This is a genomic window from Serratia sp. PL7, assembly GCF_945957435.1.
The window spans coordinates 1-57,671 of record NZ_CAMFLB010000017.1 but is presented as its reverse complement, the minus strand read 5'-3'; the positions used below and the strand labels follow the sequence as shown (position 1 = coordinate 57,671).

General features: G+C 54.6%; 46 protein-coding genes (1 of these 46 running past the window's edge). 35 read left to right on the top strand and 11 right to left on the bottom strand.

The window, feature by feature from the left end; all coding sequences use genetic code 11:
* Window positions 1–408: the start of a nucleotide 5'-monophosphate nucleosidase PpnN gene (ppnN, locus tag N6G83_RS38570; RefSeq protein WP_024529490.1), read on the bottom strand. 957 nt of this gene lie to the left of the window's left edge; only the first 408 of its 1,365 coding nucleotides appear in the window; its start codon is at window positions 406–408; its stop codon lies beyond the left edge, outside the window.
* A 183-nt stretch (window positions 409–591) separates the two neighbouring features.
* Window positions 592–1,437 carry an NADPH-dependent 7-cyano-7-deazaguanine reductase QueF gene (queF, locus tag N6G83_RS38565; RefSeq protein ID WP_024529491.1) on the bottom strand — a complete coding sequence of 282 codons (846 nt, stop codon included), beginning with the start codon at window positions 1,435–1,437 and terminating at the stop codon, window positions 592–594.
* A gap of 63 nt (window positions 1,438–1,500) precedes the next feature.
* On the opposite strand from queF, the gene syd reads away from it, so the two are divergent.
* Window positions 1,501–2,049: a SecY-interacting protein gene (syd, locus tag N6G83_RS38560; RefSeq protein ID WP_211134363.1), complete on the top strand. Its 549-nt coding sequence runs from the start codon at window positions 1,501–1,503 to the stop codon at window positions 2,047–2,049.
* A 595-nt stretch (window positions 2,050–2,644) separates the two neighbouring features.
* Here syd and N6G83_RS38555 read toward each other — a convergent pair.
* Entirely contained in the window at window positions 2,645–3,883 is a 1,239-nt protein-coding gene (locus N6G83_RS38555) for an MFS transporter (protein ID WP_211134364.1), read from the bottom strand.
* 152 nt (window positions 3,884–4,035) lie between these two features.
* On the opposite strand from N6G83_RS38555, the gene N6G83_RS38550 reads away from it, so the two are divergent.
* The 4 genes from N6G83_RS38550 (at window position 4,036) to pbpC (ending at window position 13,499) form a co-directional block, all read left to right on the top strand.
* Entirely contained in the window at window positions 4,036–4,362 is a 327-nt protein-coding gene (locus N6G83_RS38550) for a YqcC family protein (RefSeq protein WP_024529494.1), read from the top strand.
* Between the two features lie 206 nt (window positions 4,363–4,568).
* Complete coding sequence (locus N6G83_RS38545) at window positions 4,569–5,012, top strand: hypothetical protein (RefSeq protein ID WP_211134365.1); 444 nt, start codon at window positions 4,569–4,571, stop codon at window positions 5,010–5,012.
* Between the two features lie 71 nt (window positions 5,013–5,083).
* Complete coding sequence (locus N6G83_RS38540; RefSeq protein ID WP_211134366.1) at window positions 5,084–11,080, top strand: alpha-2-macroglobulin family protein; 5,997 nt, start codon at window positions 5,084–5,086, stop codon at window positions 11,078–11,080.
* 55 nt (window positions 11,081–11,135) lie between these two features.
* The gene (pbpC, locus tag N6G83_RS38535; RefSeq protein ID WP_211134367.1) at window positions 11,136–13,499 is read left to right on the top strand and encodes a penicillin-binding protein 1C; all 2,364 of its coding nucleotides are present in this window, start codon (window positions 11,136–11,138) and stop codon (window positions 13,497–13,499) included.
* 128 nt (window positions 13,500–13,627) lie between these two features.
* Here the strand turns inward: pbpC and N6G83_RS38530 are convergent, their stop codons facing one another.
* Both N6G83_RS38530 and N6G83_RS38525 read right to left on the bottom strand, forming a co-directional pair.
* A complete protein-coding gene (locus N6G83_RS38530) occupies window positions 13,628–14,950 on the bottom strand; it encodes an alpha/beta fold hydrolase (RefSeq protein ID WP_024529498.1) in 1,323 nt (440 codons plus the stop codon).
* A gap of 287 nt (window positions 14,951–15,237) precedes the next feature.
* On the bottom strand, window positions 15,238–16,239 hold the full coding sequence (locus tag N6G83_RS38525; protein ID WP_199061506.1) for a linear amide C-N hydrolase: 1,002 nt from the start codon (window positions 16,237–16,239) through the stop codon (window positions 15,238–15,240).
* A 295-nt stretch (window positions 16,240–16,534) separates the two neighbouring features.
* Between N6G83_RS38525 and truC the strand changes: the two genes are divergently transcribed.
* Window positions 16,535–17,293 carry a tRNA pseudouridine(65) synthase TruC gene (gene truC / locus N6G83_RS38520; protein WP_211134368.1) on the top strand — a complete coding sequence of 253 codons (759 nt, stop codon included), beginning with the start codon at window positions 16,535–16,537 and terminating at the stop codon, window positions 17,291–17,293.
* A gap of 33 nt (window positions 17,294–17,326) precedes the next feature.
* Entirely contained in the window at window positions 17,327–17,776 is a 450-nt protein-coding gene (locus N6G83_RS38515) for a flavodoxin (protein WP_024529501.1), read from the top strand.
* A gap of 251 nt (window positions 17,777–18,027) precedes the next feature.
* On the opposite strand, the gene N6G83_RS38510 is transcribed toward N6G83_RS38515, so the two are convergent.
* The 4 genes from N6G83_RS38510 to map all read right to left on the bottom strand — a co-directional run bounded on the left by N6G83_RS38510 (window position 18,028) and on the right by map (window position 22,989).
* Window positions 18,028–18,417 carry a DUF3461 family protein gene (locus N6G83_RS38510; protein WP_021179904.1) on the bottom strand — a complete coding sequence of 130 codons (390 nt, stop codon included), beginning with the start codon at window positions 18,415–18,417 and terminating at the stop codon, window positions 18,028–18,030.
* Window positions 18,418–18,603: 186 nt separating this feature from the next.
* Complete coding sequence (gene dapD / locus N6G83_RS38505; RefSeq protein ID WP_211134369.1) at window positions 18,604–19,428, bottom strand: 2,3,4,5-tetrahydropyridine-2,6-dicarboxylate N-succinyltransferase; 825 nt, start codon at window positions 19,426–19,428, stop codon at window positions 18,604–18,606.
* Window positions 19,429–19,470: 42 nt separating this feature from the next.
* Window positions 19,471–22,134, bottom strand: coding sequence for a bifunctional uridylyltransferase/uridylyl-removing protein GlnD (gene glnD / locus N6G83_RS38500; RefSeq protein WP_211134370.1), 2,664 nt, complete (start codon window positions 22,132–22,134; stop codon window positions 19,471–19,473).
* Between the two features lie 60 nt (window positions 22,135–22,194).
* Entirely contained in the window at window positions 22,195–22,989 is a 795-nt protein-coding gene (map, locus tag N6G83_RS38495) for a type I methionyl aminopeptidase (protein WP_024529503.1), read from the bottom strand.
* 360 nt (window positions 22,990–23,349) lie between these two features.
* Between map and rpsB the strand changes: the two genes are divergently transcribed.
* The 25 genes from rpsB (at window position 23,350) to N6G83_RS38370 (ending at window position 54,928) form a co-directional block, all read left to right on the top strand.
* Window positions 23,350–24,075 (top strand): 30S ribosomal protein S2, encoded by a 726-nt coding sequence (rpsB, locus tag N6G83_RS38490; protein ID WP_021179908.1) that lies wholly within the window; start codon window positions 23,350–23,352, stop codon window positions 24,073–24,075.
* A gap of 117 nt (window positions 24,076–24,192) precedes the next feature.
* Window positions 24,193–25,047 (top strand): translation elongation factor Ts, encoded by an 855-nt coding sequence (tsf, locus tag N6G83_RS38485; protein WP_021179909.1) that lies wholly within the window; start codon window positions 24,193–24,195, stop codon window positions 25,045–25,047.
* A 134-nt stretch (window positions 25,048–25,181) separates the two neighbouring features.
* Window positions 25,182–25,907 (top strand): UMP kinase, encoded by a 726-nt coding sequence (pyrH, locus tag N6G83_RS38480; protein WP_021179910.1) that lies wholly within the window; start codon window positions 25,182–25,184, stop codon window positions 25,905–25,907.
* Between the two features lie 126 nt (window positions 25,908–26,033).
* On the top strand, window positions 26,034–26,591 hold the full coding sequence (gene frr / locus N6G83_RS38475; protein WP_024484316.1) for a ribosome recycling factor: 558 nt from the start codon (window positions 26,034–26,036) through the stop codon (window positions 26,589–26,591).
* 158 nt (window positions 26,592–26,749) lie between these two features.
* Entirely contained in the window at window positions 26,750–27,946 is a 1,197-nt protein-coding gene (ispC, locus tag N6G83_RS38470) for a 1-deoxy-D-xylulose-5-phosphate reductoisomerase (RefSeq protein WP_211134371.1), read from the top strand.
* A gap of 370 nt (window positions 27,947–28,316) precedes the next feature.
* Window positions 28,317–29,075: a (2E,6E)-farnesyl-diphosphate-specific ditrans,polycis-undecaprenyl-diphosphate synthase gene (gene ispU / locus N6G83_RS38465; protein WP_024529505.1), complete on the top strand. Its 759-nt coding sequence runs from the start codon at window positions 28,317–28,319 to the stop codon at window positions 29,073–29,075.
* A 9-nt stretch (window positions 29,076–29,084) separates the two neighbouring features.
* The gene (gene cdsA / locus N6G83_RS38460; protein ID WP_024529506.1) at window positions 29,085–29,933 is read left to right on the top strand and encodes a phosphatidate cytidylyltransferase; all 849 of its coding nucleotides are present in this window, start codon (window positions 29,085–29,087) and stop codon (window positions 29,931–29,933) included.
* 32 nt (window positions 29,934–29,965) lie between these two features.
* Window positions 29,966–31,321 (top strand): sigma E protease regulator RseP, encoded by a 1,356-nt coding sequence (rseP, locus tag N6G83_RS38455; protein ID WP_024529507.1) that lies wholly within the window; start codon window positions 29,966–29,968, stop codon window positions 31,319–31,321.
* A gap of 35 nt (window positions 31,322–31,356) precedes the next feature.
* Complete coding sequence (gene bamA / locus N6G83_RS38450; protein ID WP_074031351.1) at window positions 31,357–33,780, top strand: outer membrane protein assembly factor BamA; 2,424 nt, start codon at window positions 31,357–31,359, stop codon at window positions 33,778–33,780.
* Window positions 33,781–33,943: 163 nt separating this feature from the next.
* On the top strand, window positions 33,944–34,441 hold the full coding sequence (gene skp, locus N6G83_RS38445; protein ID WP_024529509.1) for a molecular chaperone Skp: 498 nt from the start codon (window positions 33,944–33,946) through the stop codon (window positions 34,439–34,441).
* 4 nt (window positions 34,442–34,445) lie between these two features.
* Window positions 34,446–35,468, top strand: coding sequence for a UDP-3-O-(3-hydroxymyristoyl)glucosamine N-acyltransferase (gene lpxD, locus N6G83_RS38440; RefSeq protein WP_024529510.1), 1,023 nt, complete (start codon window positions 34,446–34,448; stop codon window positions 35,466–35,468).
* Window positions 35,469–35,629: 161 nt separating this feature from the next.
* Complete coding sequence (gene fabZ, locus N6G83_RS38435) at window positions 35,630–36,085, top strand: 3-hydroxyacyl-ACP dehydratase FabZ (protein ID WP_021179919.1); 456 nt, start codon at window positions 35,630–35,632, stop codon at window positions 36,083–36,085.
* A 3-nt stretch (window positions 36,086–36,088) separates the two neighbouring features.
* The gene (gene lpxA, locus N6G83_RS38430) at window positions 36,089–36,877 is read left to right on the top strand and encodes an acyl-ACP--UDP-N-acetylglucosamine O-acyltransferase (RefSeq protein WP_024529511.1); all 789 of its coding nucleotides are present in this window, start codon (window positions 36,089–36,091) and stop codon (window positions 36,875–36,877) included.
* Window positions 36,878–36,880: 3 nt separating this feature from the next.
* On the top strand, window positions 36,881–38,029 hold the full coding sequence (lpxB, locus tag N6G83_RS38425; protein ID WP_024529512.1) for a lipid-A-disaccharide synthase: 1,149 nt from the start codon (window positions 36,881–36,883) through the stop codon (window positions 38,027–38,029).
* On the top strand, window positions 38,026–38,634 hold the full coding sequence (gene rnhB, locus N6G83_RS38420) for a ribonuclease HII (protein WP_024484324.1): 609 nt from the start codon (window positions 38,026–38,028) through the stop codon (window positions 38,632–38,634). Before lpxB ends, rnhB begins: the two co-directional genes overlap by 4 nt.
* 152 nt (window positions 38,635–38,786) lie before the next feature.
* Entirely contained in the window at window positions 38,787–42,275 is a 3,489-nt protein-coding gene (gene dnaE / locus N6G83_RS38415) for a DNA polymerase III subunit alpha (protein WP_024529514.1), read from the top strand.
* A gap of 12 nt (window positions 42,276–42,287) precedes the next feature.
* Window positions 42,288–43,247 (top strand): acetyl-CoA carboxylase carboxyl transferase subunit alpha, encoded by a 960-nt coding sequence (accA, locus tag N6G83_RS38410; protein ID WP_021806103.1) that lies wholly within the window; start codon window positions 42,288–42,290, stop codon window positions 43,245–43,247.
* 112 nt (window positions 43,248–43,359) lie between these two features.
* Window positions 43,360–45,498, top strand: a complete 2,139-nt coding sequence (locus N6G83_RS38405) for a lysine decarboxylase LdcC (RefSeq protein WP_211134372.1) — start codon at window positions 43,360–43,362, stop codon at window positions 45,496–45,498.
* Between the two features lie 177 nt (window positions 45,499–45,675).
* Window positions 45,676–46,065, top strand: a complete 390-nt coding sequence (locus N6G83_RS38400) for a VOC family protein (RefSeq protein ID WP_211134373.1) — start codon at window positions 45,676–45,678, stop codon at window positions 46,063–46,065.
* A gap of 89 nt (window positions 46,066–46,154) precedes the next feature.
* Window positions 46,155–47,705 carry a lysine decarboxylation/transport transcriptional activator CadC gene (gene cadC / locus N6G83_RS38395; protein WP_211134374.1) on the top strand — a complete coding sequence of 517 codons (1,551 nt, stop codon included), beginning with the start codon at window positions 46,155–46,157 and terminating at the stop codon, window positions 47,703–47,705.
* 414 nt (window positions 47,706–48,119) lie between these two features.
* Window positions 48,120–49,466: a cadaverine/lysine antiporter gene (cadB, locus tag N6G83_RS38390; RefSeq protein ID WP_024485571.1), complete on the top strand. Its 1,347-nt coding sequence runs from the start codon at window positions 48,120–48,122 to the stop codon at window positions 49,464–49,466.
* A 96-nt stretch (window positions 49,467–49,562) separates the two neighbouring features.
* Complete coding sequence (gene cadA / locus N6G83_RS38385) at window positions 49,563–51,701, top strand: lysine decarboxylase CadA (RefSeq protein WP_021806099.1); 2,139 nt, start codon at window positions 49,563–49,565, stop codon at window positions 51,699–51,701.
* A gap of 59 nt (window positions 51,702–51,760) precedes the next feature.
* The gene (gene dtpD, locus N6G83_RS38380; protein ID WP_065684176.1) at window positions 51,761–53,221 is read left to right on the top strand and encodes a dipeptide permease DtpD; all 1,461 of its coding nucleotides are present in this window, start codon (window positions 51,761–51,763) and stop codon (window positions 53,219–53,221) included.
* Window positions 53,222–53,277: 56 nt separating this feature from the next.
* Complete coding sequence (gene tilS, locus N6G83_RS38375) at window positions 53,278–54,603, top strand: tRNA lysidine(34) synthetase TilS (protein WP_211134375.1); 1,326 nt, start codon at window positions 53,278–53,280, stop codon at window positions 54,601–54,603.
* Between the two features lie 10 nt (window positions 54,604–54,613).
* A complete protein-coding gene (locus N6G83_RS38370) occupies window positions 54,614–54,928 on the top strand; it encodes a c-type cytochrome (RefSeq protein ID WP_211134376.1) in 315 nt (104 codons plus the stop codon).
* Window positions 54,929–54,979: 51 nt separating this feature from the next.
* Here N6G83_RS38370 and rof read toward each other — a convergent pair whose 3' ends face one another.
* Both rof and N6G83_RS38360 read right to left on the bottom strand, forming a co-directional pair.
* A complete protein-coding gene (gene rof, locus N6G83_RS38365; RefSeq protein ID WP_223499701.1) occupies window positions 54,980–55,237 on the bottom strand; it encodes a Rho-binding antiterminator in 258 nt (85 codons plus the stop codon).
* A complete protein-coding gene (locus N6G83_RS38360) occupies window positions 55,230–55,430 on the bottom strand; it encodes a YaeP family protein (protein ID WP_024529521.1) in 201 nt (66 codons plus the stop codon). Before N6G83_RS38360 ends, rof begins: the two co-directional genes overlap by 8 nt.
* Before the next feature lie 214 nt (window positions 55,431–55,644).
* On the opposite strand from N6G83_RS38360, the gene N6G83_RS38355 reads away from it, so the two are divergent.
* The 3 genes from N6G83_RS38355 to nlpE are packed head-to-tail and all read left to right on the top strand — an operon-like array spanning window position 55,645 to window position 57,338.
* Complete coding sequence (locus N6G83_RS38355) at window positions 55,645–56,193, top strand: YaeQ family protein (protein ID WP_065685544.1); 549 nt, start codon at window positions 55,645–55,647, stop codon at window positions 56,191–56,193.
* Between the two features lie 3 nt (window positions 56,194–56,196).
* The gene (gene arfB / locus N6G83_RS38350; RefSeq protein WP_024485567.1) at window positions 56,197–56,610 is read left to right on the top strand and encodes an alternative ribosome rescue aminoacyl-tRNA hydrolase ArfB; all 414 of its coding nucleotides are present in this window, start codon (window positions 56,197–56,199) and stop codon (window positions 56,608–56,610) included.
* Between the two features lie 41 nt (window positions 56,611–56,651).
* The gene (nlpE, locus tag N6G83_RS38345; protein WP_074031343.1) at window positions 56,652–57,338 is read left to right on the top strand and encodes an envelope stress response activation lipoprotein NlpE; all 687 of its coding nucleotides are present in this window, start codon (window positions 56,652–56,654) and stop codon (window positions 57,336–57,338) included.
* The last annotated feature ends 333 nt before the right edge of the window (window positions 57,339–57,671 follow it).

Sequence of the window (57,671 nt, the reverse complement as noted above, 5' to 3'; positions counted from 1 at the left end):
CAGGATGGAGAACACCAGATTGGTGATATGAACAGAGTCTTCCGAATTCAGGTGTTGGAAACGTTCGGCGCTGTCAATTTGGCCGTGGACAAACAGAATATCGCGTAGCACCGCAAACAGGTTGGCTTGTAGTGAACGAATAATGCGACCGTCAACGAAAGCCTCTTCTGGCGGGTTCACCAGCTCGAGTTTTACGCCGCGTTCACGGCGCAGCACGTTGATATCAAAGTTTTCATAACGCGATAGCAACTGTTTGCTGTTGTCGGTCTGGCTGCCGGAGTTTAATACCGCCAGGGAGCAGTTGCGGAACAAACGGTACAGGTCGCTGCTGGCGGTACGCTTCAGCATGTCAACTTCCAGCTGTGACAACAAGTCCATAGCGCCCAGTGGGCTGATATGTGTAATCAAGGTAACTCCTTTGCGCCCATAAATAGGGCGATAATAATCCTTACCTGCCTCTGCGCACTGCGGTAAGAATTTTGTATTGCCTACTGGAATGCCTGAGCAAAAAGCGGGCACTCTTGATTTAACCTTACCGCCGTCTCCGGATTTTTACCAATACAAACCGCCTGTTAGCTCAGTTGTTGAGCATTATTGGCGAGCCAGACGGCCATGCGCCGGTTCGAACGCCACATTGCTACGCCAAGGGTTGATATCCAGACCCCCGCGCCGGGTATAGCGGGCATAAACGCTCAATTGTTGCGGCTGGCAGAAACGCAGCAGATCGTTAAAGATCCGCTCAACGCACTGTTCATGGAATTCGTTGTGATGGCGGAACGAAACCAGATAGCGCAGCAGGGCTTCACGGTTGATCTGCGGGCCACGATAGCGGATTTGCACCGATCCCCAATCGGGCTGGTTGGTGATCAGACAGTTGGACTTCAGCAGATGGCTGACCAGCGTTTCCTCTACGACTTGGCTACCGGCGGCGCCTTCTAGGTAGCCTGTATCGAACTCGTAGTTATCAATGCTGATGTCTTGGTGGTCAAGGCATTCGCCCTCCAACCGGGCGATAAGGCTGCCTTCAAGCCGATCTACGCTGAACAGGCTCACGCTGACATCCCCTTGCGCGCAGGCGGCGAGATCGCGTTGAAGCGTAGAACGTACCGCTTCCCAGTCCGGGAAGTGGGTCTGGTTAAAGCTGTTGAGATAGAGCTTGAAGCTTTTGGACTCAATCAGGTTGATGCTGTTGGCATTCAGGCTGATTTCTCCCACCGCAACCTGTGGCAGCCCCTTGGCATTGAGCCAGGAAAGTTCATACAGCGTCCAGATATCGGCCCCGTGGAACGGCAGGCTATCGGGATAAAGCCCCAGCGGTTCCCGGTTCATACTGCGAGGAACCGCTTGTAACAGTGAGGCATCGTAGCAGTCACGGTATGCGGTTGGTTTGCCCAGCGTCAGTGCCGCCAGAGCCTGATGATCTTGATAGGAGGACATGAGCTGTCACCTTGGTGTGAGATAGGTACAATAGGCACCAGTTTACCGTATGCGAGAAAAAATATGGACCATGATGTATCGCACGCCCTGCGTGAATTTACCCAGCGCTATGTCGACGCTTGGCAACAGCAGTACGGCCATGCCCCGGCTAGCCAGGAACTGTACGGTGTGGCTTCCCCCTGTATTGTCGAAAATCGCGATGATACGGTGCTGTGGCTGCCGCAGCCGTTTACGCCAGCGGCCAGCCTGGAAAAGGTGGAGCAGGCGCTGGAACTGCAACTACAGCCGGATATCCACACCTTCTACACCCAACACTATGCCGGGGATATGAGTGCACAGTTTGGCGAGCATCCGTTGACGCTATTGCAGGTCTGGAGTGAAGACGACTTTATTCGCCTGCAGGAGAATCTGATTGGGCATCTGGTGACGCAAAAACGCCTTAAGCTCTCGCCTACGTTGTTCCTGGCGACCACAGAATCGGAAATGACGGTGGTGTCGCTGTGTAATGTCAGCGGCAACGTGCTGCTTGAGCAATTTGGCAGCAAAAAACGCACGCTATTAGCTGCCTGTTTGGGGGATTTTCTCAATGCTTTACGCCCCAGAGTTGATTAATCGGCTAATTTGCCTTTAGTGCGTGTGCGAGATCTCTTACAAAAGCTGTGAGAGATCGCTTTTAATTTTTTACTTTAGTTGGTGTTTTTTCGATAATTAATCTTATATATCAATTTGTTATATGTTTATGCTGATGTGGGCTAAGTCAAATTTACTGTAATCCATCCTACTTGCCCTTGTTAACGGAAAGGAAATAAGCGATCTTATGTCTACCGGAAGGAAGCCGGATGGAGCAGGAAAGCGTCAGGATGATGCAGCTTCAGGAAGAAGAAAGGGATTGGTATCAGGATGATACACAGGATGTTTCAGGATTGAAACCAAGGACACCTCCAGGACGGAGATAGAGAGCCAGCACAGGATTGTTGGTGGGTCAGGAAGGCCGAGGAACCGCGTCAGGATGATGCTAGAGGATTTTGCGAAGGATTGTTTTGGTCAGGATGGCCGAAAGGAAAAGTTTTCAGGGATTGAGCAGGGAGCACACTTGTAGCGGGATTAGCTATAAAACGAACCGGGGGCACTGTTAACGCAGTGCCCCCAACTTTTTGTCTGGAGCAAAGGCCAGACAGCAAATCCTGCCTGGCTTCCCCCTCAAGGTTTACCCGATTGCCCCCAATGTATCGCCCGTGCTTTGTTTTTTCGGCAGCAGGAACAACGTGGCGAAAATATCCAACAGGTAGATTGCAGCCAGCAGGCTGATCGCTGCGGTAAAGGAAACCTGAGTGACCAGCGCACCGATCACCAATGGCCCCAGCCCACCGACGCCGCGGCCCAGGTTGAACAGGATATTCTGCGCTGTAGCACGAGCCTGTACCGGGTAGGTGTCAGAAATCAGCGCGCCGTAGCCGCCAATCATCCCGTTAACGAACACCCCCATCAGTGCACCCGCAAACAGCATCAGCGTGGGATCGGTGAGTTGCGCATAGCTTATGACCATCACCACGGCTCCAACCTGGTAAATGACAAAGATGATCCAACGGGGAAAGCGGTCGGCCAATATCCCGAACAGCCAGATACCGAAGGTCATGCCGAGCACCGTGACTCCCGTCCAGACGCCGGATTTGGTCAGCGAGAAGCCAAAGTTTTTGGCCAGATAGGTCGGCATCCAGATCATCAGCCCGTAATAGCCAAAGTTCTGCACCGAGCAGAGGATAAAGATCCCCAGGCTGGCCTTGCTGGTGGCGCGATCTTTAAATAGCAGCTTTAATCGTTGAGTAAAGGAGAGTTGCTGTTCACTGGTTTTTTGCTGCGTAAACTCTTTGGGTTCGCCCATGGTTCGGCGAATAAGGAAGGAAACCAGCGCCGGCAGCAGGCCCACCAGGAACATGCCACGCCAGCCGATATAAGGTAACAACAGCGGGGTGAGGAAGGCTGCGGCAAGCACGCCGAGCTGCCAACCCATGCCCACATAGGCTGAGGCACGGTTACGTTTCTCAGCGGGCCAGGCTTCGGCGATCAACGCCATGCCAATACCGAATTCGCCGCCTAGACCAATCCCGGCCAGGGTGCGATAGGCAAGCAAGTCCCAGTAACCGACGGCAACGGCGCACAGGCCGGTAAACAGCGAAAACATCAGGATAGTGATGGTCAACACGCGGATGCGGCCAAAACGGTCGCTGAGATGGCCGAAGATCACGCCGCCAATCACTGCGCCGATCAATGTCCAGGTCACCAGCGAACCGGCTTGTGATGAGGTGAGACCCAGTTCAGTAGTGATCACCGGCAGCATAAAGCCGAGTATCAACAGATCGAAGCCGTCCATAGCATAACCGGTAACCGAAGCCAGCATGGCTTTACCGGGCGTAGCGTGATTTTTATTGAGTGATGTTGCGGGCATGTCTTTTATCATGTGTGATTGTTGGGTGCGCGTATTGTGCCGTGCCAGGCGTGGCGCCACCAGATAAAATTGGGTGCTTTGGGCTTAAATGTTATGCTTTGCGGCTTGCAGCCGTAGGCTGATTAACATGCTTAAATTGTTCGGGAATGTCGATGAGTATATCCAACCAGGTTCGCCACAATTTACAGGCGATTGAACAGTCCATGCGCGATCTGACGCTGTGGCAGTTGACGCCGCCGGAAGCCGAGGCTTTTGCCAGCACGGAACCTTTTTGCATCGACAGCATGCAGGCCGAAGAGTGGTTGCAGTGGGTACTGTTGCCAAGGATGCATGCGCTGCTCGATGCCAATGCGCCACTACCAACGCGTTTTGCCATCACCCCCTATTTTGAAGAAGCGCTAAAAGATAAACAGCCGAACTGCCTGCCGTTGCTGTTGCTGCTACAGCAGCTGGATTCACTGCTCAATATCGAGCTGTAATCGCGCTGTATGTTCGACCGTAGGGTGCGCCGCATGCTGCGCCCGCTTAGCCTGTCTGTCGTGAACTCGTTGCGTTTGATCAGCAATTTCCGATTTATGCGTGGTAATGCGCAATTCACGCGGTATGGCTAAAATAGAGTTTCCACCGCCGTGTGGAACTAGTAGATAATGTGCGCATTATCGCGAGTTACCAAGGAGGGTTTCTCATGCTCAAACAAAATATATTCGGTTGGTCGGGGATCGCGCTAGGCGGCCTGGCGCTGTTATTGGCTATGGTGCATTTCTATGCCGGGCCATTTGCCCCTCAGCAGACGTTGGAAAGCCTCGTGGCGGGCAAAGCGGTGGCCATCAAAGAATCACTGTTGGCCTCATTGGCTGGCCATCAAATCCCTGAAAAGGTCTCGCGGCCTCATTATGATGTCGATCGAATATTGAAGATCGTCACTGCCGTATTGGCGGTGGGTGCCGTGGTCCTGGGCGCTATTGCTGGGGCGTGTAAGGAAAACCCGCGCGCGGTTTCTGCTGCGGTAATGCTCGGTATTGGCACGCTGGCTTTTCAAATTGCCATGTTTGCTTTTGGCGTGGTCATGGCTATTTTTCTTGTTTTTTTGGTGTTGTCACTGATTTTTGGAGTGGGTGCAGTCTGTTAGCTGCCTCGGTTCCGGCGTCGGGAATGTTGTCTCTCTGGGTGTCTTTCAAGGAATAAAAAGGTGCTGCAATCATGGATTTGCTGAAGTTTATCCTCCGTTTGCCTTTTACGTTGATCAAAGGTCTGTTCCGCCTGTTGGCCCTGATTTTTGGCCTGTTGGGGCGGCTGTTCAAGCCGGTGGTGGGCAACCTGAACTGGAATGCACCTGCCTGGTGGGCAGCGGTATCCGGCGGGGTGAAGCGCGGCTTCCTGCGGCTGGAAGGTGGGGTGGACACCTATCCCAAAGCCATTAGCCTGTCGTTGCTGGTGCTGTTGTGCGCCGCGGGTGGCGCCTTCTACGGATGGCACTGGTGGCTGAATCGGCCACAGCCGATTGAACCGGCACCGATGGTGTACCAGGAAACCAGCGTGCGAGTATCCGATCCTGAGCCGGTTAACTTTGCCGTGCAGAAATCTGCGCCGCAGCAGGTCACCCTCACCTTTAGAAACTCCGTGGCACCCTTGACCGATGTCGGCAAGGCCGTAGAAAAAGGCATCTCCATCAGCCCGGCACTTGAAGGGCAGTGGAAGTGGAATAATGCCTGGACCCTGGTCCTCACGCCGAAAAGCCCTTTGCCGATGGGCAGCAAATATGAGGTTAAGCTTGAGCCTGCCGTGTTGCTGGCCCCGCAGATTAAACTCGCCAACACCAACTACAGCTTTAGTGCCCCGGCTTTTGACTATCAACTTGGGCAAGCCGAGTATTATCAGGACCCACAAGATCCGCAAAAGCGCAGCGCTATCTTCAACGTCAAATTCAATGCGCCAGTAGACGTGGCCAGCTTTGAAAAGCAGATTGCCATGGGGTTGATCGAAGCCAACGCCAAATCTGAAAAGAAACTCAATTTCTCCGTGGTCTTTGACGCCAAGAAACTGAACGCCTGGGTGCATTCTGAACCGCTGAAAGCGCTGGATCACGGTGGTAAAGTGCATCTGGTGCTGGGCAAGGGCATCAAGTCGGTGGTATCTGCCAATGAGATCGCTCAATCGAAAGACAGCTGGGTATCGGTGCCAACCCTGTATAGCCTCACGGTGAAGGATGCCAGTGCTCAGGTGGTCGATAGCGATGGCACTAAAGGCCAGCGTGCGCTGATTGTCGCTTTCAGCGATGCGATCAAAGACAAAGATGCCGGGCGTGCAGTCAAGGCCTGGTTATTGCCGCAGCATAACCCTAACGACTCTGAAGCCAGTAACGAACCGGACGATTTTTATCAGTGGGGCGGGACCGAGAGCATCGAAAACAGCGTGATGGCCCAGTCTACGCCACTGACGCTGACCCTGAATGAAGCGGAAGAGACCTATCAACCGCAGTTCAGCTTCAAGTTTGACGCACCGGCTCACCGCTTTATGCTGCTGGAAATCACCAACCTGATGACTTCTTCGGGCGGCTATAAAATGCCGGAGAAGGTCTACCGCATCGTCGAAGTCCCGGACTTCCCGAAAACCTTGCAGTTTATGTCACAGGGTTCTCTGCTGTCGGTGAATGGTGACAAGCAAATCAGCGTGGCGGCGCGTAACGTGCCCGGCCTGCGTCTGGATATCAAGCGGGTGATCCCAAGCCAGCTGCAACATATCGTCTCATTCAAAAGCAGCGAATACTCTTCGGCCCAGTTCAACCAGCTTAACGATGAATATTTTACCGAACACTTTAAGTATCAAACGGTAATCAATAACGATCGGCCGGGTGAAGTGAGCTACAAGGGCATCGATCTCTCACGTTACCTCTCCACCAACACGGATTCCCATCGCGGCGTGTTCCTGCTGACGCTGTCAGAATGGCAGCCGGAAAAGAAAAAGACGCAGGCCACAGAGGATGAAGGCGATCAGGGCGAGCAGGAAGGGGATGATTCACCAAGCGTGGGAGATTCGCGCTTTGTTGTCGTGACCGATCTGGGGATTATTGCCAAACGTTCGCAGGATAAAACGCGCGATGTGTTTGTCCAATCTATCCACAGCGGTGCGCCAGTCGGTAACGCCAAAGTCTCGGTGATCGCCAAAAACGGCGTGACGCTGCTTAGCCAGGTGACTGATGCCAATGGGCACGTGCGTTTCCCTGCGCTGGACGTGTATACCAACGAACGCCAGCCGGTGATGTTCCTGGTGGAAAAAGAAGGCGATGTCTCCTTCTTGCCGACCACCCGCTACAACGATCGCGGGCTGGATTTCTCCCGCTTTGATATTGAAGGCGAAGAAACTCCGATCGATCCACGTACCCTGAGCAGTTACCTGTTCTCCGATCGTGGCGTGTACCGTCCGGGCGATACCTTCAATATTGGTCTGATTACCCGTGCGGCCGATTGGGGCGTAGCCCTGGCTGGCGTACCGGTGCGTGCCGAAATCCGCGATCCGCGCGACAAACTGATGACGACGGTGCCGCTGACTCTCGGTGGCAGTGGTTTCAATGAATTGAGTTACACCACCGATGAGAACGCGCCAACGGGCGAGTGGAACGTCTACCTGTATCTGATTGGCAAAAATAACGACACATCCACCTTGCTCGGCCATACCGCCGTCAACGTGAAAGAGTTTGAGCCAGACCAACTGAAGGTCAAGCTGGAGTTGACGCCGAACCGGCAGCAAGGGTGGGTAAAACCTTCTGAGCTGCAGGCGAACATCGATGTGCAGAACCTGTTTGGCACACCGGCCCAGGATCGCAGAGTTACCTCGAAGCTGACGCTGCGGCCGATGTACCCAAGCTTTGATCGCTTCCCGGATTACGCCTTCTTTGAAAACCGCCAGAATAGCGACGGTTTTGAAACGGAACTGGAAGACCGCACCACCAACGAGCAGGGCGTGGCGAATATCCCGCTGAATCTGAAGTCCTATGCGGATGCCACCTATCAGCTGCAACTGTTGTCGGAAGCCTTTGTGGCCGGCGGTGGGCGTTCCGTTGCCGCCACCGCTCGGGTGCTGGTGTCGCCGTATGACTATCTGGTGGGGGTGAAGCCAGACGGTGATTTAGGCTATATCAACCGGGGTTCGGCGCGTCATCTGAACGTGATTGCCGTCGATCCGTCCCTGAAACAGATCCCGCTCGCCGATCTGAAGCAGGTGTTGATCGAGCAGAAATACATCTCGGTGCTGACCAAGCAGGATTCTGGCGTTTATAAATACCAGTCGAAAATGAAAGAGGTGCAGCTGTCCGAGCAGCCGTTGGCGCTGAGCGAGCAGGGCACCGATCTGACCTTGGCGACCGAAACCCCGGGTGACTTCGTTCTGGTGATCGAAGATGCGCAGGGCAAGGTGCTCAACCGTATCGCCTATAGCGTGGCGGGCAACGCCAACCTCAGCCGTTCGCTGGATCGCAATGCCGAACTGAAGCTGAAACTGAACCAGGCGGAATATCAGCCGGGTGAAGAAATAGAAGTGGCGATCAACGCGCCTTATACCGGCAGCGGTTTGATCACCATTGAAAAAGACCGTGTCTATGCCTGGCAGTGGTTCCACACCGATACCACCAGCTCGGTGCAGAAAATCCGGGTTCCGGCCGGGATGGAAGGCAACGGGTATATCAACGTGCAGTTTGTGCGCGACGTGAACTCCAGCGAGATCTTTATGAGCCCGCTGAGCTATGGCGTCATGCCGTTTAAAATCAGCACCAAAGCCCGGCAAAACGGCCTGGAAATAGTAACACCTGAGGTAATTAAGCCGGGTGAAAACCTGACGATGACGGTGAAAACCGATGGTCCTCAGCAGGTGGCACTGTTTGCCGTAGATGAGGGGATCTTGCAGGTAGCGCGTTACCGCCTGAAAGATCCGCTGGAGTACTTCTTCCGTAAGCGTGAACTGAGCGTAGAAAGCTCGCAGATCCTCGATCTGATCCTGCCGGAATTCAGCAAGCTGATGGCGCTTTCGGCGGCACCAGGCGGTGATGCGGGGGAAGGGCTGGATCTCAACCTGAACCCGTTCAAACGCAAGCGTGACAAGCCGGTGGCCTATTGGTCTGGCATTACCGAAGTCAACGGCGAGAAGCAGTTTACCTATCCGGTGCCGGATTACTTCAACGGCAAGATCCGTGTGATGGCCATTTCGGTGACGCCAAGCAAAATCGGCAAGGCTCAAACCTCCGCGACGGTACGTGACAACTTCATCATGACGCCGAACGTGCCTTACATGGTGGCTCCGGGGGATGAGTTTGATGTTAGCGTAGGGGTTAGCAATAACCTCGAAGGGTTGAACGGTAAACCTGTGGCGATCGCCGTGCAGTTGACTCCACCGCCGCAGTTGGAAGTGGTGGGTAAGGCCGAGCAAAGCCTGTCATTGGCAGAGAAGCGTGAAGGCGTGATCAACTTCCGCTTACGTGCCAAGGCGGTACTGGGTGATGCTCCGCTGGTATTTGAGGCACGTTATGGTGATAAAACCAGCCGCCGTACCATTAGCACCTCGGTACGTCCGGCAATGCCTTACCGCACCCAGACGGTGATGGGCCGGATGAGTGGCAGCAGCCAGAATATTGATAATCTGCGGCAGATGTTTGATGCCTATGCGCAGCGTAGCGCGGCGGTATCCCACTCGCCGTTGGTGCTGACCAACGGTCTGGCGCAGTATCTGGCAGATTATCCGTATTACTGTTCTGAGCAGATCGTCAGCCGTTCTATTCCGCTGATCATGCAAAGCCAGCATCCGGAAATGAAAAGCAGCCTGAGCCAGGCCGAAGTCAGCAAACAGCTGAAAAACCTGCTCGGCGTACTGCGTTCCCGCCAGAACGACAGCGGGGCCATTGGTGCCTGGCGTTCATCGCCGGAAACCGATCCTTTCGTCACGCCATACGTGGTGCAATACCTGCTGGAAGCCAAAGCGGCGGGCTATGCCTTGCCGGTAGGGATGCTGGAAGATGCCAACGGCGCGCTGCGTGAGCTGGCAGCCAACCGTTATGATGATATGTATCATCTGCGTCTGCGTACCTGGGCGGTCTACCTGCTGACCTTGCAGGGCGAAATTACCACCAACTCGCTGGCCTCGGTGCAGGATACGTTGCAGAAACTGTATCCAGACAGCTGGAAAACCGATTTGAGCGCCCTGTATCTGGCATCGTCTTACCGTCTGCTGAAAATGGACGATGAGGCCAATGCCTTGCTGCAGCCTAGCTGGAAGCAACTGAGCAAAGCCTATGACAAAGGCTGGTGGACGCAGAATTACTTCGATCCGCTGGTGCAGGACGCAACGCGTCTGTACCTGATCGCTCGCCACTTCCCGGAGAAGGTTTCTTCCATCCCTCCGCAGGTGCTGGAGAACATGGTCAAGGCGTTGAAAGAAGAGCGCTACACCACTTACTCTTCGGCGATGAGTATCCTGGCGCTGGAAAGCTACTCGGCTCAGGTGGCGGCGCAGGCCAATGCCACAGATTCGCTGACGATTGCGCAGCTCGGCAAGCAAGGTAACGTCGATCCGCAGGTGATTTCAGAGATGATAGGGCTGTTTGCCAAAGGCCAGTTTACGGCTGAGGCCAAAGCCATCCGCTTTACCAACAGTGCCGACGCTCCGGCCTGGTATGTGGTCACTCAGGCCGGTTACGATCTGGCTGCTCCACAGAAAGCCATTGCTCGCGGTTTGGAAATTACCCGTGATTACACCGATGAACAGGGTAAACCTGTCACTCAGGTGACGCTGGGGCAGAAGATCAACGTTCATCTGAAAATCCGCGCCAATTCGAAAGAAGGGCAGAGCAACCTGGCGATTGTCGATCTGCTGCCTGGTGGATTTGAAGTGGTGCAGCAAACGGCACCAGAGCCAGAATCGACCGGCGAAGACGGAGAAGCCAGCGAGAATACGGACGCCGGGTGGCAGTCGCCACTGGCTGCCTCGGGCTCCACTTGGGCACCTGATTACAGCGATATCCGCGAAGACCGGGTGATTATCTATGGTAGCGCCAGCACCGACGTGCAGGAGTTTGTCTACCAGATTAAAGCGACCAACACCGGTAGCTTTGTGATCCCTCCGGCTTATGGTGAAGCCATGTACGATCGTGAAGTGCAGGCCATGTCGGCCAGCAGCGGTAAACTGGTGGTTGTACCGGCGGAAAGTCAATAAGCCATCACGATGCCCCGCAGCGTTGGGCTGCGGGGTTCGTGGGTACCGAGACTCCATGAAAATCCTTCCTGCATCTGCTGTGGCAAAACGCTGGCTGCAAAATATCTTGATGGCGGTATTTCTGCTGGCGCTGGGCCTGGTAGGGGCGCGGCTGTGGCCGCATCCTCCGCTTTCGCAGGGCGTGCCCTTTTCCACGGTTTATTACGATCGCTACGGGACGCTGATGCGCCTCACGTTGGCCAATGACGATCGCTATCGCCTATGGACGCCGTTGGAAAAGATCTCGCCGCTGGCGGTGCAGGGTATTTTGCTGCATGAAGATCGCTGGTTCTATTACAACCCCGGATTTAACCCCGTCAGCCTGCTGCGTGGTTTTTGGCGCAGCTACGTAGCCGGTGGCAAAATGCAGGGCGGTTCGACCATCACCATGCAGCTGGCGCGCATGCATTGGCATCTAAATACCCGCACACCTGGCGGCAAACTGATGCAGGTACTGCGGGCCGTTCAGTTGGAACTCAGCTACTCCAAGCACGATATTCTGGAAGCCTATTTCAATTACGCCCCCTATGGCCGCAATATTGAAAGCATCGGTGCGGCCAGCCTGATCTATTTTGCCAAGGCACCGCAGGATCTGACCTTGCCGGAGGCGCTGACGCTCTCGGTGTTGCCACAGTCCCCCAGCTATCGCATCGATCCTAAAACCGGCGTGTTGGGGCAAGCTCTGACGCAGGCCCGTAACCGCCTGTTTCAACGCTGGCAGAGCGTATATAGCACCGACAGCAGCCAGCGAGCCTTGTTTCAACTCCCTTTGGCACTGCGCCAGCCAGAGCGGATGCCGTACATTGCTCCACACTTTATCGAACAGTTACGCCAACAGACCCAGCAGTTAGTGCAGCTGGATACCCGTGTGGATACTACGTTGGATGCCGGGCTACAGCGGTTGATCGAAAGGCAGGTGAATGCGTTTATCGTCCGCAACCAGAGCCGGGGGATCCATAATGCCTCGGTGCTGTTGGTGGACAGCCGTGATATGGGGATAAGGGCGTTAGTGGGCTCTGCTGATTATTACAACCGCGAGATCCAGGGGCAGGTTAACGGGACCAATGCCAAACGCTCACCTGGCTCGACCCTCAAGCCCTTTATTTATGCCTTGGGGATGGAGCAAGGGGTGCTGCATCCGATGACCATCCTGAAGGACGTGCCCTCGTCCTTTGGCGCCTATGCGCCAGAAAACTTTGACCGACGTTTCCTCGGGCCGGTAACGGCGACAGACGCGCTGAACTTCAGCCGTAATATTCCTGCGGTGTATGTGGCTTCGCAGCTACGGCAGCCGACGTTTTATCAGTTTTTAAGCCTGTCCGGCATCGCCAATCTGGCCAGTGAGAATCATTATGGGCTGTCGTTGGTGTTGGGCGGGGGGGAAATCACTGCCCAGGAACTGGCGAAGCTGTATGCGCTGTTGGCTAACCGGGGCGTATTACGTCCATTGAGGATGCAAAAGAATGACGCCTATCCACCACCGATCCGTTTGCTCAGTGAAGAAGCCAGCTTTACTACGCTGGATATGCTGCGCCAGCATCGTCGGCCAGGTGACACTTTGGCACAACGTTCGTCATCCCTGCCGGTCTATTGGAAAACCGGGACTTCCTGGGGCTTCCGCGACGCTTGGAGCGTCGGGATTTTTGGGCCTTACGTACTGGTGGTGTGGGAAGGGAATTTCGACAGCAGAGGCAACAACGTGTTTGTGGGGGCCGATGCGGCAGCTCCGCTATTTTTCAATATTATCGACAGCATTAACGCCAGCTATCCGGCCTTGCAGGAGCCGAAACACCCCTTCCCGAAACAGTTGAAGCGGGTGGATATCTGCCTGGCCAGCGGTAACTTACCAACTCAGTGGTGCCAGCAGAAAGGCAAAACCTGGTTTATCCCCGGCAAGTCGCCGATCAAGGTCGATACCGTCTATCGTCCGGTGGTGCTGGATATTCACAGCGGTGAGGTGGCCTGCCCGCCATATGATGAAACGCAAACCCGCACCGAGGTATTTGAGTTCTGGCCTTCCGATTTGGCTAACGTGTTTGCGCAGGCTGGATTACCCAAACGGGCTCCGCCGCTAAACCATTGCAAGGATAATGCGGTGGCGATCGGTGGCAGCCCGCCGCGCATTACCTCGCCGCTGAAAAATACCACCTATACCTTGCGGCAATCGCAGCAGGGGCGTGACAAAATTTCCTTCAATGCGGTGACGGACGCGGACAGTAAAACGGTGTATTGGTTTGTCGATGATATTTATCTTGGCAGCAGCGCCAGTAAAACCGCCATCGATTGGCGGCCGGTGAACAATGGTCAGTATCGCATCCGGGCGGTGGACGATCATGGCCGGGCCGATAGCCGCCTGATCACCATTGAGCTGGTGAACTAAGGTGCCCCCTAACTCTCTCCTTTAGTGAGAGGGCACCGTTTGAGTGTGTTTGAAATGGTAGTGCCTCACCTTGGTGTAGGGGGGCTCTAGCTTGCTGAGATTACCTTTTACCTCCAAAAGAGCAGGGCCTACCAGCTCCCTATTCCTGCGAAAGAGGTGTGGGGAGAGGGGGCGTAAATGCCCGCTTTCTGCGCCATCGTCTGCAAATGACCAAAAACATTACCAACGCGTAAGCCGTTATGCTCATACTCGTTGGTGATCCACGGCGTCAAATTACCCACCTGTTGCGCCGTCGCCAGCGAGAGCTTCAAATCGACATACATATCGCTGAAATAAATGGCGGCGAATACCGGTACCCGATTGTCGAGCAGGCGATCGCTGTTATACAGCGGTGACCACACGCGGCGATCGGCCAGCAGCTTGGCGGGTTCATTGAAGGGGCGCAGAGCGGCGATCTCGGTGAACATCCAGGGATAGATCATTTCCCCGGTCAGGTAAAGCGGGCGCCGATCCTCGGCGAAAGCATCGAAGTTGCCCCGTTGCCGCTCGGCGGCCCAGTTGGTAGCCTTATCCTGCGCGTAAATACTTTCATGCAGCGCGGCAAACAGCGGATTCTCCGCGTAGCTGGTCAACGCCATCACCTGCGACAGGAAGGTATCGCTGAATTCACCGTCTGGGTTGAAGGCTTCGTCAAACAGCCAAAGTAGCCGCTCGTAACCTTCACTCATGCCAAGATCGATCCCCAGGCTTTGCAGACGGCGTACGGTCAGCCGGTCGCCATCGGGCAACAACACCTCTTCCTGCTCCAGCTTGTCGGCAATCTGGCCAAGCAGCGGCTCCAGATGTGGGTAACGCTGATAGAAGATGCGATTTTTGGCGATCACCTGCGGATAGGTATGAGCGTAGACTTCATCGGCATCGGGCTGCAGGCTTGCCAGGCCGCCGGTCATAAAGCAGCAGTGTAGGCCTTCCGGAGCCTGAGAAAGATAGGTCAGCGTGATAAAGCCGCCATAGCTTTGCCCAAGCGTGCTCCACGGGCGATCGCCAAAGCAGTTTTTACGCAGATATTCGGCATCGCTCACTATCGAGTCGGCGCGGAAGCAGGCCAGGTAATCTGCTGCCTGGTGGGCGGTTAGCCCGGCCAGACTTTTACCTTCAATGCGGCTGCTGCGCCCGGTGCCACGCTGATCGAGCAGGATCACCCGATAACTTTTGAGGGCTTCGGCAATCCAACTGCTGCGTGCCGTAGGGCGTGGGCTTTTCCCTCCAGGGCCACCTTGTAAAAACAGCAGGCAAGGGAGTTGCTCATCACGGCGTAACGGGTCAACCAGCTCACGGGCAAAGATCTCAATGGTGCGGGTATCCTTGCTATCGAACCAATTCAGCGGGACTTGGACCAGGTGTTCACGTACCCAGATCGCTGGCAACAAATATTCTCGTTCAACGCTCATGTTTTTCTCTCCCTGTTATGGTGTTCTCTTTTTTCTGCCGGTTATTTTAATGCCATATCGGTGTTTATCTGGAGCGTTCAGATCTACTCCATTTTATCGATAAGCAAGAATGGTCCGGAGTTTGAAGAGTGAACATCAGCGTAACAGGCGGAAGGAACTTAGCAAATGCACTAATGATTAAATTTTAGTCAATACGTGTGAGGGTGTGACTGAATAAGTATTCTTATCTGAGAATAAAAAGGGGGGGCTGGTGGCAGGGCGGAGCCACCAGTCAACATCGGTCGGGCTCAGCCGTTATCGATGACGTCGGCAGCAAGGAATTCAAAAGGAGGGCTGGTTTTAAACTCAGCGGAAACCTCACCGGTAAAATCTGCCATCTCATCTTTACCCAGCGCCAGCTTTTTAACCGGAGCGCCAGCAGCAAAGTCGACCCGTTTAAGGTCTACCCAAAATGTACTGCTGCCCAGTGCTGATTCAAAGTAGTACAGCTTGTTCTTTTGATCGGCCAGGGTGCGCCAACGAGTGGAAGAAATATTGGGTTCTTCAGGGGTCGTGATGCCAAAGGGCACAGAAACATTGCGCATAACGCTCAGTACGCTAGAGGCTGCCAGCCTGGCCTGATGATATTTCGGGATAGCGTTGATATAAAACTGTGCGCGTACAAAACGGTCGGCAGCACGGTTTGTGCCAGGCAGCATGACGTTACCCCCAATCCCTTGCCAGTACTTGGTGATGGCCAACTGTTGATCGAAGGTAGGGGAATTGGTCAGGACCTGATAGTCACGGCTATGGTGAATCACTAATTTGCCGTTAATATATTCAAAAATAGCGCTGTCTCCACTGGCATCGGACAACGACAAATGAAGGGAGGCCAAACGTTCCTGGCCAGGCACGCCGCCGGTCACTACGATAAAGGGGGACTTTTCCAGTGAGTTAACGGCTTCTTGCACCGTGGCGAAATTATCCAATGCATACTGTGCCCATGCTGCCAATGATAAGGTTGGCTGCTGGCCATCAAATGCCGGGTATTGGGATTCAACCAACCACAGCATATTGGCTACCAGACCTTTTTCATTCATGCCATCGGTGGTTGCAACACCATAGGCGGAAGTCACAACGCTGCCGTATTTAGACGTCCATTTGATCGAGTTGCTGCCTGCGTTACCACTGCGCTCCATTCCTTGAGGAAAAATCCACAGGTCAGAGTGCAGCTGTTCTCTCCAGTCCATAGTTCGGCCGGTGATCACCAGGTTATCTTCGCCGTGGTAGACCGCGCGAGTACAGGCCATTGCCAACTGTGGTGAAAACAGAATGCCGCATATAGACAGTAAAAGGGGGGCTATCAAAAGCGTTATATTCCAATTCAATGTTATCTCTCCTTGCTACTTTTTGTACAGTGTAGGCACTACTGACCCGTGGGGCAAAAACGAGAGCGCCAAACGGGATTTTCGTTTCGTCATTATTTATGTTTGACGATAGAATCAATCAATTACCTCTTCCCTCGCCCTGAAACCGGCCAGCAGGCTGCAGCTTGCAGGGGCAAGGAGATAAAATGCATGATTAATCTATGGAAAAAATCACTCTATGAAGGTGTTGTACCAGGACGAACATCTGATCGCCGTTAACAAACCCTCAGGTTGGCTGGTGCATCGTAGCTGGCTGGATCGTCACGAGACAAAGTTTGTGATGCAAACCGTGCGCGATCAGATTGGCCAGCACGTATTTACCGTACACCGTCTGGATCGTCCTACTTCCGGCGTATTGCTGATGGCGTTGTCCAGTGATGTAGCTCGATTATTGTCGCAACAGTTTGAACTGCATCAGGTACAGAAAACCTATCACGCGGTGGTGCGGGGCTATGTTTTAGAGGGCGGCACCGTTGACTATGCGCTGACTGAAGAGCTGGATAAGTTGGCGGATAAACATGCCAATCCGGACAAAGGTCCAAAACCGGCGGTAAGTCATTATCAGCCCTTGGCAACGGTAGAGATGCCAGTGGCGATTGGCCGCTATGACACCTCGCGCTATAGCCTGGTTGAGCTGAAACCAGAGACCGGGCGTAAGCATCAGCTGCGCCGTCATATGGTGCACCTGCGCCATCCGATTATTGGTGATACCGCTCACGGCGATCTGCGGCAAAACCGTGGTATGGCCGAACACTTTGGTTGTTCGCGCCTGATGTTGCACGCCAGCCATCTTCAACTTAGTCATCCGGTGAGTGGCCAGCCGTTGCATATTTCCGCGCCCTGGGAAGCAGATTGGCAAGGTGTCATGTCACAATTTGGCTGGCATAACGTGCTGCCAGAACTTGAGTTTCCGCAGGCTAACGGTCAGGATAGCTAATCATTTTTTAACGGTCATAAGGGAGCAGCAACGATGGCTCAGGTCGGCATTTTCGTCGGAACGGTCTACGGTAACTCTTTGTTAGTAGCGGAAGAGGCAGAAAATATCCTGCAACAACAGGGCCATGAGGTCAAAGTGTTTGAAGAAGGGACGCTGGCAGAGTGGCAGTTTTACCGCCAGCATTATGCGCTGGTCGTGACTTCCACCACCGGGCAAGGGGACTTGCCTGACAGTATTGCGCCGCTGTTCCAGGCTATTCGCGACCAGGTGGGCTATCAGCCGGAGCTGCGTTATGGCTTGATTGCTCTGGGCGATAGCAGCTATGACAACTTCTGCGGTGCCGGGCGTACCTTTGATGCCTTGCTGCAAGAGCAGGGGGCAACGCGCGTAGGTGAAGTGCTGGAGATCGATGCGATCGAGCAACCCGAACCGGAAGTGGTTTCCTGCCCGTGGGTAGAGCAGTGGGGCACTTTGTTGAAATAGCCTCTCGATGCCTGGTTACGAGCGGCCAGGCACGACTTTATTTCTGCTATCTCCAGTGGTGAAGATAAAGCAAAAAAAAACCTAATCCCTTAAGCACTCAAGGCCGCAGCCATCAAGCGTTAAAGAATTAGGTTTTGCCTGCCGAAGCAGTAACAACCCTATCGATTACCGATTTACCCTATCACACAGAAAACCGGCAAAATGTGAACCCGCTGGCACACAGGCGATCAAATTATCGCCAAGGGTTGCGGTTATTTACCGCGCGTCAGTTTTTCCAGATCGGATTCGATCTCGGCAATTTTGTTGGTGACCACGTTTTGCAGATGCTGCAGGTCATCGAGGATCTTGCGTTTCAGATCCACTTCTACCTGATCGCGCTGGCAGAGTTGATCCAGTTCATCGATCACGTAGCGCAGGTTCGGGTTGATCTCATGGATCTCTTTGTAACCCTGGCCGGCATTGTCTGCCACCACGGTTTTGCGCTGGCGCGGATACTTGAACTTCACGCTCTTGGCAAAGAACTCGCCCTTATCTTTGCGGAAGTAAATCTTGAGGATGTCGTTATTGGCCTCCTGACGCAGGCTATAGCGATCGATATCTTCCGGTTGATTGATACCCAAGCTTTTCAGGTTGTCATACATAATAGCGCCACCTTTTAATCAACTATATTCCCCTGAACGCGCAATATGCAGTTTTGTAAGCTGCAAATCGAAACACATCAGGAATATTCCACTGCCAGAGAGTATGGCGAAAACGCCCGTCACAGACTGTGACGGCCCGCGTATTGAAGGCAAAAAAATGGCGGGTGATACACCCGCCGTTCAAGCTTAGTCGATAGTGCGCAATAACTCATTAATCCCGACTTTACCACGGGTCTTGGCGTCCACTTTCTTGACGATCACTGCGCAATACAGGCTGTAGGAACCATCTTTGGAAGGCAGGTTGCCGGACACGACCACGGAGCCTGCAGGTACGCGGCCATAGTGCACTTCACCGGTTTCACGATCGTAGATACGGGTGCTTTGGCCCAGATAAACGCCCATGGAGATCACTGAACCTTCTTCTACGATCACACCTTCAACCACTTCTGAACGCGCGCCGATGAAGCAGTTGTCTTCGATGATAGTTGGGTTGGCCTGTAATGGCTCCAGCACGCCACCGATGCCGACGCCGCCGGACAGGTGAACGTTTTTGCCGATCTGCGCACAAGAACCTACTGTGGCCCAGGTGTCTACCATGGTGCCTTCGTCGACGTAGGCACCGATGTTGACGTAAGAAGGCATCAGCACGGTGTTACGAGCGATAAATGCCCCCTGACGTACGGTAGCCGGTGGCACCACGCGGAAGCCTTCCTTCTGGAAGCGTGCTTCATCGTAGTCAGCGAATTTCATCGGCACTTTGTCGTAATAGCGGGTTTCTGCACCGTCCATTACCTTGTTGTCGTTGATACGGAAAGACAGCAGGACGGCTTTTTTCAGCCACTGATGGGTAACCCATTGCCCCTCGATCTTCTCGGCAACGCGCAGGGTGCCGCTGTCCAGCAGGGCGATCACCTGGTTTACCGCTTCACGCGTTACGGTGTCTACGTTGGCCGGGGTAATATCCGCGCGGCGTTCGAAGGCGCTTTCAATAACGTTCTGTAATTGCTGCATGCTGTTCTCTGTCCTGATTTTATTTACGAAAGGTTACTTTTATCACATTTTATCGGTTGGATTGAGTGCCTCTGTCAACCGTTGTTCTAATTTTCTGCGTGTTTGCGGATCCAGCGCCCGGCGATCGGCATCGGCCAAAATAAACAAATCTTCGACCCGTTCGCCGATGGTGGAGATACGTGCGCCGTGCAGCGACAGGCCCAGATCGGCGAAAACTTCACCCACACGTGCCAGCAGGCCGGGCTGATCGAGGGCGATCAGTTCCAGATAACTGCGGCGATCGGTGTGGGTGGGCAGGAAGCTGACCTCGGTCGGTACGCTGAAATGGCGTAGCTTGGACGACGGACGCCGAGCGCGGGGCGGTTGGTAATCTCGTTGGGTGATGGCTTGCTCCAGCGCATGGCGGATCGCGGCATGACGATCCTGGGCCAACGGGCTGCCATCCGGCTCCAGCACGATAAAGGTGTCCATGGCCATGCCGTCGCGGTTGGTGAAGATCTGGGCATCATGTACGCTGAGATTGCGCCGATCCAGCTCACCGGCAACGGCGGCGAACAGGTAAGGGCGATCCGGGCTCCAGATAAAGATCTCGGTGCCGCCGCGCGTGGCCTGGTGGCTGACCAGCACCAATGGCTTGGTTGAGTCATGGGCCAGCAGGTGACGGGCGTGCCAGGCGAGCTGATTCGGCGAATGGCGCAGGAAATAGTCGGCGCGGCAACGGCTCCAGATATGGTGCAGCGCCTCTTCATCGATATTGTCCATGCGCAACAGTGCCAGCGCCTGTAAACGATGGTGGCGCACCCGCTCGCGCAGATCCGGGCTGTTCTGCATACCACGGCGCAGTTGCTTCTCGGTGGCGAAATACAGCTCGCGCAACAGGCTCTGTTTCCAACTGTTCCACAAGGTCTCGTTGGTGGCACAGATATCGGCGACCGTCAGGCAAACCAGGTAGCGTAGCCGGGTTTCACTTTGCACTTCGCTGCTGAACTGCTGGATCACGGTCGGGTCCTGAATATCACGCCGTTGTGCGGTAACCGACATCAGCAGGTGGCAGCGTACCAGCCAGGCAACCAGCTGTGCTTCGCGTGAGTTCAAGCCATGCAATGCAGCAAACTCCAGGGCGTCTTGGGCGCCTAAAATGGAGTGATCGCCCCCGCGCCCTTTGGCGATATCGTGGAACAGCGCTGCCAGCAACAGCAATTCCGGGTGAGGCAGGCGAGGATAAAGCTCTACGCACAGCGGATGGCGTGGGCGTGTTTCCTCATCGGAGAAGCTTTCCAGCTTTTGCAGCACGCGCACGGTATGTTCATCGACGGTATAGGCATGGAACAGGTCGAACTGCATCTGGCCGACGATGCTGCCCCATTGCGGCATATAGGCCCACAGCACGCTGTGGCGATGCATTGGCACCAACGCCCGTGAGACCGCGCCAGGGTGTCGTAGAATGGCCATAAACAGCTCTCTCGCCTCGGGAATGTTGCACAGCGGCTGTTTCAGGTGGCGGCGGGCATGGCGCAACTGGCGTACGGTGGTGGAGTAGATGCCTTTGATTTCGCGGTTGCGTACCATCAGGTAGAACATGCGCATGATGGCTTCGGGCTGGCGGATAAACAGCGTTTCGTCGCGCAGATCGATCAAATCGCCACGCAATTGAAAATCATCGTTCAGCGGGCGCGGCTTCTCCGTGGCGTCCAATGCCAGGATCGCTTCATCGAACAGCTGTAGCAGCATGTGGTTCAGCTCGCCGACGCGGCGCGTCATGCGATAGAAATCCTTCATCATGTGCTCTACCGGCTCATTGCCTTCCCCCTGATAGCGCAGCAGTTGGGCCACGCTGAGCTGGCGATCGAACAGCAGGCGGTTGTCATAACGCGGTAGCGCCAGGTGCAGGGCAAAACGAATACGCCACAGGAAGCTTTGACATTCGTTCAATTCGTTGCGTTCGGCCTGGGTCAGGAAGCCAAAACCGACCATCTCATCAAGCGAGGTGGCGCCGAAATGGCGGCGGGCCACCCACATCAGCGTATGGATATCACGCAGGCCACCTGGGCTGCTCTTGATATCCGGTTCCAGGTTGTAGCTGGTGCCGTGATAGCGCTGGTGACGTTGTTGTTGCTCAACCAGTTTGGCGTCAAAGAATTTGGGCGAAGGCCAGAAGCCGTCGCTGAAAATGTGCTTCTGCAATTGCAGGAACAGGGCGACGTCGCCACAGATCATGCGGGATTCGATCAGGTTGGTGGCAACGGTCAGGTCCGCCAAGCCTTCCAGCAGGCACTCTTCCAGCGTGCGCACGCTGTGGCCGACTTCCAGCTTGAGATCCCACAGCAGGGTAATGAATTCACCGACGCGAGCGGCCTGTTCATCGTTCAGGCGAGTCTGGCTGAGCACCAGCACGTCGATATCAGACAGCGGGTGCAGTTCACCACGGCCATAGCCGCCGACGGCCAGCAGCGCCGTTTCGGGGATAGTGTCAAAGCCGTAAAACAGCCACAGCCGCCGCAATAGCCGATCGATAAACTTGCTGCGCGCCGCCACCAGGCTTTCGGCACTGGCTCCGGCATTGAAGGCTACTGCCAGCCACTGCTGAAACTGCTCAAGCCGCTGTTTGAGGGCCAGGCAATTGATCTCTTCATCGCCATAGGTGCTGGGAGCATCCGGCTTTTTGGGAACGGCCGGGGTCTCTAGCTCACGATAATTTTCAGACATGTTTCGCCGCCCATAAAAAAAGCCGGCATAGGCCGGCTTGTCACAAGAACCCTGTGGTTCTTACATTTCGTGAGTAATGATGTTGGGGATGGTGTCATCCTTGCGCAACGTCATTATCTCGCAGCCGTTATCAGTCACCACAATAGTATGCTCATACTGTGCCGACAAGCTGCGATCTTTGGTTTTCACCGTCCAGCCGTCTTTCATGGTACGGATGCGGTAATCACCGGCATTGACCATGGGTTCAATGGTGAAGGCCATACCGGCCTGCAGCACCACGCCGCCGTCATCGGCATCGTAATGCAGTACCTGAGGCTCTTCGTGGAAACCTTCGCCGATACCGTGGCCGCAATATTCGCGCACTACGGAGAACTTCTCTGCTTCAACAAACTGCTGGATGGCTTTACCCAGAGTGCGCAGGCGGATACCCGGTTTGACCATCTTCAAGGCCAGATACAGGCTTTCCTGGGTGATGCGGCACAGGCGCTCGCCCAGAATGGTCGGTTTACCGACGATGAACATCTTGGAGGTATCGCCGTGGAAGCCGTCTTTGATCACGGTCACGTCGATATTGACGATATCCCCGTCTTTCAGCACCTTGTCGTCACTTGGGATGCCGTGGCACACCACTTCATTCACCGAGATACAGACCGATTTTGGGAAGCCATGGTAGCCCAGGCAGGCCGAGATTGCCTGTTGTGTATTGGTGATATGCTCGTGGCAGATCCTGTCCAGCTCGCCGGTGGTGACGCCGGGTTTAACGTGGGGCTCGATGATTTCCAGCACTTCTGCGGCCAGGCGGCCCGCAACGCGCATCTTTTGAATGTCATCAGGTGTTTTAATTGAAATTGCCATGAAAGTTAGTCCGCAGGTGTCGTTATGGTCGACAAGGTAGAAAGATAAGGCATTGAGTTATGGTATCAGCCCGGCTTGAGGCTGCCAAATTTCATTTGTGAAGGGCCAGGCCAACTGCAACAAAAGTTGGTGTCTGGGGCGGGTTTATGGTATAAAGCGCGCCGGCAGATCCGCATTCGGCCTTGAGTGCCAGTGAGGAAATGACCGAAAGTAGTTCAACTGCACTCACATTGTGTAAATAACACACACGTATCGACACATCCGCCGGGGTGCCTTGAGATGACTCACGTCATTGTCCGGGTCGGCGTTATGGGATACGTGGAGGCATAACCCCAATCAACTCTAATAGAGGTTTTAATCATGGCAACTGTTTCCATGCGCGACATGCTCCAGGCTGGTGTACACTTTGGTCACCAGACCCGTTACTGGAACCCGAAAATGAAGCCTTTCATCTTCGGCGCACGTAACAAGGTTCACATCATCAACCTGGAAAAAACCGTACCAATGGCCAACCTGGCTTTGGCTGAACTGACCAAGATCTCTTCCCGTAAAGGTAAGATCCTGTTCGTTGGTACCAAGCGCGCAGCAAGCGAAGCGGTAAAAGAATATGCTAACGGCTGCGATCAGTTCTTCGTGAACCATCGCTGGTTGGGCGGCATGCTGACTAACTGGAAAACCGTTCGTCAGTCAATCAAACGTTTGAAAGATCTGGAAATCCAGTCCCAAGACGGCACCTTCGACAAGCTGACCAAGAAAGAAGCGCTGATGCGCACTCGTGAACTGGCCAAGCTGGAAAACTCCCTGGGTGGTATCAAGGACATGGGTGGTCTGCCAGACGCTCTGTTTGTTATCGATGCCGATCACGAACACATCGCGATCAAAGAAGCCAACAACCTGGGTATCCCGGTATTCTCTATCGTTGATACCAACTCCGATCCAGACGGCGTTGACTTCATCATCCCTGGTAACGACGACGCAATCCGTGCAATCAAATTGTACCTGACCGCCGTTTCTGCCGCCATCCGTGAAGGTCGTTCTCAAGATCTGGCCGTTCAGGCGGAAGAAAGCTTCGTAGAAGCTGAATAATAAGGTCAAGCCCTTATTAACCAGGTATTGAATATGTTGGTTAGGGGGGCCTTTAAGGGCCCCCTTTGCTTATCTGAATGAGAACTATCTCCGAGCGAGATAACCGAGGAAAAAGAAATGGCTGATATTACCGCTGCCCTGGTAAAAGAACTGCGTGAGCGTACCAGCGCAGGTATGATGGATTGCAAAAAAGCGCTGATCGAATCTAACGGCGACATCGAGCTGGCAATCGAAAACATGCGTAAATCTGGCGCGATCAAAGCGGCGAAAAAAGCAGGCAACGTAGCTGCTGACGGCGTGATCAAAACCAAGATCGAAGGCAACTTCGGCATGATCGTGGAAGTTAACTGCCAGACCGACTTCGTTGCTAAAGACGGCGGTTTCCAGGCTTTCGCTGACAAAGTGTTGGATGCGGCTTTTGCTGGCAAAATCACTGACGTTGATGTGCTGAAAGCGCAGTTCGAAGAAGAGCGCGTTGCGCTGGTGGCAAAAATCGGTGAGAACATCAACATTCGCCGCATTGCTGCCCTGGAAGGCGACGTGTTGGGTAGCTACCTGCACGGTGCTCGCATCGGTGTTCTGGTTGCCGCTACCAAAGGCGCGGATGAAGAGCTGGTTAAGCAGCTGGCAATGCACGTTGCCGCTAGCAAGCCTGAATTCGTCAAGCCTGAAGATGTGTCTGCTGAAGTGGTAGAGAAAGAGTACCAGGTTCAGTTGGACATCGCCATGCAGTCTGGCAAGCCGAAAGAAATCGCAGAGAAGATGGTTGAAGGCCGCATGAAGAAATTCACCGGCGAAGTCTCTCTGACCGGTCAGCCTTTCGTGATCGAACCAAGCAAGAGCGTTGCTCAGGTGCTGAAAGAGCACAACACTGACGTGACCAATTTCATCCGCTTTGAAGTGGGTGAAGGCATTGAGAAAGTTGAAGCTGACTTTGCTGCTGAAGTTGCAGCAATGAGCAAACAGTCTTAATGCTGTTAATGGAGCCGCCGCGAGGCGGCTCCATTTTATCCAGCCAGAGAAATGCCGATGGTGGGCCCCGCGTGCCCAGGCTAATCGGTTGAAAACCCCAATACTATAACTACTGCTTCTTAGGACAGAACACCATGGCAACCAATGCAAAACCCGTTTATCAGCGTATCCTGCTCAAACTGAGTGGTGAAGCCCTGCAAGGTGCAGAAGGCTTTGGGATCGACGCTAGCGTTTTGGATCGCATGGCTCAGGAAGTAAAAGAGCTGGTCGAGCTGGGCATCCAGGTCGGTGTAGTTATTGGCGGTGGCAATCTTTTCCGTGGTGCAGGTCTGGCACAAGCCGGCATGAACCGCGTAGTGGGCGACCACATGGGAATGCTGGCTACCGTGATGAACGGCCTGGCTATGCGTGATGCACTGCACCGTGCCTATGTGAACGCCCGCCTGATGTCTGCCATTCCGTTGAATGGCGTATGTGACAACTACAGCTGGGCAGAGGCGATCAGCCTGCTGCGTAACAACCGCGTGGTCATTTTCTCCGCCGGTACGGGTAACCCGTTCTTTACCACGGATTCTGCGGCCTGCCTGCGCGGCATCGAAATTGAAGCCGATGTGGTATTGAAAGCGACTAAAGTGGATGGTGTATACTCCGCTGACCCGGTGAAAAACCCGGACGCAACGCTGTACGAACAGATCACCTACCAGGACGTGTTGGAGCGTGAGTTAAAAGTGATGGATCTGGCGGCGTTTACGCTGGCTCGCGACCATGGCTTGCCGATCCGCGTATTCAACATGAACAAGCCGGGCGCACTGCGTCGCGTGGTGATGGGTGAGAACGAAGGTACTCTGATCACCAAATAACGGCTGTTTGGCCAAATTTCCCAGGAGCGGGTAACGCCAGGCGTTGTGTGCTTCTGATAAGTAAAATTCACGGGCTATACTTTTCAGTACAGCCTGCCAAGTAACCAGCTTCCAAGGGTTCGCAACGTGATTAATGAAATCAGAAAAGATGCTGATTCACGCATGGAAAAAAGCGTCGAAGCATTCAAAAACCAAATCAGCAAGATCCGTACTGGCCGTGCTTCTCCAAGCATCCTGGACGGCATCATGGTGGAATACTACGGTGCAGCAACGCCGCTGCGCCAACTGGCCAACGTCACGGTAGAAGATTCCCGTACGCTGGCGATCAACCTGTTTGACCGTTCTCTGGGGTCGGCGGTAGAAAAAGCCATTATGTCTTCCGATCTGGGCCTTAACCCAAGCTCGGCTGGCACCGTGATCCGCGTTCCGCTTCCTCCGCTGACGGAAGAGCGCCGTAAGGATCTGATCAAGGTCGTACGTGGCGAAGCCGAGCAGGGCCGTGTGGCCGTGCGTAACGTGCGCCGCGATGCCAACGATAAAGTGAAGGCGCTGCTGAAAGACAAAGAAATCAGCGAAGATGAAGATCGCCGTTCACAAGACGACATCCAGAAAATGACCGATGCCTACATCAAACTGCTTGATGCGGCATTGGCCGATAAAGAAAAAGAACTGATGGATTTCTAATCTCCATCGCCTTGAAATAGAGCGTCGCCTTGGCGGCGCTTTATTTTTTGTGGTGCAGATCTCGTTTTATCGTACGCACAGAGCGTAAACCAGCCGTGATGCAAGTTACACTGTGGTGTACCTCCGATCTCATCACGCAGTAGATTCAGAGCGATCTCATGAAGCAACTGACAATTCTGGGTTCCACCGGTTCTGTGGGCACCAGCACCCTGGCCGTGGTCAGGGAAAATCCCGACCTTTTCGCAATCAAGGCACTGGTAGCTGGCCGTAATGTGGCGGTCATGGCGCAGCAGTGCATAGAGTTCCGCCCGAGCTATGCGGCAATGGCCGATGAGCAGTCCGCCAATGAGTTACGCGCCGTGCTGGCAGAAAACGGTGTGAAAACCGAAGTGCTGGCAGGTGAAAAAGCAGCCTGCGAGCTAGCCGCATTAGACGACGTCGACCAGGTGACGGCAGCCATTGTCGGGGCCGCTGGGCTGTTGCCCACCCTGGCCGCGATCCGTGCCGGTAAGCAGGTGCTGCTGGCGAACAAAGAGTCGCTGGTCACCTGTGGCCGCCTGTTTATGGACGCAGTGCAAAAGAGCCAGGCCCAGCTGCTGCCGCTGGACAGCGAGCACAACGCTATCTTCCAGAGCCTGCCAGAAAGCATTCAACGCCAACTGGGTTATAGCTCGCTGGAAGCCCACGGCGTTTCGCGCATCGTGCTGACCGGTTCCGGTGGCCCGTTCCGTACTACGCCGATGGAACAGTTCGCCACCATGACGCCGGATCAGGCCTGTGCGCATCCCAACTGGTCGATGGGGCGCAAAATCTCGGTAGATTCCGCCACCATGATGAACAAGGGGCTGGAGTATATCGAAGCTCGCTGGTTGTTCAACGCCTCGGCAGAGCAGATGGAAGTGATCCTCCACCCGCAGTCGGTGATCCACTCCATGGTGCGCTATGCCGATGGTAGCGTGCTGGCCCAACTGGGTACGCCGGATATGCGCACGCCTATCGCTCATGCCATGGCTTATCCGCAGAGGGTCCACTCCGGGGTGGCAGCGCTCGATTTCTGCCGTATCGGGGCGCTGACCTTCTCTGAGCCGGAACCTGAGCGCTATCCTTGCCTGTATTTGGCAATCGAAGCCTTCGATGCAGGCCAGGCGGCGACCACCGCCCTCAACGCGGCCAATGAGATTGCCGTAGCGGCATTTTTGCAGCAACAAATTCGTTTCACTGATATTTCAGTCGTGAACCAAAAGGTTGTTGAATGTATGGCGCTGCCGGAACCCACCAGCATTGAGATGGTGCTGGAGATCGATCGTCAGGCGCGTGAGGTGGCTGGCGGTTTGGTTCGTAACCTGCGAGTTTAATCACTTGAGCGGGTTATACCGCGGGTAAATTCGGCTCTGCTACATTGTCTGAATTTGCTGGTAAACTCGCCAGGCCGCCGTGTGGCCGTTTGTTCAGGCTTCACGGAGGTGTTATAGTCTGCGCCATAATCACCGGTTATACCGTTGAATAATGGCCGGATTGGCAGACCTTTTTACCTGACAAGCGCGGCCAATAGGGCAGTGCCAAGCCAGAAGACGGGGAAAATTTACGCCAATCTTTGCCGGGCGCTCCTTGGGGCACCAGGCAGGCAGACTGAAAAGCTGTGTCAGGCACACGGCTTTTTTTGCGCGTAAGGTCCGATATTCCGGCAAGGCCAGGGCGTTTCTACCGAGGAAATAAGTACGAGTTATGTCGTCCGCAAACCAACAAGAAGCTAATCTTTCTGCTCATGGGCCACGTCATGTCGCGATCATTATGGACGGCAATGGGCGTTGGGCTAAACGCCAGGGCAAGTTACGTATCTTCGGTCATAAAGCAGGGGTGAAATCGGTACGCCGTGCGGTCAGTTTTGCCGCCAGTCACCATTTAGATGCACTCACGCTTTATGCCTTCAGCAGCGAAAACTGGAACCGCCCGGCGCAGGAAGTCTCCGCGCTGATGGAGCTTTTTGTCCGCGCACTGGACAGCGAAGTAAAAAGCCTGCATAAACATAATGTCAGGTTGCGTGTGATCGGCGATGTCAGCCGGTTCAGCGCACGTTTGCAAGAGCGTATCCGCCGCTCGGAGCAACTGACAGAAAATAACGATGGCCTGACGCTTAACGTTGCCGCCAATTACGGTGGCCGTTGGGATATTATTCAGGGAGTGAAGGATCTGGCCGAGCAAGTACAGCAAGGTACGCTGTGCGTAGATCAGATCAGCGAAGAGTTACTGGGCGAGCGCGTCTGCATGAGCGATCTGTCTCCGGTGGATCTGGTGATCCGTACCGGCGGCGAACATCGCATCAGTAACTTTTTGTTGTGGCAAATTGCTTACGCCGAGCTTTACTTTACTGATGTACTCTGGCCAGATTTTGATGAACTTGTCTTTGAAGGTGCGCTGAATGCATTTGCACAACGCGAGCGTCGCTTCGGAGGAACAACACCTATCGATGCCAATGCGTCCTAGGGGGAACTTTTGCTGAAGTCTCGCATCATAACGGCTCTGATTTTAATTCCGATTGTTATCGCAGCGCTGTTCTTGCTGCCGCCGATGGGCTTTGCCCTGGTAACACTCGCTGTGTGCATGTTAGCCGCCTGGGAATGGGGGCAGTTGGCTGGCTTTGCTGCCCGCCCCCAACGTATCTGGCTGGCGATATTATGCGGTTTCCTATTGACGCTGATGATGCTCAGCGTGCCTGCCTACCATCAATCTGTTCACCAATTGCAGATCGCTGGCCCGCTATGGCTGTCGCTGGGATGGTGGCTGGTGGCCCTGCTGCTGGTGCTGTTCTATCCAGGCTCGGCTGCGCTGTGGCGTAATTCGCGCACCTTACGGCTGGTCTTTGGCCTGTTGACCATCGTGCCGTTTTTCTGGGGCATGCTGGCGCTGCGTCAGTTCGGCTATGAAGAGAATCATTTTACCGGTGCATGGTGGTTGCTGTACGTTATGCTGCTGGTCTGGGGCGCAGATTCCGGTGCCTACATGTTCGGCAAGCTGTTTGGCAAACACAAGCTGGCACCGAAGGTCTCTCCGGGGAAAACCTGGGAAGGGCTGGTCGGTGGGCTGGTAACGTCTGCCGTGATTTCGTGGCTGTTTGGCCGCTATGCGCCGTTGAACGTGGTACCCATGACCCTATTGGTCTGTTCGGTGATTGCTGCTCTGGCTTCGGTGTTGGGCGATCTGACGGAAAGCATGTTTAAACGTGAAGCCGGTATCAAGGACAGTGGTCATTTGATCCCGGGGCACGGCGGCATTCTGGATCGTATTGATAGCCTGACCGCAGCGGTACCGGTATTTGCCTGCTTGATGCTGTTAGTGTTTTAATCCGTTATCGGCGGGGGGAGTAAAGGGATTCTATGGTCAGCGTACTCTGGAACTTGGTCGCGTTTATTATCGCTCTGGGTATATTGATCACCGTGCATGAGTTCGGGCACTTTTGGGTGGCTCGCCGCTGTGGCGTCCGTGTGGAGCGTTTCTCTATCGGCTTTGGCCGTGCGCTATGGCGCCGCACCGATCGCCAGGGCACCGAATATGTCGTCGCCATGATCCCCCTTGGCGGCTATGTCAAAATGCTCGATGAGCGCGTCGAAACGGTGGCTCCCGAGCTGCGTCATGAGGCGTTCAACAATAAAACCGTCTGGCAGCGCGCGGCGATTGTCAGCGCGGGTCCCATTGCCAATTTCCTGTTTGCCATTCTTGCCTATTGGATCGTCTTTATCATCGGCGTACCGAGTTACCGCCCGGTCATCGGTGAAATTACTCCGCAATCCATTGCCGCCCAGGCCGAAATTTCTCCGGGAATGGAACTTAAGTCCGTTGACGGTATCGAAACGCCTGATTGGGAATCTGTTCGCCTGGCGTTGGTGACCAAAATCGGTGATGCGCAAACCGAGGTAGAAATTGCTCCGTTTGGTTCTTCACAAAAGCTGAGCAAGACCCTGGATTTGCGCCACTGGAGCTTTGAGCCGGACAAAGAAGATCCCGTGCGTTCTCTAGGCATGATCCCGCGTGGCCCGCAGATTGAATCCGTGCTGGCAGAAGTGCAGGCCGGGTCAGCCGCGCAAAAGGCAGGTTTACAAGCGGGGGACAGGATCGTTAAAGTCGATGGTCAGCCACTTGGCCGTTGGGTTACGTTGGTTAAACGTATCCACAATGCTCCAGGGCTTCCGCTGGTTTTAGAGATAGAAAGAAACGGCGCCCCCTTGTCTTTAACGCTGATACCAGATACAAAGCCGGTGGGAAAAGACAAAGCGGTGGGGTTTGCCGGGATTGTACCTAAAGTTATCCCTCTGCCGGATGAGTACAAGACCATCCGTCAATATGGGCCGTTCTCTGCGCTGTATCAGGCGGGGGACAAAACCTGGCAGCTGATGCATCTTACGGTCAGCATGATAGGTAAATTAATTACCGGTGATGTGAAGCTGAACAACCTGAGTGGCCCGATTTCCATTGCACAGGGAGCAGGGGCATCAGCAGAGGTGGGTTTTGTGTATTATATGATGTTTCTGGCGTTGATTAGCGTCAACTTAGGGATCATCAACCTCTTCCCATTACCGGTATTAGATGGTGGGCATCTCCTCTTCCTGGCGATAGAAAAGCTGAAGGGGGGGCCAGTTTCTGAGCGAGTACAGGACTACAGCTACCGCATTGGTTCGATCTTGTTGGTACTGCTGATGGGTCTTGCACTTTTCAATGATTTTTCTCGTCTTTAGGGGCGGGGACAGGTTAGGAAGAACGCATAACAACGATGGCGATGAAAAAGTTGCTCATAGCGTCGCTGCTGTTTGGCAGCGCCACCGTATACGGTGCAGACGGGTTCGTAGTGAAGGATATTCATTTCGAAGGCCTGCAACGAGTCGCCGTCGGTGCGGCGTTACTCAACATGCCGGTTCGCGTAGGCGATACCGTCTCTGATGATGATATCGGTAACACCATCCGTGCCTTGTTTGCCACTGGCAACTTCGAGGACGTTCGCGTACTGCGCGATGGTGATACGCTGATTGTTCAGGTTAAGGAACGCCCTACCATTGCCAGCATCACTTTCTCCGGTAACAAATCGGTGAAAGATGACATGCTCAAGCAAAACCTGGAAGCCTCTGGCGTCCGGGTTGGTGAAGCACTCGACCGCACCACCTTATCCAGCATTGAAAAAGGGTTGGAAGACTTCTACTACAGCGTCGGTAAATACAGTGCCTCGGTGAAAGCCGTTGTCACGCCGTTGCCGCGCAACCGTGTTGACCTGAAACTGGTGTTCACGGAAGGGGTTTCCGCCAAGATTCAACAAATCAACATTGTCGGCAACCATGCCTTCACCAACGATGAGCTGATCGCGCACTTCCAGTTGCGTGATGATGTGCCGTGGTGGAACGTGGTGGCCGATCGCAAATACCAGAAGCAAAAGCTGGCAGGGGACCTTGAGAGCCTGCGCAGCTTCTATCTGGATCGCGGCTATGCCCGTTTCAATATTGATTCGACGCAGGTCAGCCTGACGCCAGATAAAAAAGGCATCTATATCACCGTTAACATCACCGAAGGCGATCAGTACAAGCTTTCTGGCGTGGTGGTAAATGGCAACCTTGCCGGTCATTCGGCAGAAGTGGCTCAGTTGACCAAGATTGAGCCGGGTGAGCTGTTTAACGGCACCAAAGTGACCAAAATGGAAGATAACATCAAGAAGATGTTTGGCCGTTATGGTTACGCTTATCCTCGCGTACAGACTCAGCCTGAAATCAACGACACGGATAAAACCGTGAAGTTGAACGTCAACATCGACGCGGGTAACCGTTTCTATGTGCGTCGCATCAAGTTCGAAGGCAACGACACCAGTAAAGATTCCGTTCTGCGCCGCGAAATGCGCCAGATGGAAGGGGCGTGGCTGGGTAACGATCAGGTCGAGCAGGGTAAAGAACGTCTGAACCGTCTGGGTTACTTCGAGACGGTCGATGTAGAAACCCAGCGTGTACCGGGTTCCCCCGATCAGGTTGATATCACCTATAAGGTGAAAGAACGTAACACCGGGACGCTGAACTTTGGTGTGGGTTACGGTACCGAAAGTGGCGTCAGCTTCCAGGCGGGTGTACAGCAGGATAACTGGCTGGGCACGGGCTACTCTGTTGGCATCAGCGGCACCAAGAACGACTACCAGACCTATACCGAGCTGTCGGTGACCAACCCGTACTTCACCGTTGACGGTGTGAGTCTGGGCGGCCGTATCTTCTATAACGACTTTAAAGCGAATAATGCCGATCTGTCCGACTATACCAACAGCAGTTATGGTATCGACGGCACGCTAGGCTTCCCGATCAACGAGAACAACTCGCTGCGTGCTGGCCTGGGTTACGTCCATAACTCCCTGTCAGAAATGCAGCCGCAGATCGCCATGTGGCGCTATCTGAACTCGATGGGCGATTATCCTGACTTTAAGGATCGCGCCAGCTTTACAGCCGATGACTTCACGCTGAACCTGGGCTGGACCTATAATAATCTGGACCGTGGCTACTTCCCTACCCAGGGTAACCGCACTACGTTCAACACCAAGGTGACCGTGCCGGGCTCCGACAACTCATACTACAAGATGACGTTGGACACCGCGCAGTATATGCCGCTTAACGATGACAAGACCTGGGTGTTGCTGGGTCGTGGCCGTCTGGGCTATGCCGATGGGTTGGGCGGTAAAGAAATGCCGTTCTATGAAAACTTCTATGCGGGTGGTTCAAGTACCGTACGTGGCTTCCAGTCCAACACCATTGGTCCAAAAGCCGTGTACTACAACTCCAACTCGTATTCTTGCCAGTACGCGCCAGGCACCAGCACCGCTCAGCCGATTTGTAGCTCGAACGATGCGGTGGGCGGTAACGCCATGGCCGTGGCAAGCATGGAGTTGATCACGCCTACGCCGTTCCTCAGCGAGAAATACGCCAACTCGGTGCGTACTTCACTGTTTGTCGATGCCGGTACCGTGTGGGATACCCACTGGGAAAACACCGATCAGACGTTGATGTACGGGGTACCAGACTACAGCAAGGCGAGCAACATTCGCGTGTCTGCCGGTCTTGCGCTGCAGTGGATGTCTCCACTGGGGCCGTTGGTCTTCTCCTATGCGGATCCGATCAAGAAATACGACGGCGACAGGTCGGAGCAGTTCCAGTTTAACATCGGTAAAACCTGGTAATAACCGGTTTCACCTGTGGGCATAGCGGTACAAGAATCGCAAATGCCAGGCTTAAACCAGCTCATAGCGAGAGAAATCTCATTGTGTAATGTGATAAGTCTGGCAGATTGTGTACTTTCAAAAGTGTCATGTGACACAAATGGGTGATGGTAAGGAGTTTATAGTGAAAAAGTGGTTATGTGCCGCAGGCCTCGGTTTAGCAATGGCTGCTTCTGCAGGCGTTCAGGCAGCTGACAAGATTGCTGTTGTTAACGTTTCTAGCATTTTCCAACAGCTGCCGGCTCGTGAAACCGTAGCCAAGCAATTGGAAGGCGAATTCAAAGGCCGTGCAAGCGAACTCCAGAACATGGAACGCGATCTGCAAACCAAAATGCAGAAGTTGCAGCGTGATGGTTCTACCATGAAAGCCAGCGATCGCACCAAGATGGAAAAAGACGTGATGGCTCAGCGTGAGCAGTTCTCTCAGAAAGCGCAGGCTTTCGAGCAGGATAATCGTCGTCGCCAGATGGAAGAGCGTAACAAGATCCTGAGCCGTATTCAGGATGCTGTGAAAGCCGTTGCCAGCAAAGAAGGCTATGACGTCGTGATCGACGCCAACGCAGTTGCTTACGCAGGTTCTTCAAAAGATATTACTGCAGACGTGCTGAAACAGGTTAAATAACGCCATGCCTTCAATTCGACTGGCTGATTTAGCGCAGCAGTTGGATGCACAATTGCACGGTGATGGCGATCTCGTCATCACCGGCATTGCTTCTATGCATTCCGCACAGCCTGGCCAAATCACGTTTTTGTCAAACAGCCGCTACCAAGAGCAGCTGGCTTCCTGCCAGGCGAGTGCCGTGGTACTCACCGAAGCAGACCTACCACACTGCCGTAGCGCGGCGCTGGTGGTTAAAAACCCTTACCTGACCTATGCGCGTATGGCGCAATTGATGGACACCACGCCAGCACCCGCAGCAGATATCGCGCCAAGCGCGGTGATCTCTCCGCAGGCCAAGCTGGGGCAGAACGTTGCTATTGGGGCGAATGCGGTTATCGAATCCGGTGTTGAACTGGGCGATAACGTGGTCATCGGCCCGGGTTGCTTTATCGGCAAGCAGGCACGCATCGGCGCAGGTACGCGTCTGTGGGCCAACGTAACGATTTATCATGAAGTGGAAATCGGCCAGCACTGCCTGATCCAATCGGGAACGGTGATTGGTGCGGACGGTTTCGGCTACGCCAACGAGCGTGGCAACTGGATCAAGATCCCGCAGCTTGGCACGGTGATTATTGGCGATCGCGTTGAGATTGGTGCCTGTACCACCATCGATCGCGGCGCGTTGGATAACACCCAGATTGGGAATGGTGTTATCATAGATAACCAGTGTCAGATTGCACACAACGTGGTGATTGGCGAGAATACCGCCGTCGCGGGCGGTGTGATCATGGCGGGTAGCCTGAAAATCGGGCGCTATTGCCAAATTGGCGGCGCCAGTGTGATCAACGGTCACATGGAGATTGCTGACCAGGTAGTTGTCACCGGGATGGGAATGGTTATGCGACCAATCACCGAACCTGGGGTATACTCCTCTGGCATTCCGTTACAACCCAACAAAGTTTGGCGTAAAACCGCGGCGTTGGTGATGAATATCGATGAGATTAGCAAGCGCTTGAAAGCTGTCGAACGAAAAGTCGGAAAAGACTAATCACCACGGCCCGGGATGCTGGGTATAAAACGAAACGCGTTGGCAATGATGCCAAAAGCGCAAAGAGTTGTTAATTTGCGGCCTGCCTGATGATCTCCTTTTTGGGGTCAACGCAGGCCGTGTTGTTGATGCCATCAGTTTTTAGAGACAGGAAGAGTATTTTGACTACTGACACTCATACTCTAGATATTGCAGAAATTCTGGAACTGCTTCCTCACCGTTATCCATTCTTGCTGGTTGACCGTGTATTGGATTTCGAAGAGCATAAATATCTGCGTGCAGTGAAGAACGTATCCGTTAATGAGCCGTTTTTCCAGGGGCATTTCCCTGGTAAACCGATTTTTCCAGGCGTGCTGATTTTGGAAGCTATGGCTCAGGCCACGGGTATCCTGGCATTCAAGAGCGTGGGTAAACTGGAACCGGGCGAGCTGTACTATTTCGCCGGTATTGACGAAGCTCGCTTCAAGCGCCCTGTGGTGCCTGGCGACCAGATGATTATGGAAGTCACTTTCGAAAAAACCCGTCGTGGTTTGACCCGCTTTAAAGGCGTGGCGACCGTCGATGGAAAAATTGTCTGCGAAGCAACCATGATGTGTGCCCGCAGCCGGGAGGCATAATCCGTGATTGATAAAACCGCCTTTATCCATCCAAGTGCGATCGTTGAAGAAGGCGCCGTCATCGGCGCTGGTGCGCATATCGGTCCCTTCTGCTACGTCGGCTCCCAGGTGGAAATCGGCGCGGGTACGGTCCTCAAATCGCATGTGGTGGTGAACGGTATCACCAAGATTGGCCGCGATAACGAGATCTATCAGTTTGCCTCTATCGGCGAAGTGAATCAGGATCTGAAATACGCTGGCGAACCGACTCGGGTTGAAGTCGGCGATCGTAACCGCATTCGTGAGAGCGTCACCATTCATCGCGGTACTGCACAGGGAACGGGCCTGACCAAAGTCGGTAATGACAACCTGCTGATGGTCAACGTGCACGTTGCTCATGACTGCGTAGTGGGCAATTCCTGCGTGTTGGCCAACAACGCCACGCTGGCTGGTCACGTGGAGATCGACGATTTCGCCATCATTGGCGGCATGACCGCGATCCACCAATTCTGTGTGATTGGTGCCCATGTGATGGTCGGTGGTTGTTCCGGTGTCGCTCAGGACGTACCGCCTTTTGTCATCGCGCAGGGTAACCACGCGACGCCATTTGGCGTGAACGCCGTTGGCCTGAAACGCCGTGGTTTTGATAAGGATGAAATGCAGGCGATCCGCAATGCCTACAAGATCCTCTATCGCAGCGAGAAGACCTTCGACGAGGCTAAAGCAGAGATCGAAACCCTGGCGCAACAGCAGCCAGTGGTGCAGCAGTTCCTCGATTTCTTTGCGCGTTCTACCCGTGGGATTATTCGCTGAGTTATGCCAAATCGTCCATTGACTATCGGATTGGTCGCCGGGGAAACCTCCGGTGATATTCTGGGTGCCGGATTAATTCGTGCGCTTAAGACGCACTACCCAAGCGCCCGCTTTGTCGGTGTTGCTGGCCCGCTGATGCAGGCCGAAGGGTGTGAAACCTGGTACGAAATGGAAGAGCTGGCGGTGATGGGCGTGGTAGAGGTGCTTGAGCGTCTGCCACGCCTGTTGAAGATCCGCAAGGATCTGACCCGCCGGTTCAGTGAGCTGAAGCCTGACGTATTTGTCGGTATCGATGCGCCAGACTTCAACCTCACGCTGGAAGGCCGCCTGAAACAGCGCGGTATCCGCACTATTCACTATGTCAGCCCGTCCGTGTGGGCCTGGCGTCAGAAACGCGTTTTCAAAATTGGTAAGGCGACCGATCTGGTGTTGGCGTTCCTCCCTTTCGAAAAAGCGTTTTACGATCGTTTCAACGTCCCTTGCCGCTTTATCGGGCATACCATGGCCGATGCGATGCCATTGCAGGCGGATAAGCTGGCCGCACGCGCTACGCTGGGCATTGACCCGGCCGCTCGCTGTTTGGCATTGCTACCCGGCAGCCGTAATGCCGAAGTGGAAATGCTCAGTGGCGACTTCCTGCGTACCGCTCAACTGCTACGCGAGCATTATCCCGATCTGGAAGTGGTGGTGCCTTTGGTCAACGCCAAGCGCCGTGAGCAGTTTGAGCGTATCAAGGCAGAGGTCGCACCGGAGCTCAAGGTTCACCTGCTGGATGGCAAAGGCCGTGAGGCGATGGTGGCCAGCGATGCGGCTCTGTTGGCTTCCGGCACCGCGGCGTTAGAGTGTATGTTGGCAAAATGCCCGATGGTGGTGGGCTACCGCATGAAGCCATTTACCTTCTGGCTGGCGGAGCGGCTGGTGAAAACCCCGTATGTCTCATTGCCTAACCTGCTGGCGGGGCGTGAAATCGTCACCGAACTGCTGCAACACGATTGTGTACCGGATAAGCTGGCCGCGGCGTTATTGCCGTTGCTGGAAGACAGCCCGCAGGCGGAGCTGTTGAAACAGACCTTCCTTGAATTGCATCAGAGTATTCGCTGTGGTGCCGATGAACAGGCCGCTCAGGCTGTGTTGGAGCTGGCAAAAGCATGATGGAACCCTTTGTTTACCCTGCCGCCCGGCTGTTTGCCGGTGTGGATGAAGTGGGGCGCGGGCCTTTGGTGGGTGCCGTTGTGACCGCTGCGGTGATCCTCGATCCGGCACGGCCGATTGTTGGCCTGGCGGATTCCAAAAAGCTCAGCGAGAAGCGCCGTCTGGCGTTATACGACGAGATCGTGGAAAAGGCGCTGTCCTGGAGCCTGGGGCGGGCTGAGCCGGTCGAAATCGACCAACTGAATATCCTGCATGCCACCATGCTGGCGATGCAGCGCGCGGTAGCGGGTTTGCATATCGCCCCGGACATGGTGTTGATTGACGGCAACCGTTGCCCCAAATTGCCGATGCGCTCGTTAGCGGTGGTGAAAGGGGATAGCCGGGTGGCGGAAATCAGTGCCGCATCAATTCTGGCGAAGGTGACCCGCGATCGCGAAATGACCGAGCTGGATGCGATTTTCCCGGATTACGGCTTTGCCCAACACAAGGGCTATCCCACCGCGTTCCATCTGGAAAAGCTGGCCGTGTTGGGGGCTACCGAGCATCATCGCCGCAGTTTTGCCCCGGTAAGACGGGCGCTGGAGTCTGGCTCGTCAGCTAAGTAACCAAGCCGCATAGTTCACACGATGCTTAATATTACGCCCCCTCTTCTTTTGGGAGAGGGTCGGGGTGAGGGGAAATGGCTACGGTGATCTTCCCCACACCCTAATGTAACCCTGGTTCAGTTTGCTGAACCCCAACACGTTGGTATCTGGATATGGCCGAACCTCGTTTTATTCATCTGCGCGTGCACAGTGACTACTCCATGATTGATGGATTAGCCAAGATTGGCCCGTTGGTGAAAAGAGCTGCCGCGTTAGCCATGCCAGCCTTGGCCGTCACCGACTTCACCAATATGTGTGGTCTGGTGAAGTTTTATGGCAGTGCGCACGGTGCCGGGATCAAGCCGATCATCGGTGCGGATTTCCATGTACAAAGCGAAGAGCTGGGCGATGAGCTGGCACAGCTTACCGTGCTGGCAGCCGATAACGTTGGCTATCAAAACCTCACACTATTAATCTCCAGGGCGTATCAGCGCGGTTATGGCCCGGCAGGCCCGGTGATCGATCGCGACTGGCTGATAGAACATCGCAGCGGGTTGATCCTGCTTTCCGGTGCACGCATGGGCGACGTCGGCAAGTTTCTGCTGCGTGGCAACCAGGCCCTGGTCGATCAATGCCTGGAGTTTTACCAGCAGCATTTCCCGGACAGCTATTATCTCGAACTGATCCGCACCGGCCGTGGGGATGAAGAGAACTATCTGCACGCCGCCGTAGCCCTGGCGACCGAACGTGGGTTGCCGGTAGTCGCCACCAACGATGTCCGTTTCCTGGTGGAAGATGACTTTGACGCCCATGAGATCCGCGTAGCGATCCATGATGGCTTTACGCTCGACGATCCCAAACGCCCGAAAAACTACAGCCCGCAACAGTACATGCGCAGCGAAGAGGAGATGTGCGAGCTGTTTGCCGACATCCCGGAAGCGTTGCTAAACAGCGTGGAAATTGCCAAGCGCTGTAACGTCACCATCCGTCTGGGCGAATATTTCCTGCCACAGTTCCCCACCGGCGATATGACCACCGAAGATTTCCTGGTGCTCAAGTCCAAAGAGGGGTTGGAAGAACGCCTGGAGTTCCTGTTCCCGGATCCGGAAGTTCGTGCCGAGCGCCGTCCTGAATACGATGAGCGTCTGGATCTGGAACTGAAAGTGATCAACCAGATGGGATTCCCGGGTTACTTCCTGATCGTAATGGAGTTCATCCAGTGGTCGAAAGATAACGACGTGCCGGTAGGCCCGGGCCGTGGCTCTGGTGCCGGTTCGCTGGTGGCCTATGCGCTGAAAATCACCGATCTCGACCCGCTGGAATTTGACCTGCTGTTCGAACGCTTCCTGAACCCGGAACGTGTCTCGATGCCCGACTTCGACGTCGACTTCTGCATGGAAAAACGCGACCTGGTCATCGAACACGTGGCGGACATGTATGGCCGAGAGGCGGTATCGCAGATCATCACCTTCGGTACCATGGCGGCGAAAGCGGTGATCCGCGACGTGGGGCGCGTGCTGGGCCACCCTTATGGCTTCGTTGACCGTATCTCCAAGCTGGTGCCGCCCGATCCGGGCATGACGCTGGAAAAAGCCTTTGCTGCAGAGCCGCAACTGCCGGAAATCTATGAGGCAGACGAAGAGGTCAAAGCGCTGATCGACATGGCACGCAAGCTGGAGGGTGTGACGCGTAACGCCGGTAAACACGCCGGGGGCGTGGTGATTGCGCCAACCAAGATCACCGACTTTGCCCCGCTCTATTGCGATGCCGAAGGTAACCACCCGGTCACCCAGTTTGACAAGAACGACGTGGAATACGCCGGGCTGGTCAAGTTCGACTTCCTCGGTCTGCGTACTCTGACCATCATCGACTGGGCGTTGGAGATGATTAATGCCCGTCGTGCCAAGACCGGGTTGGAACCGATAGATATCGCGGCCATTCCGCTCGATGACAAGAAAAGCTTCGACATGCTGCAACGCTCGGAAACCACTGCGGTATTCCAGCTTGAATCGCGCGGCATGAAGGATTTGATCAAACGTCTGAAGCCCGACTGCTTCGAAGACATGATCGCACTGGTGGCGCTGTTCCGTCCCGGCCCGTTACAGTCCGGCATGGTAGATAACTTTATCGACCGTAAGCACGGGCGTGAAGAGATCTCCTATCCTGATATCCAGTGGCAGCATGAATCGCTGAAGCCGGTGCTGGAGCCAACCTATGGCATCATCCTGTATCAGGAACAGGTGATGCAGATCGCTCAGGTGCTGGCTGGCTATACGCTGGGCGGCGCGGACATGCTGCGTCGCGCCATGGGTAAAAAGAACCCGGTCGAGATGGCCAAGCAGCGTGGCGGTTTTGAAGATGGTGCGAAATCGCGCGGCATTGACGGCGAACTGTCGGTAAAAATCTTCGATCTGGTAGAGAAGTTCGCGGGTTACGGCTTTAACAAATCGCACTCCGCTGCCTATGCGTTGGTGTCTTACCAGACGCTGTGGCTGAAGGCCCACTATCCGGCCGAGTTTATGGCTGCGGTCATGACCGCCGATATGGATAACACCGATAAGGTGGTGGGGCTGGTGGATGAGTGCTGGCGCATGGGCCTGAAAATTCTGCCGCCGGACATCAACAGCGGGCAGTATCACTTCCACGTTAATGACGAGGGTGAGATCGTCTATGGCATCGGCGCCATCAAAGGTGTAGGGGAAGGGCCGATCGAAGCGATTATCGAAGCGCGTAATTCCGGCGAGCAGGGGTATTTCAAAGATCTGTTCGACCTGTGCGCCCGCTCCGATATTAAAAAGCTCAACCGACGTATTCTGGAAAAGCTGATCATGTCTGGGGCGTTCGATCGTCTGGGGCCACACCGTGCCGCGTTGATGAACTCCCTGGGGGATGCGCTCAAAGCGGCCGATCAGCACGCCAAAGCCGAAGCCATCGGCCAGGCGGATATGTTTGGCGTGTTGGCGGAAGCGCCGGAGCAGGTGGAACAATCCTACGCTAACGTTCCCCCTTGGCAGGAACAGGTGGTGCTGGATGGTGAACGGGAAACGCTGGGGCTGTATCTTACTGGCCACCCGATCACCCAGTACCTCAAAGAAATCGAACGCTATGCCGGTGGCCAGCGTCTGAAAGATATGCACCCGACGGATCGCGGCAAGATGACTACCGCCGTCGGGTTGGTGATTGCTTCCAAGATCATGATGACCAAACGCGGTAACCGCATCGGTATTTGTACGCTGGATGACCGCTCTGGCCGTCTGGACATCATGTTATTCACCGATGCCTTGGAAAAATACCAGCATTTGTTGGAAAAAGACCGTATCCTGATCGCGACTGGACAGGTCAGCTTTGATGACTTTAACGGCGGGCTTAAAATGACCGCTCGTGAATTAATGGACATCAGTGAAGCACGTGAAAAATACGCTCGCGGGCTTGCTATCTCGCTGACGGACAGGCAAATTGATGACCAGCTTTTGAACCGTCTCCGTCAGTCTTTGGAACCCCATCGCTCGGGGACGATTCCAGTGCATCTCTACTATCAACGGGAAGATGCACGGGCAAGATTGCGCTTTGGTGCAACTTGGCGCGTGACGCCGACCGACCGCTTGTTGATAGATTTGCGGACCTTGGTAGGTAATGAGCAGGTGGAACTGGAATTTGACTAAAATAGGAATGCTATGAGTCTGAATTTTCTTGATTTTGAACAGCCGATTGCAGAGCTGGAAGCGAAAATTGACTCGCTGACCGCAGTCAGCCGTCAAGACGAAAAATTAGATATTAATCTGGACGAAGAGGTTCAGCGCCTGCGTGAGAAGAGCGTTGAGCTGACGCGCAAGATTTTTTCCGATCTTGGGGCCTGGCAGATTGCCCAATTGGCACGCCACCCGCGCCGTCCTTATACCCTGGATTATATCAAACACATCTTTACCGACTTTGAAGAGCTGGCAGGCGATCGCGCCTATGCCGATGACAAAGCCATTGTCGGTGGTATTGCGCGCCTCGATGGCCGCCCGGTGATGATCATTGGTCATCAGAAAGGGCGTGAAACCAAAGAGAAAATCCGCCGCAACTTCGGTATGCCGGCACCGGAAGGCTATCGCAAAGCGCTGCGCCTGATGGAAATGGCCTCCCGCTTCAAGATGCCGCTGATCACCTTCATCGACACCCCAGGTGCTTATCCTGGCGTGGGCGCGGAAGAGCGTGGCCAATCTGAGGCGATCGCCCGCAACCTGCGTGAAATGTCTCGCCTGAATATCCCGGTGATCTGCACCGTGATCGGCGAAGGCGGCTCCGGCGGGGCATTGGCGATTGGCGTTGGCGATAAAGTGAATATGCTGCAGTACAGCACCTATTCGGTGATCTCGCCGGAAGGCTGCGCCTCGATCCTGTGGAAAAGTGCCGATAAGGCACCGATTGCCGCAGAAGCAATGGGCATCACTGCACCGCGCCTGAAAGAGCTGAAGCTGATCGATTCTGTGATCCCAGAGCCTTTGGGCTCTGCTCACCGCGACGTACCGGCAATGGCGGCTTCGTTGAAAGCCCAACTGTTGGCGGACCTGGCGGATCTGGATGGCCTGAACAACGAAGAGTTGCTCAACCGTCGCTATCAACGGCTGATGAACTACGGCTATTGCTGAGTTTGTACGCCTGATGACTAACCGCCTCCGGGCGGTTTTTTTATGCGCGTAAGACAGCCTCGGCTTTTTATGTTGTTATAAGCTATTGGTAGTTAACTAAAGGATAGCTGCGATGAATATCATTGCGATCATGAGCCCGATGGGCGTTTATTACAAAGACGAGCCTATCCGGGAGCTGCACGTGGCGCTGGCCTCAATGGGCTTCCAACTGGTGTTCCCGAAGAACAGCGGCGATCTGCTCAAGCTGATCGAACACAATGCGCGTATCTGCGGGGTGGTGTTCGACTGGGACGAATACAGCCTGGAGCTGTGCAGCGAAATCAACGAGCTGAATGAATACCTGCCGCTGTATGCGTTTATCAACACTCACTCCACCTTCGATGTCCACCTGCACGAAATGCGTATGGTGCTCTATTTCTTCGAGTATGGTCTGAACGCTGCCGACGATATCGCCCAGCGCATTCGCCAGTATACCGATGAGTATATGGACACCATCACCCCACCGCTGACCAAGGCGCTGTTCACCTATGTCAAGGAGGGGAAATATACCTTCTGTACGCCGGGCCATATGGCAGGCACCGCGTTCCAGAAAAGCCCGGTGGGCTGCCTGTTCTACGATTTCTTTGGTGCCAACACCCTGAAGGCGGATATTTCCATCTCGGTGACGGAGCTCGGCTCGCTGCTGGACCACACCGGCCCGCATCTGGAGGCGGAAGAGTATATTGCCCGCACGTTCAACGCGGAACAGAGCTATCTGGTGACCAACGGCACTTCGACCGCCAACAAGATTGTCGGCATGTATTCGGCACCTGCCGGTAGCACGGTGCTTATTGACCGTAACTGCCATAAGTCGCTGTGTCACCTGCTGATGATGTGTGACATCGTGCCGATTTATCTGCGCCCGTTGCGAAATGCGTACGGTATTTTAGGCGGCATTCCCCAGCGCGAATTTACCCGCGACAGCATTGCCGAGCGGGTGGCAAGCACTGTCAACGCCAGTTGGCCGGTACATGCGGTGATTACCAACTCTACCTATGATGGCCTGTTGTATAACACCGATTATATCAAGCAAACGCTGGACGTGGCGTCGATCCACTTCGATTCGGCCTGGGTGCCTTACACCAATTTCCACCCGATTTATGACGGCAAAAGCGGCATGAGTGGCGATCGCATCCCGGGCAAGGTGATCTATGAAACTCAATCAACCCACAAGCTGCTGGCGGCGTTCTCTCAGGCTTCGATGATCCACATTAAAGGGGATTATGATGAGAACACCTTTAACGAAGCTTACATGATGCACACCACCACTTCGCCGCATTATGGCATTGTGGCTTCAATGGAAACCGCTGCGGCGATGCTACGTGGCAATCCGGGGCGGCGCATGATTAACCGCTCCGTGGAGCGAGCCCTGCATTTTCGCCGTGAAGTGCAACGCCTGCGTGCCGAGAGTGACACCTGGTTCTTCGATATCTGGCAGCCGGAAGAGATTGACGAGGCACAGTGCTGGCCGTTGAACCCAGACGACAACTGGCATGGCTTTGGCCAGACCGACAGCGATCATATGTATCTGGATCCGATCAAGGTCACCATTTTGACGCCGGGGATGAACGAACTGGGTGAGCTGGAGGAAAGCGGGATCCCTGCCGCGCTGGTAGCGAAATACCTGGATGAACGTGGGATCGTGGTGGAGAAAACCGGGCCGTACAATTTGTTGTTCCTGTTTAGCATTGGCATCGACAAGACCAAGGCGATGAGCCTGCTGCGCAGCCTGACGGATTTCAAACGTGCTTACGATCTTAACCTGCGGGTGAAGAACATGCTGCCGGATCTGTATGCTGAAGATCCGGACTTCTACCGCCATATGCGCATTCAGGATCTGGCTGCCGGGATCCACCAACTGATCCGCCAGCACGATTTACCGGGCCTGATGTTGCGTGCGTTTGACGTACTGCCGGAGATGAAGCTGACGCCTTATGAGATGTTCCAGCAGCAGGTGCGCGGCAATGTAGAAACCTGCGAGATTGACCAGTTGGTCGGCAAGGTGGCGGCGAACATGATCCTGCCCTATCCGCCGGGCGTGCCGGTCGTGATGCCGGGGGAGATGATCACCGAAGAGAGCCGCGCGGTGCTCGATTTCCTGCTGATGCTGTGTTCGATCGGCGAACACTATCCAGGTTTTGAAACCGACATCCACGGCGCTAAACTGACCGAGGATGGGCGCTATCTGGTGAAGGTGCTGAAAACCGATTAGATAAGAATGTCCTCTCTCCTACAGGGAGTGGGGACCGATCGTGCCACATCCTGACTTTTGTATCCGGGTTGGAGGGGAAATAAAACGTGCTACAGATCGACTCCCATACCTGACTACGGCTCTGTACAGGGAGAGGGTTGGGGTGAGGGGTCACAAATTAACTTACGGAGTTCATCCATGTTGGCATTACGACAGGTTCACCATATAGCGGTGATTGGTTCTGATTACGCCGCCAGTAAGCACTTTTACTGCGATATCTTGGGGTTCACCTTGCTAGCGGAATATTACCGTGAAGAACGTGACTCTTGGAAAGCCGATCTGGCGCTGAACGGTCAATACGTCATTGAACTGTTTTCCTTCCCATCTCCCCCAGCCAGGCCGAGCCGCCCGGAAGCTTGTGGCCTGCGTCACCTGGCATTCAGCGTAGAGGATATCCAGGCATCGATTGCGCATTTACAGGCCGCTGGAGTCGTTTGCGAGCCGGTTCGGGTCGATCCCTATACCCAATCCCGCTTTACCTTTTTCAGCGATCCTGACGGATTACCGCTCGAATTATATGAACTATGAATGCTTAATCTGCTGAGAACGGCCCAAGTTATGGGCCGTTATGCTATCATCGCGCCCTTGCCCTCAGTGTCCACAGAGTTATTTCCGCCATGCAAGAGCCTGTTTTCCGCGTCGGGGAGTGGCTGATCACCCCGGCCGACAACCGCATAAGCCGTGATGGGCGTCAACGGACGCTGGAACCGCGCCTGATCGATATGTTGCAGTACTTCGCTCAGCACCCGGACGTGGTGCTCAGCCGCGACGAGCTGATTGATAACATCTGGAAGCGCAATATCGTCACCAACCATGTGGTGACCCAGTGTATTTCGGAACTGCGCAAATATCTGAAAGACGGCGATCCAGACAGCCCCGAATACATCATCACCGTCCCTAAACGCGGTTATAAACTGACGGCACCGGTCATGTGGTGTGAGGAAGGGGAAGACGCGCCGCCGTTGGTACCCCAGGTGGCCGTGGTGATGCATGAGCCAGAAGATGGCAGCGAGGAAGAGGCTCCCGCCTATGTCCCGCCGCGTCCGGCTACCAAGCCAAAGACCCTGTTACCCACTGCGGCAGGTCGTTTTTATCAACGCTCACCCTTTTGGGTCTGGCTGACTTTCCTGGCGGCGCTGTCTGCCTGCGTCGCCTTTGTCGGTATTGCGACCCTGTCTCAGCGCATACCTGTGTCCACCATGCCGGTGTTGCTCAACCCACGTGATATCGATATTCGTATCCAGGGTGGTAACAGCTGCAGCAACTGGACGCCACAGCTCTCTTATGTGGTTGGCGTGAGTGAACTGGTCACCGACGCACTGAATACCTATTCCACGTTCCTGGTGCACGATCAGACCAACTACAACTTTGCCGGGCCGAGCAGCTCCGGCAAGTCGCTGTATATCGAGTTCGTCAATCAACGCCATTACCGTGCCCAGCAATGCTTCCTGTCGGTGCGGCTGGTGGATAATGCCGACAGCTCGATCATGCTGGATAAGCGCTACTTTATTACCACTGATAATCAGCTAAAAATTCAGCAGGATTTCCTTACCAGCCTGTCGGCGGCGTTAAAACAGCCTTGGCCGCAGCAACTGGCACAGCGTTTGGCGCTGCTGCTGCCGCAAAATGGCCCGGCGCTGCAGCGTTTCTATCAGGCACATCAATTGCTGGTACAGGGAGATGCGGACTCACTGACCCGCGCCAGCAGCCAATTGGCGGCGATAATCAAAGCCTCGCCGGATTTTGAGTATGCCGTTGCCGAAAAAGCGCTGGTGGATTTGCTGCGTAATTCCTACCAACCTCTTGATGAGGCCGAGCTGGCACAGCTACGAACGGAAATTACCCGCCTGGAGGCGTTGCCGATATTGGCTGATTCCCCCATCTTGCAGCAGATAGTGACCGTCGATGCGCTTTCCCAAGGGAAAACGGATGAGGCTTACCGCGCCATTAATAAAGCTATCGATCTACAGATGTCATGGTTGAACTATGTATTACTAGGCAAAGTCTACGAAATGCAGGGCCATAACCATCAGGCTGCGGATTCTTATATTACTGCCTTCAACCTTCGCCCCGGTGAAAATACGCTGCATTGGATCCGTAATGGTGTATTCCAGACCTCAGTCACCGCAGTTGTTCCTTATTTAGACAACTACGACACACAAAAATAACTCCATTGCCAACCGTTGGCACAAATACAGCGACACTATAAGCCAAGGCAGGTGGGAGCCATACGGTTACGACCGTTGAGCGCAAGGATGCGCGATTCGAGCCCCCAGAAATGGATTTACGGCGCGTCGGTGTTCTGCATGACTCCCATCGGCTTCCCTCTTGACTACCGCCACTTCGTGCCAGTATCCTGTTGTTTATAAACAATGTTTACCTTTTCTTTAGCTCATGCTGCCACCTTGATATTTTCACCATAAACCTCAAGTTGTCATTTGTAGGATCATGAGCGTAATTTCACCTTATCTTTAGGACTTTATTTTGGCCTATCGTTAGCATCCTGATTATCAAGTCTGTTCATTAATCTCGCTTCTTAATGCTCAGCACTTATCAGCATCGATAATCAGGAGAAACTGACCATGGCTTCATCCAAGAAAATAGGGCTTATTGCCTGCACCGGCGTCGTCGCCGGTAATATGATGGGGAGCGGGATTGCCTTATTACCGGCAAACCTGGCAAGTCTGGGGTCTATCGCCATCTGGGGATGGGTGATTTCTATCGTCGGCGCGATGTCATTGGCTTATGTTTACGCCCGCCTGGCGACTAAAAACCCACAGCAAGGCGGGCCAATTGCCTATGCGGGGGAAATCTCCCCGGCGTTTGGTTTCCAGACTGGCGTGCTTTACTACCATGCCAACTGGATCGGTAACCTGGCAATCGGTATTACCGCCGTTTCTTATCTTTCGACTTTCTTCCCCGCGTTGAATAATCCAGTTCCGGCCGGGATTGCCTGTATCGCCATCGTCTGGATATTCACCTTTGTCAATCTGCTGGGGGGTACCTGGGTCAGCCGCTTGACCACGCTGGGTCTGGTACTGGTCTTGATCCCGATAGTGATCACCGCCGTGGCCGGTTGGCACTGGTTTGATGTTGCAACCTATCAAGCCAACTGGAATACCTCCGGTACCACCGACAGCCATGCAGTGGTGAAAAGTATCCTGCTCTGCCTGTGGGCGTTTATCGGCGTTGAATCCGCCGCCGTCAGCACCGGGATGGTGAAAAATCCCAAACGCACCGTACCACTGGCGACCATGCTCGGTACTGGCCTGGCAGGGATTATCTATATTGCCGCCACTCAGGTGATGAGCGGGATGTTCCCTGCAGCGCAAATGGCTGCCAGTGGTGCTCCCTTCGCCATCAGCGCCTCCGCCATTATGGGCAACTGGGCAGCTCCGATGGTATCCGCTTTCACCGCCTTTGCCTGCCTGACCTCGTTGGGTTCCTGGATGATGCTGGTAGGTCAGGCCGGGGTGCGTGCAGCCAACGACGGCAACTTCCCGAAAGTGTATGGCGAACTGGATAAAAACGGCATTCCGAAGAAGGGCCTGCTGTTGGCAAGCTGCAAAATGACCGCGCTGATGGTGTTGATCACCGTGATGAACTCCAGCGGCGGCAAAGCTTCCGACCTGTTCGGCGAACTGACCGGGATTGCGGTGCTGCTGACCATGCTGCCTTACTTCTACTCCTGCGTTGACCTGATCCGCTTTGAAGGTGTCAACGTGCGTAACCTGCTGAGCCTGGTGGCGTCGGTACTGGGCTGTGGGTTCTGCTTTATCGCCCTGATGGGCGCCAACTCCTTCGAACTGTCCGGCACCTTTATCGTCAGCCTGATCATCCTGATGTTCTATGCCCGCAAAATGAATACCCGCCAGGTTGCCAAAGCAGCCGCTGCGGTCAACGACAGCGCCACGGCCAAAGCGCACTGAGATTGCGTGCTCTGACCCACTGAATTTACCCAGCCCCTTTCTTTCCGACCTGTCAGCCGCGACGGGAAGGGGCCCGCTTTGCCTGGAGAAATGATTATGAACGTTATTGCCATCATGAATCACATGGGTGTCTACTTCAAAGAAGAGCCGATCCGCGAACTGCATCAGGCGCTGGAAAGCCTGGACTTCCGCATCGTCTACCCTAATGACCGCGAAGATTTATTAAAGCTGATCGAAAACAATGCCCGCCTGTGCGGCGTGATTTTCGACTGGGACAAATACAACCTTGAGCTGTGCGAAGAGATCAGCCAGCTCAATGAATACATGCCGCTGTATGCCTTCGCCAACACTTATTCGACGCTCGATGTCAGCCTCAACGATCTGCGTATGCAGGTGCGTTTCTTCGAATATGCGCTGGGCGCGGCAAAAGATATCGCCGCCAAGATCAAACAGAACACCGACGAGTATATCGATGCCATCCTGCCGCCGCTGACCAAGGCGCTGTTCAAATACGTGCGTGAAGGCAAATATACTTTCTGTACTCCAGGCCATATGGGCGGCACTGCCTTCCAGAAAAGCCCGGTAGGCAGCCTGTTTTATGACTTCTTCGGCCCGAATACCATGAAGTCTGACATCTCCATTTCGGTTTCCGAACTGGGTTCGCTGTTGGATCACTCCGGCCCGCACAAAGAGGCTGAAGAGTACATTTCCCGCGTGTTCAATGCCGAACGCAGCTACATGGTGACCAACGGCACCTCCACCGCCAACAAGATTGTCGGCATGTATGCCGCTCCGGCCGGCAGCACCGTGCTGATCGACCGTAACTGCCACAAATCATTGACCCATCTGATGATGATGAGTGACATCACGCCGATTTACTTCCGGCCAACCCGTAATGCCTACGGTATTCTCGGTGGCATCCCGCAGAGTGAATTCAGCCGTGCCACCATCGCCAAACGGGTGAAAGAAACGCCGAACGCCAGTTGGCCAGCGCACGCGGTGATCACCAACTCCACCTACGATGGCTTGCTGTACAACACCGATTTCATCAAACAGACTCTGGATGTTAAATCGATCCACTTCGATTCTGCCTGGGTGCCTTACACCAACTTCCATCCGATCTATAAAGGCAAATGCGGCATGAGCGGCGGCCGGGTTGAAGGCAAGGTGATCTATGAAACCCAGTCGACCCACAAACTGCTGGCGGCGTTCTCGCAGGCTTCGATGATCCACGTTAAGGGTGACATCAACGAAGAGACCTTTAACGAAGCCTATATGATGCACACCACCACCTCGCCGCATTATGGCATCGTGGCGTCCACCGAAACCGCCGCTGCGATGATGAAGGGCAACGCCGGTAAGCGCATGATTAACGGTTCCATCGAGCGTGCCATCAAGTTCCGTAAGGAGATCAAACGGCTGAAAGTGGAGTCCGAAGGCTGGTTCTTTGACGTCTGGCAGCCGGAGCATATCGATGAGCCAGAATGCTGGCCGCTGCGTTCCGACAGCGCCTGGCACGGCTTCAAAAACATCGATAACGAACACATGTATCTCGACCCGATCAAAGTGACCATCCTCACCCCAGGGATGAGCAAAGAAGGTGAGATGCAGCCGTTCGGTATCCCAGCCAGCCTGGTAGCCAAGTACCTGGATGAACGCGGCATCATCGTGGAGAAAACCGGCCCGTACAACCTGCTGTTCCTGTTCAGCATTGGTATCGATAAAACCAAAGCGTTGAGCCTGCTGCGTGCGATGACCGATTTCAAACGCTCGTTCGATTTGAACCTGCGAGTGAAAAACATGCTGCCATCGCTGTATCAGGAAGCGCCTGAGTTCTATGAAAACATGCGCATCCAGGATCTGGCGCAGAACATCCATCGCCTGGTCGAGCATCACAACCTGCCGGACCTGATGTACCGTGCGTTTGAAGTGCTGCCAACCATGGTGATGAACCCTTACCACGCCTTCCAGAAAGAGCTGCACGGCGAAGTGGAGGAAGTCTATCTGGAGGATATGGTCGGCAAGGTCAATGCCAATATGATCCTGCCTTATCCTCCAGGCGTGCCGTTGGTGATGCCGGGTGAAATGCTGACCGAAGAAAGCCGCCCGGTGCTCGAGTTCCTGCAAATGCTGTGTGAAATCGGCGCGCATTATCCGGGCTTTGAGACCGATATTCACGGGGCTTACCGCCAGCCGGATGGTCGCTACACGGTGAAAGTGTTGAAAGCGGAATAATGGCATCACAGGGGAAAGCACAGACGCTTTCCCCTTTGTTATCCTGATGGGAGTACACCATGAAAACACCCTCACAGCCGCGCGCTATCTACTACGTCGTTGCGATACAAATCTGGGAGTATTTTAGTTTTTACGGCATGCGCGCGTTACTGATCCTCTACCTGACCCACCAGCTAGGCTACTCCGATAGCCACGCCATCACCCTTTTCAGCGCTTATGCCTCTTTGGTTTATGTCACCCCCATTCTGGGCGGCCTGCTGGCCGATCGCCTGTTGGGCAACCGCGTCTCGGTGATTGCCGGGGCGGCCTTGATGACCTTGGGCCATATCGTATTGGGGCTGGGGGCGGTGTCGGCCAACTCCCTTTATCTGGCGCTGGGCATCATCATCTGCGGCTATGGCCTGTTTAAATCCAATATCAGTTGTCTGCTGGGAGAGCTGTACCAGGCGCAGGATCCACGGCGGGAAGGCGGGTTTTCTCTGCTGTATGCCGCGGGGAACGTTGGCTCGATCCTGGCTCCGATCGCCTGTGGGTTGGCTGCTGAACGCTATGGCTGGCACGTCGGCTTTGCGTTGGCGGGGATAGGGATGTTTGCCGGGCTGATGATTTTCCTGTCGGGGAACAAGCACTTTCGGCATACGCGCGGGGTGAATATCCCGCTGATACAGTCCACTACGCTATGTTTGCCGCATTGGTTCTGGCTGGTGGCTGGGGTACTGTGTGCTCCGCTGTTTTTCGCGCTGTTGTTCATTCACAACTGGGCCGGGTATCTGCTTGGCGTGGTGTGCGCCGCTGCGGTGGTGATCGTCATGCGTATCCTCTGGCGGGTGAGTGGTGAGCAACGGCGAGCATTATGGCAAATCATCATCTTGATGCTGCTGGGGACGCTGTTTTGGGCCTTTGCCCAACAGGGCGGCAGTTCGATCAGCCTGTTTATCGATCACTTTGTTGACCGGCAATGGTTCTCTTGGTCGGTGCCTACGGCGCTGTTCCAGTCGATAAACGCCTTTGCTGTGATGCTCGGCGGCGTGCTGCTGGCCTGGCTGATGCGTAGCAGCCAGGGAAACGCTCAGACCGTGCGCATCTGGTGCAAGTTTGCCTTTGGCCTGCTGCTGATTGCCGTGGGCTTTATGCTGATGGCATTAAATGCGCGCTGGGGGCAATTGCATGGTCAGGCATCGATGGGGATGATGGTAGCCGGGCTGGCGGTGATGGGATTTGCCGAACTGTTTATCGATCCGGTGGCGATGGCCCAAATCACCCGCTTGGATATTCCTGGTGTCACCGGCGTGCTGACCGGTATTTATATGCTGGCGACGGGCTCGGTGGCTAATTACCTCGCGGGCCTGATTGCCAACCAGACCACTGAAAGCCAACTGGGTAATGCGATGATTGAAGCTTACGGCAAGGTTTTTACCCAGATTGGCTGGGGAGCCGCAGGCTGTGCGGCCTTGGTGCTGGCGGCTCTGGTGCTGTGGTGGGGAATGACCCGGCGCAATGATAGCGCGGTTAATGCTTGATTGATGGCGGTGGGCTGGTTAACGTGCAGTTATGTAGATGTCACTAAGCTCAATTGATGAAGACCCACCACCTCCTGACACAGATTGCCGACCATCTAGGGGCTGAGCGCCAACTGCTGCTGGCGTTCAGCGGCGGTCTGGATTCCAGCGTACTGCTGCACCTGCTGGTGCTGTTGCGCCAGCAGCAACCGGACATTGCCCTGCGCGCGGTGCATGTGCACCATGGCCTGAGCCGTTTTGCCGATAATTGGGTGGCACACTGCCAGCAGCAATGTGAACTTTGGCAGGTTCCGCTGGTAGTGCAACGTGTACTGCTTGAGGGACGGCCTGGAGGTATTGAGGCAGCGGCCCGTTCGGCCCGCTATGCTGCTTTCGCAGAAACGTTGGCCGTAGACGAGACTTTGCTGACGGCGCAGCATCTTGACGATCAATGTGAAACCTTCTTGCTGGCCTTAAAACGGGGCAGCGGCCCTGCGGGACTGTCTGCCATGGCCGCACAAACCCGTTTGGGTAACAATCCCTTATTGCGCCCGTTGTTGGGAATATCGCGCCAGCAGTTAGAAGCCTACGCACACCAGCATAAACTGCAGTGGATCGAGGATGACAGCAATCAGGATCCCCGCTTCGATCGCAACTTCTTGCGTCTGAACGTTTTGCCGATAGTGAATCAACGTTGGCCGCATTTTGCTGCCGCCACCGCACGCAGCGCTGAATTATGTGCCGAGCAGGAGCAACTGCTTGATGAGCTGCTGGCCGAGCAATTAACCCAACTGCTGGATGGCGAAAACTCGCTCGCTATCGCCGAATTGGCTACCAGCTCTGCTGCCAGGCGCTATGCTTTGCTACGGCGCTGGATTGGGCTGTTTGGTGTCACCATGCCTGCGCGAGATAGCTTGCATCGGCTATGGCAGGAAGTGGCATTAAGCCGGGAAGATGCCGAACCGCAGCTGCAACTCGGGAACTACCAGATCCGCCGTTTTCGCCAGCGCTTGTACCTGCTACCGCTGATGGCTGATCTGAGCGGCACACGATTGACCTGGCCTAATGAGGCTCCACTGGAATTACCAGACGGACTGGGTACTCTGTACGTGGGCGAAGGTAAATGCCTGGTACGCGCCCCTTTAGAGCATGAGTCGGTCAGCGTGCGCTTTACCGCCAAGGGCAGGGCGCGGATTGTTGGCCGTGCCGGTTCACGTCCGATCAAAAAACTGTGGCAAGAGTTGGCTATTCCACCGTGGCAGCGTGAACGTATCCCGTTGCTCTATTATGATGAGCAGTTAATCGCTGCCGTGGGCGTATTTATTACTGAGGAAGGGCAAGCGTCTGCGGGGCAACCGGCCTGGCGGCTTGGCTGGAAAAAAAATAATAACAATCTGCTGTGAGGAGTGGGCAATGAAATTGGTGAGCGTAATGGTAGTGATGGCCAGCGTACTGAGTTTTTCCGCGATGGCGGCGGGCGATGCGGCGGCAGGGAAGAATAAATCGGCCAGTTGCATGGCCTGCCACGGCGCGGAAGGCAAGGTTTCGGTACCTATGTACCCGAACCTGGCCGGGCAGAATCAAATGTACCTGGAGCACTCTTTGCAGGCTTACAAGAAAGGGGACCGCTCTGGCGGGCAGGCGGAAGTGATGAAGGCCTATGTCTCGGGTCTGTCGGATGAGGATATTGCCGACCTGGCAGCCTATTACGCCAGCCTGAAGCCTTAAATGACGAGGGCAGCCCGTGGGCTGCCCTGTGGAGATGGCGTTACCGCAAAGTCAGTCTGACAGGCTGACAACCACGGTACCGATTTCCGGATGACTGAAACTGAGGATGTGATCCAGACGCAAGCTGAGAGCACTTCCGGCCTGATCGACAATCAGGTACTCAACGCCCTTGGTAAATTTCAACTCGGTGGCAATGCCTTCGAACTTCTCTCCGTCGCGTAACTCTAGCTTCAGAATGTAGTTATGCTGACAGGCGAGTTCCAGGCTTTCATAGTCATCGCAATTGATGGATTGGTACTCATCATTCATCAACATGGTCGCTCACCAATAAGTTAGCGGCGGCAAATGCCGCCTGTTCCCTAACGGAGGACGGCAGCTCGCTATTCGCGGCAACCTCGTCCAATGCCTTTAACACACATGCTAGTGCATCCGGCACGTAGCCTAGATCTCCACTGCCGATCTGAGCGTAAAAACGTCGTACTAACTCACAGTATTGTTGCACAATGGCCTCCCTTTAGGATCTCTGCATTATTGCCACGCAGGCTGCAATAAGGCACAGACACTCGGGGTTAAATCCTATCTAAAGGACTATAGCACAGGTGTTAGGGAGTTATTAGTTCCTCTTTTTGGGCATTAGTCCACTCCTGATGCTCCCCGTGCTGGCTGCGGGCTGCCCTGATCAAGTACAATGTGGCCTGTTAATAATGAGGTTACCCATGGCGCTGAAAGCAACAATTTATAAAGCCACGCTCAATATCGCTGATATGGATCGTCACTTTTACTGTGATACCACACTCACCCTGGCCCAGCATCCTTCAGAAACCGAACAGCGCATGATGCTGCGCCTGCTGGCCTGGATCTGCCATGCCGATGAGCGCCTGGTGTTTACCAAGGGACTGAGTGCGGAAGACGAGCCGGAAATCTGGCGGCGCAACGACCATAACGGGCTGGAAATGTGGATAGAGCTGGGGCTGCCGGATGAGAAGCGCATCAAAAAGGCCTGCAATCAGTCACCTAGGGTGGTGCTTTACGCCTATGGTGATCGTGCCGGGCATGTCTGGTGGCAGTCTATGCAGAGCAAAGTCGCCAACCACAAGAACCTGAGTATTCGTTTTCTCGATGATGAACAACTGTCCCGCTTGACCGCGTTAGCCAGCCGCAATATGACGCTACAGGCCACGCTGCAGGAAGGGACCATCTGGCTGTCAGACCTTCAGAATAGTCTGGAAATTCAATTTGCCGAATGGCAGCAGGCGCAGGAATAACCGGTGCTGGAACTGTCAAGAAACGTAGCCATACCGGACAACGAAATAGAATTAACGGCGATCCGCGCGCAGGGTGCGGGTGGTCAGCATGTGAATAAAACCTCAACGGCGATCCATTTGCGCTTTGACATCCGGGCATCCAGCCTGCCAGAGTACTATAAAGAACGGCTGTTGGCGCTTAACCATCATTTAGTGACCGGTGATGGGGTGGTGATTATCAAAGCGCAGGAATATCGCAGCCAGGAAATGAATCGTGAAGCGGCACTGGCCCGGCTGGTGGCGCTGATCCAGCAGGCGATGGTGGTCGAAAAGACGCGTAGGGCAACCAAACCCAGTAAAGGGGCCAAATTACGCCGTCTTGAAGGCAAGGTGCGCAAAGGTGCCACCAAGGCACTGCGCGGCAAGGTTCAGCCTTAGCCTACGCCGTGGATATCAATGGATGACAACAGGAGAATAACTTGAAGCAAATAACTATCGCCCTGTTTTTAGCGGCAGGAGCCCTTTCATTGCTGGGATGTAACAATCAATACCAGCCAAAAGAACAAGCGCTTCAGCCGATGCAGCAGAGCTATCAGGGCTTATTGCCTTGTGCGGACTGCTCCGGGCTGGACACATCGCTGTTCCTCGATGAGGACGGCACCTTTGTGTTGCAGGAAACCTATCGTGGCGCTAAAGATGGCGATCAAACCTTTGCCAGTTACGGCACATGGGCGCGTACGGCAGATAAGCTGGTGCTGACCGAAAGCAACGGTGAAAAACGTTATTTCCACCCGGAAGGCAAGCAATTGAGAATGCTGGACCGCAGTGGAGCACCGATTGTCTCCCAGCTTAATTATGTACTGTCGCCGGTGACCAAAGCCTTGCCGAAAACGCCGATGCCGTTGACCGGGTTGTATACCTATATGGCCGACGCGGCGGTATTTAAGGATTGTGCCACTGGCAAAACCTTCCCGGTAGCGAATAATATCGCGCTCGAGCAGGGCTATTTGAAGGCTCAGCGGGCGCCGGGCGAACCGGTATTCCTGATGTTGAACGGGCATTTCAGCGTGCAGCCTTCCATGGAAGAAGGGCAGATGCAAAAAGCGCTGATCCCGGAACCCGGTGGCAAGATCACTTTCGACAGCAGCAAGAGCTGTGCTAACTGATTCCCCTCACCCTAACCCTCTCCCACAGGGAGAGGGAGCTGCCCGGAGTTCTTGATGAGTTCGTGCGGCTTCGGAATGTAGGGAGTAGGAACAAAAAGTTAAGGTATTACGCAGAATAATCAGCGAACTCGAGCGGTTCCCACTCCCTCTCGATTAGTTCGTGCGACTTTGGAATGTAGGAAGTAGGAACCAAAAAATAAGGTATTACGCAGAATAATCAGCGAACTCGATCGGTTCCCTCTCCCTCTCGATTAGTTCGTGCGACTTTGGAATGTGGGGAGTAGGAACAAAAAGTTAAGGTATTACGCAGAATAATCAGCGAACTCGATCGGT

Bases quoted from the DNA above. Each gene is read 5' to 3' on its own strand.
- N6G83_RS38550 (WP_024529494.1), top strand. From the start codon at position 4,036: ATGAGTATATCCAACCAGGTTCGCCACAATTTACAGGCGATTGAACAG.
- map (WP_024529503.1), bottom strand. From the start codon at position 22,989: ATGGCAATTTCAATTAAAACACCTGATGACATTCAAAAGATGCGCGTT.
- N6G83_RS38400 (WP_211134373.1), top strand. From the start codon at position 45,676: ATGTTGGCATTACGACAGGTTCACCATATAGCGGTGATTGGTTCTGAT.
- queF (WP_024529491.1), bottom strand. From the start codon at position 1,437: ATGTCCTCCTATCAAGATCATCAGGCTCTGGCGGCACTGACGCTGGGC.
- N6G83_RS38545 (WP_211134365.1), top strand. From the start codon at position 4,569: ATGCTCAAACAAAATATATTCGGTTGGTCGGGGATCGCGCTAGGCGGC.
- tilS (WP_211134375.1), top strand. From the start codon at position 53,278: ATGAAGACCCACCACCTCCTGACACAGATTGCCGACCATCTAGGGGCT.
- N6G83_RS38510 (WP_021179904.1), bottom strand. From the start codon at position 18,417: ATGTATGACAACCTGAAAAGCTTGGGTATCAATCAACCGGAAGATATC.
- ispU (WP_024529505.1), top strand. From the start codon at position 28,317: ATGTCGTCCGCAAACCAACAAGAAGCTAATCTTTCTGCTCATGGGCCA.
- dnaE (WP_024529514.1), top strand. From the start codon at position 38,787: ATGGCCGAACCTCGTTTTATTCATCTGCGCGTGCACAGTGACTACTCC.
- cadA (WP_021806099.1), top strand. From the start codon at position 49,563: ATGAACGTTATTGCCATCATGAATCACATGGGTGTCTACTTCAAAGAA.
- N6G83_RS38540 (WP_211134366.1), top strand. From the start codon at position 5,084: ATGGATTTGCTGAAGTTTATCCTCCGTTTGCCTTTTACGTTGATCAAA.
- N6G83_RS38530 (WP_024529498.1), bottom strand. From the start codon at position 14,950: ATGAGCGTTGAACGAGAATATTTGTTGCCAGCGATCTGGGTACGTGAA.
- rnhB (WP_024484324.1), top strand. From the start codon at position 38,026: ATGATGGAACCCTTTGTTTACCCTGCCGCCCGGCTGTTTGCCGGTGTG.
- cadB (WP_024485571.1), top strand. From the start codon at position 48,120: ATGGCTTCATCCAAGAAAATAGGGCTTATTGCCTGCACCGGCGTCGTC.
- pbpC (WP_211134367.1), top strand. From the start codon at position 11,136: ATGAAAATCCTTCCTGCATCTGCTGTGGCAAAACGCTGGCTGCAAAAT.
- tsf (WP_021179909.1), top strand. From the start codon at position 24,193: ATGGCTGATATTACCGCTGCCCTGGTAAAAGAACTGCGTGAGCGTACC.
- bamA (WP_074031351.1), top strand. From the start codon at position 31,357: ATGGCGATGAAAAAGTTGCTCATAGCGTCGCTGCTGTTTGGCAGCGCC.
- lpxD (WP_024529510.1), top strand. From the start codon at position 34,446: ATGCCTTCAATTCGACTGGCTGATTTAGCGCAGCAGTTGGATGCACAA.
- N6G83_RS38525 (WP_199061506.1), bottom strand. From the start codon at position 16,239: ATGGCCTGTACTCGCGCGGTCTACCACGGCGAAGATAACCTGGTGATC.
- rof (WP_223499701.1), bottom strand. From the start codon at position 55,237: ATGAATGATGAGTACCAATCCATCAATTGCGATGACTATGAAAGCCTG.
- dapD (WP_211134369.1), bottom strand. From the start codon at position 19,428: ATGCAGCAATTACAGAACGTTATTGAAAGCGCCTTCGAACGCCGCGCG.
- dtpD (WP_065684176.1), top strand. From the start codon at position 51,761: ATGAAAACACCCTCACAGCCGCGCGCTATCTACTACGTCGTTGCGATA.
- N6G83_RS38405 (WP_211134372.1), top strand. From the start codon at position 43,360: ATGAATATCATTGCGATCATGAGCCCGATGGGCGTTTATTACAAAGAC.
- accA (WP_021806103.1), top strand. From the start codon at position 42,288: ATGAGTCTGAATTTTCTTGATTTTGAACAGCCGATTGCAGAGCTGGAA.
- N6G83_RS38370 (WP_211134376.1), top strand. From the start codon at position 54,614: ATGAAATTGGTGAGCGTAATGGTAGTGATGGCCAGCGTACTGAGTTTT.
- syd (WP_211134363.1), top strand. From the start codon at position 1,501: ATGGACCATGATGTATCGCACGCCCTGCGTGAATTTACCCAGCGCTAT.
- cadC (WP_211134374.1), top strand. From the start codon at position 46,155: ATGCAAGAGCCTGTTTTCCGCGTCGGGGAGTGGCTGATCACCCCGGCC.
- N6G83_RS38355 (WP_065685544.1), top strand. From the start codon at position 55,645: ATGGCGCTGAAAGCAACAATTTATAAAGCCACGCTCAATATCGCTGAT.
- truC (WP_211134368.1), top strand. From the start codon at position 16,535: ATGAAGGTGTTGTACCAGGACGAACATCTGATCGCCGTTAACAAACCC.
- rseP (WP_024529507.1), top strand. From the start codon at position 29,966: ATGGTCAGCGTACTCTGGAACTTGGTCGCGTTTATTATCGCTCTGGGT.
- pyrH (WP_021179910.1), top strand. From the start codon at position 25,182: ATGGCAACCAATGCAAAACCCGTTTATCAGCGTATCCTGCTCAAACTG.
- N6G83_RS38515 (WP_024529501.1), top strand. From the start codon at position 17,327: ATGGCTCAGGTCGGCATTTTCGTCGGAACGGTCTACGGTAACTCTTTG.
- lpxB (WP_024529512.1), top strand. From the start codon at position 36,881: ATGCCAAATCGTCCATTGACTATCGGATTGGTCGCCGGGGAAACCTCC.
- glnD (WP_211134370.1), bottom strand. From the start codon at position 22,134: ATGTCTGAAAATTATCGTGAGCTAGAGACCCCGGCCGTTCCCAAAAAG.
- N6G83_RS38555 (WP_211134364.1), bottom strand. From the start codon at position 3,883: ATGCCCGCAACATCACTCAATAAAAATCACGCTACGCCCGGTAAAGCC.
- ispC (WP_211134371.1), top strand. From the start codon at position 26,750: ATGAAGCAACTGACAATTCTGGGTTCCACCGGTTCTGTGGGCACCAGC.
- rpsB (WP_021179908.1), top strand. From the start codon at position 23,350: ATGGCAACTGTTTCCATGCGCGACATGCTCCAGGCTGGTGTACACTTT.